The organism is bacterium (assembly GCA_030018315.1).
Lineage (GTDB): Bacteria > Hydrothermota > UBA3073 > JACQXS01 > JAGMCI01 > JASEGA01.
On sequence record JASEGA010000015.1, the window covers coordinates 1 to 50,781 of the forward strand.

Consider the following 50,781-nt stretch of genomic DNA (forward strand, 5'->3'; position numbering starts at 1 on the left):
TCAACTAACAGCTGGGCAACAAAAGCCAATATGACGACTGCACGTCTTTTCTTAGGGGTAGCAGAAGTGGGTTCCAAAATATACGCAATAGGAGGATGGGTGTACGGGGCACCTAATGTTCTTGCTACAAACGAGGAATACGACCCGTCAACTGATAGCTGGACGACAAAAGAGCCTCTACCAACTGCACGCCGTTCAATGGGAGTAGCAGCAGTGGGTGGCAAGATATATGTTATCGGAGGATGGGATGGTACTAACAGCTTTGCTACAAACGAGGAATACGACCCTGCAACTGATGGCTGGACAGTAAGGGAGCCTATGCTGGCTGCAAGGAGTGGGCATGTAGCAGTGGCAGTGAATGATATGATATATGCTATTGGAGGGGGAGTGGCAGGTCCGGGTACTGCTAATGAGGAATATGACCCTGCATCCGACCTTTGGACAGTGATGGCGCCTATGCCAACTGCACGACTCGCAATTGGGGGAGCCGAAGCAGGTGGTAAGGTATACATTATTGGGGGAACTGATGGTACTAATGCTCTTGCCATAAATGAAGAGTATGACCCAGTAGCTGATAGTTGGGCGACAAGAGCAGCTATGCCAACTGCAAGATACCAGCCAGCAGTTGCTGCAGTGACTACTGGTAAAACAGCAGCAATCGTGAAGATATATGTTATTGGAGGCTTTACTGGACAAGAATTTCTTAATACTAATGAGGAATATACTCCTGGTGTAGGGATTGAAGATATTGAGATTGATGTTCCAATATGCGAATTAAGTATAGCCCCTACTGTATCTTGTAGAGATTTTAATATAAGTTATAGTATCAAAGAGCCATCTTTCATCAGTGTTAAGATATACGATGCTTCTGGTAGGCTTGTATGTACCTTAGTTGACGGATTAGCAAATGCCGGTTCTTATAGAGGGCATTGGGATGCAAGAGGTGCGACCTCAAGTAGTGTTGAGTCAGGTGTATATTTTTGCCAGCTTACAGTAGATAACAATAGTGTGACTAAGAAAATGATTGTGATGAGGTGATACCTTAAGGTGTCATGCTGAACCCTTCGCTATTGCTCAGGACAGGCTCAGTGAAGCATCTTAATGTAGAGGAGTATACAGGATACAAGGATTAGTGAATAGAAAAGGTAAAATGCAAAATTGCGTATCCATGCGATAGGAAGATAGTTTTACCATTTTTAGAAATGAAAGGAACGCCCCAAAGTTTAGTAAAAAGGAGGTGAATAAAGACGAACAGGTATAAAAGAGTGAGTACCACGAGGATGAGAATACCACAGCTACTGGTTGGGACTGTGTTTTAGTATTACTGTGTGTGAAAATCTCTGCTGATTGCACAGCAATGTTCATTTCAAATGAGGGTGTGAGAATTACTTCAGGTGAAAAAGTGCTGTTCATAGATGCGTTTTTTCAGGGAGGGATGACCCCGGTGAAGCTACAGAAGCTGATATTATTTTTGTTACCCATTCCCATTTCGACCATTTTGATGCTAATAATGTTATACAAGTAGCTAACAATACAGGTGCTAAAGTGGTTGCTGGAAACGATGTGATGCAGCATCTTACCGGTCAGGTACCGCAAGAGCAGCTAATATTGGTTCAGCCATCGGAGAGTAATTATGTTAGTATAGATGTTGATGAAGTCCATGTAGAGAGTTACAGATACGACGCACATCCAAGTAACAATTATTTTATCACAGTGGGCGGATGCTGTATATATCATCCTGGTGATTATGGAGTTAGGTACGAATATCCTTATAACTTTGCACAGAACAACAAGGTTAATCTCGCCTTCTGTGCATGCAGGTGTAGTCCAATTGACCCCAATTCAATGCTATCAGAGGTACTCACTACTTATCCTAATGCTGAGTATTTAGTTGGCATACACTTTGGAGACGAGGCACGTTGTTATCATGTACCAACGAGTGAAAGTAGTATCATGCATCGTGGCGATACTATCGTCGTATCAAGCCAGGGGATTACAGATATCTCTCATACTCACAGCAGAACCATTCTATATGGAAACTTACCTAACCCATTCAACAGGTATACAACAATCAGTTACCAGCTACCTTGTGACCAAAATGTGACACTTGTGATTTATGATGTCACAGGAAAGCTGATAAGGATATTAAGCGATAATTTTGAAACTAATGGATTACATAACATTCGCTGGGATGGACAAAATTCTGATGGAATAGAGAGTCCACCAGGTATATATTTCTCTGTACTTAATGGTGGAAGTTCTTCTCAGACACATAAAATGTTGAAAATCAAGTAAAGGAGACTTTTTGGGCGTTTCTTTATAACTCTTCATTCACCATATTTGAAAATTTTGTAGTGGCGTATTGCTACTACATTCAATCTGTTCGACCATCTCCTATTCCTCAATCATCTCAATATTTGCACGTGGTAGAGTTATACGATTGCCATCGTCAAGTTCTACTTCAACGACCCTAACTTTAGCACCTGTCTCTATAAGCTGAAGTTCTGATGGTAAAGCAGTCACCTTACCAATTTGACCAAAGTTGGGCTCTCGAATAATTCTCACTTTTGAACCTACTTCAACTCCCTTTGAGTCCCGACTTTGTCGGGATTGAGTTACTGCTTCTTCTCTAATTTCGTGTACCTCTTCATCAAGCGGTATGATTACTTCCGGTCTCAACACACCCGCCCTTATCTGGGTAGCGCCATTTATTGAGACTTTCTTTCCTTCGTGTGCACACAAGAGGTCAAAAGTCCTCTGTGCCATATTCATTGGACCGAAGCCTTCAGTAACAATAACTGTTATCCCCTTTTGCTCTGTCCCGGTTATAGCAACTCCAATCTCGTAGCCTAAGAAGTCTTTTATATCTTTATCAGCTATACCACCAACTACAATCCCTTTACAGCCACATTCAACTGCCTTTTGTAATACTTCGTGTGTCACAAGTGAGCCCCCTATAATTACTTTACCTTTAAGGTCTTCAGATATATCATCTTTTGTCAAAACTGTTGTCGGCTTTTCTGCCACTTTTGCAAGTATTCCATGAGTCTCGCCTCCTATCCCAAATATACCCTGAACAAACGCTCCTGTGGTCTCAACTGCTACCCCTTCATTTGGAAAGACTTCTGTCACAATCCCATCTATATAGGCGTTTATTTCTACAAGAGTGGGTGGATGCCTTAATATTGCTTGACCTGTAATTTTGGATACACTTTCAAGAGTCCCATCTATAGGTGAAGTTACAGTAGTCTTCAGCAACCCAAATACTCCCTTTGTTTGTGCTATTATTTCACCCTTTTTTAATGTATCACCCGGATGTTTTATAAGGTAATGATCAACATCCTCAGGTAGTACTCCCAACAGGCCACCAACATTAAGTGGCTCAACATCTCCAGGTAGCTGTGTCCGTGCTACAATTGTGTCTGCACTCACTTTACCTGCTACCCATGCCACTACCTGCCCTTTTATTGGTAGCCTTCTTTCTTTACGAATACGAGCCCTCGGTGTAATCTTAAGACCCGGAGTGTATGCATGCGCCATGTTAAATTTTTAATTAGTTTTTATTTTTATATCCAAATTATTTTAAATATATTCGAATACAGGAACCTGAATATGAGTCTCTGCCTCTTTTCTATTGATAAGCTCGTAAACCCGTGAAGTAACTTCTTGGCTCATCACCTTCTCGCCGCATCTTTCACAGACATAAGCAGGTATACTCCTCACTACATATGTCTCACTATCCACACATATCTCAATACTTGCACTTTTAAACTCCATCTTACCCCTGCAATAAAGGCACTTCATAATATCTTTCTCTGCTTCGCAAAATCTCTTATTTGAGTCTCAATTTCTATGATTTTCACTATACAAAATTAATATACCTTAAGAGCTGTAAACCACTTATTGAGTTTATTAATCCGTTCCTTCTTATCCTCTGGCAGTTTAAATGGTCTACCTCTTGCATCTATAATAATCCCTACTTCACCGCCTTCAATTTCTCTATTCACTTTCTTGCCTTTACCTTCACCAATATCAAATTCTCTCTCAGGTGTAATCTCAGCCTCTTCTTTTCCTTTAAGTGGTATAATGGCGACATCGCCAAAATTTACCTTTATTTCTGCACCCTTTACCTTAATAGTCACACACAGCTTACCTTCTTTCCCTATTCCTACAGGTGCTATACAAGTTCCAAGTCTAACAAGGCAGTCCTTATCAAACACCTCCATCGCCGCTTTATTATGTACTGTCGCTAATACACCAAGATGAGGCATCATAAAGATAGAATCCACTGTTAGCATCGTTATTCCTTCTGGTAGGTATGAGTCTATAAGCATAAGTGCCGCCTGTACCCTTCTTGGTGCATGTGATAACACACCACCTGACCCAATTATTAAATTAAGGGCTTGCATATCAATAAGAGACTCGCCAGTTACCTTTTGTGCAAATGTGTCTGAAATAGTCCGTCTTTGCTGTACTCCTTTTAACCCTACAGCCATCGTTTTATGGTGCTCAAATGCCAATCTTATAGCTTCCCTTGCTATTGCTTGCTCTATCTTTAACTCATCAAGTGTCGAAGGTATAGTAGTAGGTCTTATCATTTTGTTACGAATACGATTCCTTAGGTCTTTTTCATCTATCTCAAATGGTATCCATCTAGCTATATTTTCTATACCAGTCTCAGCTAACACATTTGATATTGAATAACTCATACCGAGATTAGCTGATACTGTTCTGTTGAATACACCTGTAAACACAGAGAATACATCTGTCGTCGCTCCCCCTATATCTACACCTATAACATTTATACCCTGTGTCTTCCCAACCATCTCAACTAATGAACCAACAGCACCAGGAGTCGGCATTATAGGGGCATCAGTCCATTTCATTAATTTTGGATACCCAGGAGCGTGTGCCATTACATGTTCCATATAGAGTTCATGAATCTTATTCCTTGCAGGTATAAGATTTTCGACCTCAAGTACTGGTCTTATGTTATCAACTATAGAAAATGCAGTCTTATCTTTTAAAGTCTTATCTATTATCTCTCTTGCCTCTTTGTTTCCAGCATATACTACAGGTAGCGAATAATCTGTACCAAACCTTGGTTTCGGCTCCGCTGCCCTGATTAGTTCAGCAAGCTCTACTACATGAGATACTGTGCCGCCATCTACTCCACCTGAAAGTAGTATCATATCAGGTCTGAGCTGGCGTAATATTTCTATTCGCTGGTGTGGTAGTCTACCATCATTTGATGCTATTGTTTCCATCACAATAGCACCTGCCCCAAGAGCGGCACGGGCGGCTGACTCTGCAGTCATTGATTTAACAACACCCGCCACCGTCATCTGTAAGCCACCACCAGCTGATGAAGTAGAGACATATATGTCTACACCTTCATGTTCATTTTTTCTTGGTTTTATAATAGTTTCGCCATCAAGTATCTTCTTACCAGTAAGTTCCTCTACTTCTCTTATTGAGTTAAGGACACCACGAGTCACATCCTCAAATGGTGCCTCCACTGTTGTAGGAGCTTCACCTCTTACAACTAATCTATATTCTTCACCACGCTTTTCTATCAGTATTGCTTTTGTAGTTGTACTACCACAGTCAGTAGCTAATATAGTATTTATCTCCATAAGGTTACCTTATTTAAACAACTTTAGAGTGTTAAAATTTGATGAACACTCCTTAATCCGCCTTTCTGCTAACTTCACATATTCTTCATTGATTTCATATCCTATATAGTGGCGACTTGTTCTTATAGCCGCAATTGCAGTCTGTCCACTTCCTATAAACGGGTCCAAGACTATCTCTCCCTCAAAGGTATAAAGTTGAATCAATCTATACGGCAACTCCAATGGAAAAGGGGCAGGATGCCCAATTTTTGTTGCCGGCTCCGCAGCAAATGTCCAGACACTCTTGGTAAATTCAAGAAATTCAGCCTTAGAAATAGTGCTCTTTCTCCCCATGTTTTCTCTTGTAAACATACCCTTAGAGAAGACTAATATATATTCGTGAATATCCCTCAATGTCGGATTCTTAGCAGAAAGCCAGCTCCCCCAAGCAGTAGAAGGACTGCCACTTGAAGCTTTACTCCAGATGAGTTCGCTCCTCATCAAAAAACCTAAATCAAGCATATCCTCAACAAACTCTGGCGGAATGCAATTTTCTACATACTTGACTGCTTCCTCCTTAGGCAATCCTTCGTATAATCTACTTGTATAGAAAGGGGTGGAGTCATGGTTGACCCTCCCAGGAGAGCCAAAAGCACTCGTTTTTGTGCCCCTTTTTCTTTGATTAAGTCCCATTTTAGTCTTCTCTCCAGATGTCAACCCATCTTTTATAAGAATTAAATTCTATCTTTGCTCTTTGCCATTTTGGTGGCACAGGCATCTTACCTGTGTTCCATGCCATTTTATCACCATGCTCTTAGACAGTCCATATCAGTTTAACACCACCAAAACTTTTGCCTGTAATTGTCTTAATGGATACAGACTCCTCAAACAATTTTGTATCCACTGTAGACATTCTTTACTTCTCTAATTTCTCAATTGCCTGAATTAAGTACTCAACACTTTCCCTTTTTTCTAACACTTTTTGTATTCTGCCATAAACTTGGGTAGGCAATATACTCTGCACTATTGGTTCAAAGAATAGCAGTACTTGAGACCCAATAAAGTTTAAGTATTTAACGGATTCAAGAAATGTTATTGCCGGGACAGTAAGTCTCTTATCCACTATACCTTTAGCAATTTTTTTAAGTAATTCCGATTCGTCAGAAGTAAGTTTCGTATCTTCTTCCTTAATTGCAAACGCCCTCTTTAGACTATTAAGAATGCTCATTAGATTCTTCGCTTCGCTCAGAATGACAGGATGATAATCAACTGTAAAATTTTACATCTAACTCTCTTGCTGCTTTTACTTCATCCAGCCTGCGTACAGGAGTGTTATGAGGTGCACTCCTTAAAATATCAGGGTTTTCTCTTGCTTCTTTATCAATCTTTATCATTGCATCTATAAAGCTATCCAGTGTCTCAATACTTTCTGTCTCTGTTGGCTCAATCATCAATGCCTCATGCACTATCAGCGGAAAGTATATGGTTGGTGGATGAAATCCGTAGTCAAGCAGCCTTTTTGCAATATCAAGTGTCTTTATTCCAAGTGCTTTCTGTTTATCTCCTGATAACACAAATTCGTGCATACACGGTCCTGGATACGGTAGTTCATAGTACTCTTTTAACACTGTCATTAGATAATTTGCGTTTATTACAGCATTTTCGGCTACTCCCTTCAACCCATTTGCACCAAGCATCTTTATATAAGCGTAGGCTTTGACGCAGACACCAAAATTACCGTAAAAGCTGTGCACCCTACCAATTGAGTCAGGAAAGTCGTAAGATAACTTATATTCATTTTTGATTTTCTCGACTCTTGGCACAGGCAAAAATGGTTCAAGGAAGCCCTTCACTCCTATACCGCCACCTCCTGGACCTCCAGTGCCATGTGGTGTTCCAAATGTCTTATGTAGATTAAAGTGCATTATATCAAACCCCATATCAGATGGTTTTGTAATTCCTAAAAATGCGTTGAGATTGGCACCATCAAGATATAATAGACCACCATTTTCGTGCACAATTTTAGCAATCTCGTCTATTTGGGATTCGAAAAGACCGAGTGTATTTGGAATAGTAAGCATTAGACAGGCAACATCTGTTCCCATTGCTTTACATAGAGTGTTGAGGTCAACTAATCCATACTCATTTGACTTTATAGAAATAGGCTCAAATCCTGTAAGTACAGAGGATGCAGGATTTGTACCATGTGCTGAATCCGGTATAAGTATTTTGTTTCTATTTTCGCCCCTCTTATTAAAATATTTACGTACGATAAGTAAAGAAGCAAGCTCTGAGTGCGCGCCAGCTACAGGTTGTAGTGATACATTATCCATACCACTAATTTCGGTAAGTAATCTTTCAAGCTCGTAAATAAGTTCAAGGCTACCCTGGACAGTAGATTCAGGCTGTAAAGGGTGCAACTCTGTAAACCCAGGTAGTCTTGCAATATACTCATTTACTTTTGGGTTATATTTCATTGTACAGGAACCAAGTGGATAGAAGCCACGTTCTATATGGTAATTTAATGTAGATAAGTTAGTAAAATGACGCATAACTTCAGGCTCTGATAGTTCTGGCAGTCTCGGTATAGATTGACGTTGGTATTCTTTAGGAATATCTACCTGCGGTACATCTAAATCAGGTAATGTGTATGCTTTTCTTCCAGGTCTTGATAACTCAAAACTCAACTTGTCCACAGGATACTGCGTAAGGTCGTACCTCTCCATATTTTAATTGTATATACCATTTACTTTTTGTCAAGTCCAAATTGTGAGGATACTGAAAAAGAGATGCTTGGGTTCATTATATTTCTTTGCTATATTGCTTCTTTTATACCTATTATCAAGGTAGCTATACGGGCATCAAATCTACCATGGATAGAGGTTAACTGGAAGCGTCCAATTTTATACACTGTATTAGTGGCTGTTACTCTTACAATAATACTTGTGCTATTACGAGTATATACAGAAGTTTTATGGTTTAACAAATTTGGATTTACCCAAAGATACTGGAAAGTGATTTACACATCCTGGTGCCTATTTGGCTTATTTGGAATAGTTGCATTTGGATTCATGCGCTGGAATCTTAAACCTATTAGCTCAATTATAGCTGGAGGTAAACTCATCCATACCTGGCTACCCATTATTATTGGCATCGTTTTTGGCCTTATCGCAAGTACCAAATGGCATACAACCCTCCTCTATACTAATAAAATACTGTCCGGGGTTGTTGACCCAATATTTGGTAAGGATGTTAGCTTTTACTTATTTTCACTCCCATTCTGGGTATTCGTTAGCTCATGAGGGTTGGGATTATTCTTTCTCACTCTTATAATAATTGAAGCCTTCTACATTCCTAATAGATTAATAAATATAGGTGTCCGTCATGGTGCATTGATTGGGGTAGCCATCCTTGCTGTAATTATATGTAAAACTATATTAGCACAGTATAACTTACTTTACTCTACTCGTGGTGTAGTATTTGGTGCCTCCTATGCAGATGTGCATGCACAAATCTGGGCTTATAGGATATTTGCAATAATTACTTTTGTAGTCCTATTACTACTAATTTTAGGCAAAACACAAAAATTAGTATCAACTGCACTTGGTAGCTGGGCTGGTGCCTGGCTTATTGTCATAGTGATATACCCAAATTTTGTACAGTATTTTGGGGTGAAGCCAAACGAACTGGCACGTGAGTCCCTATATATTAAGAATAACATAGCATTCACTCGCTTAGGTTACAATATTGTAAGCGTAGAGGAGAAAGATTTTAAGCCTGAGCCTATCACACCTCTCACAATTAGGCGCAATTCTCCTACTTTTAATAATATTAGGCTATGGGACCCAAGGGCATTACTCAGCACTTATAACCAACTGCAAGAGATAAGGTTATACTACCAGTTTGAGAAAGTAGATATAGATAGATACTGGATTGGCGGGAAATATACACAGGTGATGCTTGCACCACGTGAGATAGACCAGTCCAAATTACCAAAACCATCAAAAACATGGATTAATGAGCGATTCAAATATACCCATGGATATGGGGTTTGCTTAAATCCAGTAAATGAATTTACAGAGGAAGGCTTCCCTAACCTATTGATAAAAGATATACCACCAAAAAGTGAAATACCAGAACTACAGGTGACCCAACCTGAGATATATTATGGGTGAACTCACTTATCCACCTGTATTTACAAATACACTTACTGAGGAATTTGATTACCCAAAGGGAGACAAAAATGTATACTGTACCTATGAAGGTGATGGTGGAATACCATTATTAAACTTTTTGCGTAAATTTGCTTTTGCACTTAGATTTGATGGGATAAAACTTTTATTAGCTAAATATCTAACACCTAAGTCAAGAATAATGTTCAGACGCCAAATTACTCATAGGGTGCTCCGTATAGCACCATTCTTACGATATGATGCTGACCCATACATTGTGATATCAAAAGAGGGTAAACTATTCTGGTTATGGGATGCATATACAATATCAAGTAGATTTCCTTATTCAGAAAGATTTGCCTTCCAAGGGGATACAATAAATTATATACGTAACTCAGTAAAAGTTTTAATTGACGCTTACAATGGAGGAGTTAAATTCTTTGTCTTTGATACAAAAGACCCAATCATACGCACCTGGTCAAATATATTCCCGTCACTTTTCTTTCCAAAGGCAGAATTTCCGACCGACTTATTACAGCATTTAAGGTATCCAGAAGATTTGCTATCCCTACAAGCAAGAGTTTATGCAACTTACCATATGACAGACCCAAATGTATTCTATAACAAAGAGGACTTATGGAGTATTGCACAGGAAGTATATATTGAACGGACACAACCAATGCTTCCTTATTATGTTATTGTAAAGCTGGATAAGGAGATTGAGTTTATACAAATGATACCATTTAATCCAGTGGGTAAAAACAACCTTATTGCTTGGCTTGCAGGTAGGTGTGATGGTGAATTCTATGGAACACTTCTGGCATACAAATTCCCTTATGTGGAGCCACTTTATTTGCAGGCTACTGAATCAAGGATGCCAGAGCTTAAGAAAGTAATTGTGGCATCAGGTGATAGATTAGTTTGGGCAGATAACTTTTCAGGTGCTATCCACAATTTGATAACTGAGTACAGGGCTCCTGTAACAAAGCGTGAAGAAGTGGGTATTGAGGAAGTAGGTATTCACGACTTAATTGGGGCTGCACTCATGCACTTCAATCGCTATAAAGAACTGGTTGGCGAAGGTAAGTTTAAAGAGGCAGGTGATGAGCTTTACAAATTGGAAGCTACCCTTAAAAGAGCTGCAAAGCAAAGAAAATGAAAAAGTGTAAAATAATCAGTAAGTGAAAATACAGACCCTCCATTTGAAGTAAGTAGGCATCCCTCAACCTGAAAACGAATTTAAAGCTTGACTTTCAAGTACGACTTTATATAATATTTACAAGGTTTGGGGGGTCGTCCAATTGGCAGGACACAGGACTCTGGATCCTGGTATTGGGGTTCGAATCCCTACCCCCCAGATAACAAAATTAAATATATTTTACTTATAATTTTTATTGCAATTTTTAAATTTTATATTAAAGTTTAATTACTATGCCGAAGTGGGTAACTGTGAATTTGGGAATAAAAATTCTATCATTTTTTATTGCCCTACTTATTTGGTTCTATGTTATAACTGAGAGGGTATATGAAGAAATACTTACAGTACCTGTAATTTGCACTCATTTAAGAGAAGGGCTAGTTTTTACTAAACCGTTACCAGCATCAGTCAAAGTAAAAATTAAAGGAAAAGGTAAAGAACTTATAAGATTGAGATTTGGAGAAAGTGTTAAGATATCTTTGGATTTCAGTGAGGCAAAGCTTGGCTGGAGTCGTATTGAGTTTAAAAAGGAAGATGTCAGCCTCCCTTACTGGTCTAAAATTGAAGTAATAGATGAGCCAACTCCAAATAGCTTTGTTGTCCGAATTGACAAAAAAGTTAGGAAGTGGGTTAAAATTGTCCCCCGCCTGCCAAAGAACTTGTTCGGCGAGCAGGCAAATTTGATTCCTATATATGAGGCTGAAATAGTTCCAAGAATGATAGAAATTTCAGGTGGAAGTGCAGACATTCATCCTATATCTATACTTCACACAGAGGAAATAGTTACACACCATGAGCCTCCAGAGACATTGAAAGTAAAGATTGAAGTCCCAGATGGCGCAAAAGCATCTGTTGATTCTGTTACTGTAATCCTAAAAAAGAAGGAATTATAACAGTTATTGGTATCGATACTTCTTGCGACGATACCTCTGCTGCTTGTATAAGAGGTAAGCAAATCCTATCAAATATTGTCTTTTCACAGCTATTTCATTCCAGATATGGAGGTGTGGTACCCGAACTTGCCTCAAGAGATCATATTAAAAATATCGTCCCTGTGGTAGAGGAGGCACTTAAACCTGTAAATCTATCGGAGCTAAATGGTATTGGAGTAACTTACGGACCCGGTCTCATCGGCTCCTTACTTATTGGGCTTTCGTTTGCAAAATCGATTAGTTATGTACTTAGGATTCCATTTTATGGGGTAAACCACATTGAAGGTCACATATTCTCTTTATTTATTGAGAGAGAGATTAAAACACCATTTGTTGCACTTATAGTATCAGGTGCACATACAGAACTTATACTTGTAAAAAGGAAAGGGAATTATAAACTTATAGGCACTACTTTAGATGATGCAGCTGGTGAGTCATTTGATAAGGTTGCAAGACTGCTCGGTTTCACCTATCCTGGTGGTCCGGTGATTGAAAAACTTGCTCTCAGTGGCAATCGTCAAGCAATAAGGTTTCCGAGAGCCGAAGTTGCTGGGTATGATTTTAGCTTTAGTGGACTTAAGACAGCTGTTCTTTATTACCTAAAGAAATGCAAAGCACAAAATATAAAATATAAAACTGCAGAGCTCTCAGATATAGCTGCTAGTTTTCAGGAGGCAGCTATTGATTCACTTGTAGATAAACTGATGGCTGCAGCAACCAGTTTTAAGATACCAAGAGTTGGAGTAGCTGGTGGTGTAGCAGCAAACTCAAGGCTTAGAGAGAAGTTAAAGGAGGTTGGAGAAGCTAAGGAAATAGAGGTATATTTTCCTAAAAGAGAATTTTGTACAGATAACGGAGTGATGATAGCTGTTTGTGCCCAATACTATCTCAGCAAAGGTAAGACGTCAGAGTTCTCACTTAAGGCAAATCCCGGTGCATCGCTTGTATGAAATATTATCTCATAAGAATTGGGATTATCCTAAAGAAAATACTACCTAATTTTTTAGCCTACTTAATTGCAATTACACTTGGCTATTTAGCTTATGTCATACTTGCACAAAGGAGAAAAATTCTTACACAAAATATTAAACATCTTGTAGGCTCAAATAAATTGATAGGGACACGCCATGGCGTGTCCCTACTTGTAAAAGAGACATTCGTAAATTTTGCACTCGATTATATGAACTTTCTTGCTATACCATCAATGTCAATTACTCAAATAAAAGGAATTGGTAAAGCCCAAGGGACTTCTAATCTTGACAAAGCTCTATCACTTAAAAGAGGAGTAATCCTTGTAAGCGCGCATATTGGAGCTTGGGACCTCGCAGGTTGTTTCCTTACAGCAGTCGGTTATCCAACAATTACTATTGCAGAATCAAAAGGACCGGGTGAAAAAATGTTCAAATTATATTCAAGACTGAGGGGAAAAACAGGTATGGAAGTTATCCGATTAGAAGATAGAGATGTTACAAATAGGGTGATAGAAAAATTGAAACAAAATAAAATACTCACTTTATTAGGAGATAGGGACTTAACAGGAAAAGGAGTAAAGGTAAAATTCTTGGGTAGCGAATATTTACTTCCAAAAGGACCTGCTTTATTATCTCTAAGATACGAAATTCCTATAGTTACAGGTTACTTTTTAAAAAAGAGGAAATGGTATACAGGAGTGATAGAACCTCAAATTGATTTTGTAAGAAGTGGTAATCTTAAAGAGGATATTAAGTGTTTAACTCAACTTATAGCAGAAAGATTAGAAATTGGAATAAAAACCTACCCAACTCAATGGTATGTATTTCAAATGAACTGGTAAACTATGTTACCAATCCTACTTTATCATGAGGTAACTGACTTCGACTTTAGTGGAACTTGGGTAACACCACACCAATTTGAGTCCCAAATGCGATACTTACACAAAAATGGATATACTACTATAACTCCATATGAAATTATCTCCACAGGATCCTTCGGAAATTCTAAATCTTCAATCCACAATTCCAACATATTAATCACCTTTGATGACGGCTATGAATCTTTTTATTACAAGGCGTTACCTATTCTACTAAGATACGGATTTAGGGCTACAATTTTTGTAGTCACTAATTACATTGGAAGGGAGAATCTATGGGATGTAAGTATAGGGAGGAGAAGACGTCACATTAGTTTGGCTCAGTTAGATGAACTTAAAAAATACGGCTTCATAATCGGGTCACATACAAGGATGCACCCGGACCTTACAAAAATCAGACTTAATCAAGCAAAAGATGAGATATTAAATTCAAAACTTGAACTTGAAGATAAATTAGGCAGTAAAGTAGATTTTATATCATATCCATTTGGTAGGTACAATGCCACAATTCTTGACCTTGTAAAGGAAGCCGGCTACAGGCTATCGTTTACATCAAATCCTTTTGTAAATTCAAAGTCGGTATTAGGAAGAATGGGTGTATATATAATTGACAGCTTAGCAAATTTCAAGTCAAAGCTATACAAAAAGGATAGTGTATATCGCACATTTGAGGCTACAAAATCAGTAGTTATAAATTCGCTATCACCCGGCACATGGATATGGAAAACATTGAATCCTTTTTCAAAAGGGTGCATCTAAACTTGCAGGAGGTGATAATATGGACAGGAAGTATCATCCATTGACAGAGTTTAGAGGAGTTGAAGATATAGTGGACAGGACACTTTGGCGCTTTTTCTCAGATTTCTTTCCTGGTAGGTGGAGGAGACCGTGGGCAGAGGAAATAGCACCTGCATGTGACCTCATTGATAGGGGAGACCACCTTCTACTACGAGCTGAAGTACCTGGACTTAAAAAAGAGGATTTAGAGATATCTGTGGATGAGAGTTCTATTAGTTTAAAAGGTGAGATAAAGAAAAGTACTGAGGAGAAAGGTGAAACCTATTATCGGAGCGAGCGAAGTTACGGCTCATTCTCAAGGAGTATCACTTTTCCTACCGAAATAGACTCAAGTAAGACAGATGCTACCCTAAAAGACGGTATTCTTGAAGTTAAACTACCAAAGAAGAAAGAGAAGATAGCAAAGAAGGTTGAGATTAAGATTAAGTAGGGGTTTGATTAATCAAACCCCTATAATTTGGGACTGGGCAATGAATTCCATTGCCCAGCTTTTATTTAATAATGCTTGACTAACTTGTATTGTTATAATACAATTGAATATGGTGTATGAATTATGAGAGGATTGGTGTTAAATCCAAATATATTTAGAGCATATGATATAAGGGGGGTTGCAGATGTAGACCTCACAGATGATGTTGTATATAGACTGGGTCAAGCTTACGGAACATATATAAACTCAAATCTCAAATCTCAAATCTCAAATCTCAAAGTGGGAGTTGGACAGGATGTAAGGATATCATCACCAAGAATAGCTAAATCACTTATTCGTGGAATACTGGATACAGGAGTAGATGTTGTTGACCTCGGTGTTATACCGACTCCTATTTTATACTTTTCTACCTTTTATTATAATTACGCTGGTGGCATAATGGTAACAGGGAGTCATAATCCTAAGGAATATAATGGATTCAAGATACTCAAAGGGAAAGAAACTATTTATGGAAATGAGATACAAAAACTCAAAACCGTAATGGAGGAAGGCAATTTTATAAAAGGCAAAGGTAAGTTAATTAAGCACAACCCTGTCTTAGATTATATAAATTTAGTCAAAAGTAAAGTAAAAATCAAACACACAAAGAAACTTGTAATTGACCCAGGTAATGGGACCTGTGGTCCGGTTGCATATCGCATTTTCCGTGAACTTGCCTGTGATATAGAATGTATTTATTGTGAGCCGGATGGTAATTTTCCTGCCCATTTACCTGACCCTACAATTCCTGAATATATGGAGGACTTAATAAAGAGAGTACGTACTACACAGTCAGATTTTGGCATAGGCTACGATGGTGATGGCGACCGTATAGGGGTTGTGGATGAGCTTGGTAACATAATATGGGGTGATAAATTACTCGCTCTATTTGCAAAAGATGTATTAAAGGAACACCACGGTGCCCCAATCATATTTGAAGTTAAGTGTTCTGATGGCCTTGTAGAATATATAAAATCTATGGGTGGCTTACCAATTATGTGGAAGACTGGGCACTCATTTATAAAAGCAAAAATGAAGGTAGAAAAATCACCACTCGCAGGTGAGATGTCAGGTCATATGTTTTTTGCTGACAACTACTACGGTTACGATGATGCAATATTTGCATCAATGAGACTGCTTGAAATACTGTCAAATGAAAAAAGAACTCTATCAGACCTTATAACTGAAATCCCATACTATTACTCAACACCGGAAATTCGTGTAGACTCCAAAGATGAATTAAAATTTAAACTCGTAAATTTGCTAAAGGATCATTTTAAATCCCATTACCCAGTTATAGATATAGATGGTGTAAGGATAAAGTTTACAGATGGCTGGGCTCTTGTACGTGCATCAAATACACAGCCCGTTCTTGTCATGAGGTTTGAGGCAAAAACTAAAGAAAGACTCGCACAAATAAAGAAAGAAGTAATTGACAAGTTATCTGAAATCCAACCCAATAGGTAATCTTCTATCACAAAATATCAACTAATATTTGTATCTATCCGTATTGTTGGTACATCCCCCCATATACGCTCAAGTCCATAGTAGTCACGTGCTTCTCTTAAGAAGATGTGGACTACTACATCTAAGTAATCTAATAAAATCCAATACCCGTGTGAATAACCTTCAAGATGCCACGGGGAGCCAATTTTTTCTTCAATACTCCTTGCAAGTGCTTTTGAGTGAATCTCTGAACTCGCTGTACACACAACAAAATAATTGGTTATGTCTGTTACTTTAGCAAGGTTCATAATTACAATATCTTCTGCTTTCTTAGCTTGTAAAGTGTTAGCTATAGATTGTGCTACCTTCTTTGGACTCACTTAGGATAGAGAAGACTTGAAGCCCTTTTTATTTCTTTAATTTCTTTAAAATCATTTCCAAGCACTACGGTTACTTCCAGCAGTTGTAGTGGATGCGGTTCAAAGCTAACTTTACCTTGCCGCAATGCCCTCCTTACAAAGCTTGCACTCTCAAGACTCGGATTTATTCTATCAAGTATTACTGTACTTTCTACTTCACGATTGGCATCCTCATACCCAATAATATCAAATCCTTTGGAACGTAAGAAATTGGCTGTCCGCTTTGCAAGCCCAGCCCTGTTGGTACCATTCAAAACCTCTACCCGTATTTTGCTTATCGTCTCTTTACTTGCTATGAGCCAACTTTTTACAAAACTTCTACCTGTTGAAATTAAGTAAACAATACAAAAAATGCCTATAAGTAGGAGAATTAAAGCCTGTAGTTTGTCTTTTAGTTTTGGAATATCACTAAGCTTAAGCGCATACTTACGCAGTTCTTTGATTTCTTTTTTAGAATGCTGCATTCTCTAATATGCATTAACCGCAGATAGACGCAGATTTGATTATCTGTATTCATCAGCGTTTATCAGCGGTTTCAAATAATGCCAACCTCTTGATTGAAGAATTGACTCTACCTCCGCAAGTGCCGCTTTTGTATTTATTCCGATAGTTTCATGGTAATCATCAACTTTAAATGCACAAATCTTTAATCCCATCTTACGCAATATCTCTATGGTATCAGTGAGATAGAACTCACGCTGAGCATTTGATGGTTTAACTTTATGGAGAGCATCAAACAGTGGAGCTTTCTCAAAAACATAAATACCTGTATTTACTTCACTGATTTCTTTTTCAACTTGAGAAGCATCTGCCTCTTCTACAATTCGCATAACTTCGTTTCCTTCTCTTACTATTCTTCCATATGAACTCGGGTCTGGAACTACTGCAGTAAGAATAGTAGCAACTGCTCCCTTCGCTTGATGTAACTTTATAAGCTTGTTTAATGTTAATGTAGTAAGTAGTGGGACATCGCCGCAAAGTACGAGGATTGAGCCATCAAATTCATTGAATACAGGCTGTGTACATAGGACTGCATCTCCCGTTCCTTTAGGTGGGTTCTGGACGACGAACTGAATTGGGGAGTCACACTGAGTAGGCGAAATATCGAGCAAATGTTTATTATCTATCCCTGGACTCACGACAACCACAATTTTAGACGGATTTAAACTTTTTGCAGTCTCTATCACATACGAAAGTATTGGCTTACCACAAAGGAGATGCATTACTTTTGGAATTTTTGTTTTCATCCTCTTACCTATCCCAGCAGCAAGGATGACAACTGAAAAAGGACTCATCTGTATCAATTATGGTAATGTAAGTTTTGGCTTTTTCCTGAAATCAGGTTTAAGGGGTGGATTTTTCTCTAATTCTCGTAAAACTTCCTTGATAGCTCTATCTAATTGTGTATCTACCCCTTTTACATAATCCTGCGGTTTTATGTCAACTTTAATATCTGGATCTGTACCATAATTCTCAACACCCCATCCTACATCTTTAAACCAAAAAGAGAACTCAGGCTGTGTAGTCAGTGTTCCATCTACTAACCAATTACGTGGCCAAATACCAATTACACCACCCCAAGTGCGACGACCAATCAATTTACCGAGTTTCATCAGTTTAAATGAATGGCTAAAAATATCGCCATCTGAGGCAGCATATTCATTTGTTAAGGCAACAACTGGACCACAAATAGACTCTTGCGGATAAGGTGCATAACCCATCCAGCGAGTCAAATCATATCCAAGTCTTTTACGGGCAAGTTTCTCCAACAAAAGTTGTGAAACATGGCCACCCCTAGTGAAGCGGACATCCACAATTAAACCTTCCCTATCAAGTTCTTGTAAAAAGTAGCGGTGAAATTCAGCATAGCCATCTCCCATCATATCAGGGATGTGGAGATAGCCGACCTTACCATTGCTCTTTTTATGTACATATTTCCTGTTCGATTCTACCCATTCCCGATAACGAAGTGGTGTCTCATCCTTCAATGTCTTAACACAAACAGTCCTCGGTGAACTGCCATCACTATTTGCCACAGTGAGTTGTAATTCTGTATCTACTTGATTTACTAATAATTTATTTGGTGGACAACCTCTTTCTACTTTTTGACCACCAATTGCCAAAAGCAAGTCTCCGTCTTTTACATTTACTCCAGGTCGCTTCAATGGAGGTGGATTATTTTCATCCCAAGGGTCGCCTCTTAGAATATGCTTGAACCTATAAGCATTATGTTTATTGTCATAAACCAAATCTGCACCTAAAAAGCCAAGTTTATATTGGGGTGATGGCCTATAATCACCACCAAGTTCGTAAGCATGTGATGTCCCCAATTCACCCTGCATTTCCCATATTAAATCTGAAAATTCGCTACGTGAAGCAACTCGACTTACTAAAGGACAATAACGATTAAAAACTTTCTTCCAATTTACACCTGACATGTCTTTTTGCCAGAAATATTCGCGCTGTAAGCGCCATGCTTCATGAAACATTTGTTGCCATTCAGATATTGGGTTAATTGAAACTTTTACACGTGCTAAATCAAGCCAACCACTCTCCCTGCTTGGTTTATCATCTTTTGGAAGCTCTTCTTTTGGGACTCTTTTTGTCTTTAGTACACGTAAGCGATTGCCAACACGACATATTAAGGCTGAGCCATCGCGAGAGAGTCTAAAACTTGTTACTTTATCAACAAATGTTGCTTCTTCTAATTTTTTCATATCGTATACCTTTATACAAACCTTGCTTGGCGGCTCTTTTTTGGACCATTCCATTCCACGAGTACCCTCAACTGGATATACTCCATAAAATACTTTATCTTTAGTTGCTACGATATCGGTATATATTCCTTCATCTACAGGAAATGGTACTATTCGGTCAGAAATACCTTCTATGTCAATTTTGACTTGCTTTGGCTCTGATTTTTTAGGTCCCTCTTTTTCAGCTTCTTCACCAAATCCTTTTGGCTGCGGCACAAATGGGGAGGGTAAATCTTTTTGTAAAGTAGCAAGATACGGACGCATACCTTTGGGAAAGTTTAAGTCGAAATGTATATTGTCGTAAACTGGATTAAACACACGGTTAGATAGGAAGTACAAGTATTTGCCATCCGGATCAAATACTGGTGCAATATCATACCGAACCGGCTCAGTTACCTCAAATATTTTGTAAGTTGATAACTTGCAAATTTTAATTATCTCTATCTGGCGATTTATTGCAAACGAATAAGCTACCCACCTACCATCGGGTGACCAATCAAACCCCCTGATTGGACCGTACTTGCTTTGCTCAATAACTTTTGACTTTCCAGTCAATATGTCTATCCAGATTAGTTCATGACGATGGTTTGCCAGAATTACTTCATCTTTCTTTGGGGATACGAGTAGCTCATATGGTATGCCAATATCTAAATCATTAAATGATTTTTTGGGCTTAATTCCATCAACCCAGTGTACCTCCAACTTCTGTTCACCACTCTCATCACTTACAAGTACTACACGCTTTTTGTCATTTAACCAACGAGTTAGCCGATATCGGACTCCATCAGGGACACCCTGCTGTAATACTGGGCCCTCCCAATTACCGAAGGTAAATGATTTGCCACGACTTACTAATGCTACTGAACTGCCATCACCTGATAAACTATAATCTTCAAGGTATTTATCTGCTTCCACAAATTTACGACTACGCTGTATATGTGGACTATGATATTTAATCTCAACACAGTTGGTTGATTCGTTAAGTGTGTCAAAAACATAAATATCGGCTCCCGCATGATACACAATACGCTTGTCATCAGTAGTAGCATTCCGTACATAGAACTCTTTATGGTTGGTATGCCTTCTTAAATCGGTACCAGAAGTCAGGCAAGAATAAATATTACCAATACCTTCATGGTCAGAAATAAAGTATATTCGCTTACCTATCCACATGGGATTAGCGAGGTTACCTTTTAGTTTGATAAGTGGATAAAAGTGTCCACTATTATTTTTATCTATCCAGATTTCACCAGCAGTACCGCCTCTATATCTTTTCCATCTTGCAAGGTCACCGGTATTTCTGCCAATTACTAAGCCAGTGGGTCCAAAGCTTATGGTGCGAGCAGGACCAACCTGAATCAGTTCGGGGTCACCACCTGCCCTATTAACTTTATATAAATAAAAAAGTTGTATAAATGGCTGACCAACATTGCTGGCAAACACAATGCTTTCACCACTCCAACCAACCACTAACGTTGAACTACCAAGCCAAGTCATCCTCTTTGCAAACCCACCATCGGCTGGCATCACATAAACCTCAGGATGACCCTCCTCCTGTCCTGTAAAGGCAAGCCAGTTGCCATCAGGTGAGAAAAATGGATACATAACTTCACCAAGATTTGAAGTTAGACGCCTGGCTATACCGCCTCCTAATGCAACCAACCATAAGTCATCTTCAGCCACAAATACTATTTTATCGTTATGGATAGTTGGGTACCTATAATAGCCTTTGATTTGCTGATTAGAGGATGTATCTACTCTCATTATTTTTTGATGCCATTTTTGTCATCCACTCTTACAACTTTTATATTATACAGCTTTGCACTTTCTGTATCCATAAACTCGTAGGATATGATGAGTAACTTATCTCCTATATCTCCAAGTCTTGCTGCTCCACCAAGTAAGCCACATTTACCGGGTTCACCTTTTATCACATAAGTGTCAAATCTTGCCCCATTATTTAAATTAACAACAAGAACAATCTCACCTGGTAAAATATCTGCCTCTTCAAGTACCTTAGGTGGTAATTCAATTGAGCCTTCATATTCTATAGACTTATGAGTCACTCTGAGGCCACATACTTTGGATTTACACATTACCCTTTGCATTATCTCCTCCAGTATCTTTTTTAGGTATTTAGGTATTCCTGCCTGCCGTCAGGCTGGTTTGACTTTTAGGCCTGTCTGCCGACAGGCAGACATTTTCTAATCTCATCCATTAATGTAGCTACTATTTTATCTTCAGCCACTTTTTTAATTATTTTACCTTTTTTGAATATAATTCCTATTCCATTACCACCAGTTACACCAAAATCTGCATCCATAGCTTCACCAGGTCCATTCACTATGCACCCCATAACCGCAATTTGTAAAGGTTTCTTTATACCATTAAGAAGCTCTCTTTTTACTTTATAAACAAGCTTCTCAACCGGAATCTCACATCTGCCACAAGTAGGGCATGATATGATTTGGGGCTCCTCATCCCTTAGGTGTAGTGAGTGCAATATCTCTTTCCCTAATTTTACTTCATCAATAGAAGAGCCAGTAACTGATACTCTAATCGTGTCTCCTATTCCTTCTGAAAGTAAAGTACCAATCCCAACTGCTGAGCGAACTATACCCGGTATCCCGGGAGATGTAGCTGTCACACCAATATGAAGAGGGTAGTTCAGTTCATTAGATATTTTACGATAAGCTTCTACAGTTGTGTAAGTATCTGATGATTTAAGTGATAGGACAAGCGAATCAAAGCCAAAGTCTTCTATAATCTGCACCCATTTTTTAACACTCTCAACAAGAGCACCTGCGGTCGGTCTGCTATATTTTTGGAGTATATCATGCTCCAAAGAGCCTGAATTTACGCCTACCCTTATTGGGACTCCGTAATCTTTGGCACAGCGAACTACTTCTTTTACTCGTTCTTTACCCCCTATATTACCAGGATTTATTCGTACTTTATCAGCACCCGCTTTTATTGACTCAATTGCAAGCCTATAGTTATAATGAATATCAGCTATAATTGGAATACGAGTTTCAGACTTAATCTCTTTAATCTTTCTCGCACTGTCAAAATCTGGAATGGCTATACGGACAAGGTCACATCCAATAGACTCGAGCCCTTTAATCTCTTTAATAATAGCTTTAATTGTCTTTGATTTAGTCATTGACTGAATTGAAATTGGGACACCACCACCAATTTTAACGCCTCCAACTTGCACCTGCTTTGTAAGTTTTCTACTAATCATAATAAAACTATTTTATCTACAGGTGTGCAAAGTTGACCCAAGCTTAAACTCACCTTACAGTAATAAACTCAACTAATTTCTTCACCCCATCAGCCTCAACCTCTATATCAATAGTTCCTTCCTTTAACCCGGTCACTGTCACTTTTGAACCAACTGGAGGAGTTATTTCAACAATACCGGGCTTAGTAGGTGTCCAGGTTGGATTAACTTCCATCGGATTAAAATTTGCATCTCTACCTTGTGCAGTAAATACGACACTACCACCAATCTCGAGTTCTGTCCCATCAGCACTCCTGCCTGACTCCCCAAGAGGAACTTCACCTACATAAACGAGAATCTGAGCCAGTGGCCCTACCTTCTTAGGTACTGGTATTTTAACTTTCTTAGCACATCCAAAAGCAAATACCAGTAAAGAGATACTCAACACCGTCAAGATGCCTATCCTTACTCGTCCCATTTTGCCTCCTATGTAGAGGAGTCAACTTTGCACAACTATACTCTTTTTATCTCTGCACCAATACTACTCAACTTAGTTTCTAACTTCTCATATCCTCTATCTATATGATAAACCCTTGACACTTCTGTAATTCCTTCACCAGCCAAGCCTGCAATTACAAGTGCAGCACCCGCCCTTATATCTGAAGCCATCACTTTTGCACCAAATAAATTAGATACCCCATTGATTATGGCACTCCTTTCATCGAGTTCTATTTTAGCTCCCATTCGCTTTAGCTCAGGGATATGATTAAATCTATTCTCATACATAGTTTCTGTTACTATTGAAATACCATCAGCAATAGTGAGAAGCGAAGTTATCTGTGGCTGTAAATCTGTTGGGAATCCGGGATAAGGGGCAGTTTTTATATCGCAAGGCTTAAGTGTATCTCTTCTTTTTACCCTTATACCGTTAGTTTCACTTTTGATTTCACACCCTATTTCTTGTAATTTTGATATCTCTGAGATTGAGTCCTCCCATCTTGCATCTTGCAAGAAGACATCACCACCAGTAATTGCAACTGCAATCATAAATGTGCCAGCCTCATTATAATCAGGAGATACACGATATTCTGTTGAATGTAGCTTACTCACTCCATCAACTGTAATAACATCGTCTTTATACCTAATCTTTGCACCCATTAAGTTTAAAAATTTTATTAGCTCCATAACATGTGGTTCCCTTGCCGCATTTATAATATAAGTTTCGCCCTCAGCCATTACTGAGGCAAGTAAAATGTTCTCAGTAGCAGTAACTGAGCGCTCATTGAGATAGATTTTTGCCCCTTTCAGCGATTCTACATTAGCGTTGATGTAGCCATGTTTCTCATCAATCTTCACCCCAAGTGCCCTAAAGCCACGCAAATGCTCATCAATTGGCCTCGGCCCTATTGCACAGCCACCAGGTCTTGCAACACGAGCTTTACCAAGCCTACTAATTAAAGCACCAGTCACAAGGAATGACGCTCTCATCGTTGAGACAAGTTCATAAGGAGCATCCGGATTAGTCACCACTTTAGTATCTACTATAAGTGTGTGGTCTTTAAGTTTTGTTTTTGCTCCTATAACCTCAAGTATTTTCATCATTGTTCTGATATCTCCAAGAATTGGTACATTATGAATAATATACTCACCAGGGGCAAGTAAAGTAGCAGCCATTATTGGGAGACAAGCATTTTTAGAGCCAGAGATAGCAACTTTGCCTTTAAGGGGACGCCCTCCCTCAATTACAAATTTCTTCATAGTTCAGCTCAGAAGTCAGATGTCATAGGTCAAGATGTTTCCTGTCCTCTGTTTTCTGTCTTCTGCAGTATCCTACATGCAAACAGGGCTGCATTCTTTGCACCGGATTTGCCTATGCCCATTGTAGCTACTGGGACTCCACTTGGAAGCTCAGCTATAGAAAGTAACGAATCTATACCTTTAAGAGGAGAAGTCGGAAGTGGCACTCCTATAACTGGCAAATCTGTATATGAGGCTATAAAGCCGGGGAGTGCACACGAATAGCCACACATTGCAATGACTACTTTTACACCCCTGTTTTTAAGCTCCTTTGCATATTTTCGTGTCTTCTCTGGCTCCCTGTGGCAAGATGTCACTACTACTTCGTATGAAATACGAGCAGACTCAAGTACATTTTTGCAATCTTCAAGCCATGGCTCATCTGACTTACTTCCTATAGCAATGCTTACTTGAGGTGATACCTCTTCTGGCATAAAAATATATACTATAAACAATTAAAAAAGTCAAGTTTTTACATTTTTTTTATTCTGTAAATATCAAATTGATTAATATAACTTGAGTGGTCTATATTCAAACCATGAAAAATTCCTGCTGCATTTATATTATGGCTACCAAAAAGTTTTTTACCTAACCATTCAAATACTTTAGGCAACGGCTTGAACTCAAGTACGATAGTCTCACTACCTACACGGAGAGCCTCATCTAATGCTAACCTCGGTTTTTCAATTGTGCGTAGTGTATAAATAAATAGAACAATGTCAAAAACATGGTTCTTAAATGGTAGTTTATACGCAGAAGCTACACAAAGCTTATTAGTCCCGTTTAGAGATTTATCTCTAACGGGATTAGTATACTTCTTTGCTAAAAGTAGCATAGATATTGAATTATCTACACCAAAAAATTCATCACCTTTAAATAATGGGATAGACTTGCCAGTTCCTATTCCTACTTCAAGAACCTTACCTTGAGGTAATACCTTTTTAAGGGAACGTACAAACTCTACCCTGGCTAAATCGGAGAGGCCAAAGTTAAGCACACTATCTAACAAATTATATAGCCGCGGATGCCTGTACAGCCATTTCATATCATTGATGCAAACAGAGATATCATTTTACACTTACTACAATTTTAGACCATACTTTTTTTGTCTCTTTACAAAGAGTTTCCAAACTACCATTGTTTTCAATTACAATTGGTAGGGACACGCCATGGCGTGTCCTCACATTATCAAGTAACTGGCTCTTTATTCTGATATCTGCTTCCTTTCGAGTATATCCCATTTTTAAAAGCCGAGCCAATTTTGTCTCATAATTGGCTTTAACGAGAATAACCTTATCAAACCAGCTCTCTATCTGCCACTCGTATACCAGTGCACAGTCTACAATCAGTACCTTTCTGTTTACCTCAATGATTGATGTTCTAAACGATTCTATTTGCTTTTTTAGCTCAAAAAGGAGCGGTGGATGGACAATAGACTCGAGGAGCCTCATTTTATTACGATTTCCAAATACAAGAGTGCTGAGCTTCTTCCTATCAACTTTGTCTCTGTCTACATCAATGATACTGCTGCCAAAAGCCTCAACTAACTCATCTTTTTTTTGTTCAAGTACATTCCAGCCCATTCTGTCTACATCAATGACAGCTACATCAATGATACCTCTATTTACCTCAATGATAAATGAAACTACTGTCGATTTACCAGCTCCAATGCCACCAGTTACACCTATTACCATACCTCTGTCTATATCAATGACACTCTGTTTACCTCAATTCATACCAGTTATCACCTACTCCTATCCTTACCACTACAGGGACTTCAAGTGGTAATGCATGCTTCATCTCATACTCTACAATAGATTTTACATCCTCTACCTCTTCCTCAGGAACTTCAAATACAAGCTCATCATGTACCTGCATTATTATACGGGACTTGAATTTATGTAGCTTGTCGTAAATTCTTATCATTGCTACCTTTATCATATCAGCTGCTGAGCCCTGAATAGGTGCATTGATAGCAGCACGCTCAGCAAATTCCCTTACACGAACATTATCTGAATTTATACCTTCTATCCAGCGCTTCCTACCAAGTAGTGTCTCAACATAACCAGTTTTACGTGCAAACTCTAAGTCTTTATCTATCCATTGTTTGACTCCCGGATATGTAAGAAAATAAGCAGCTATAAAAGTAGATGCCTCGTCTACATTTATACCAAGACGCTGTGATAACCCATAAGGACCCATCCCATAAATAATGCCAAAATTTACTACCTTTGCATTGTCACGCTCCAATGAACTTACACGAGACTCAGGTATATTAAAGATTAATGAAGCAGTCTTTGTATGGATATCAGCACCAGAATTAAAGGCTTCAATTAGAGTGGAGTCTTTTGAAACTGATGCAAGTATCCTGAGCTCTATTTGTGAATAATCAGCTGAAAGAATACGCCAGCCACGATGCGCAATAAAACCCATACGAATTTCACGCTTCGGAATATTTTGAAGGTTTGGATTAGATGAAGATAACCTACCAGTAGCAGTGCCAGTTTGCTGCCAATTAGTATGTACCCTGTCATACGAATCAGCAAGCAGTGGAATAGCATCAAGATAAGTAGACTTTAACTTGAACAGGTCGCGATACTCCAGAATCTTACGTGGTAGCTCATAATCTTTGGCTAATTCTGTAAGAACATCTTGGTCAGTTGAATACCCTGTCTTTTTACGCTTTGACTTGGGTAGATTGAGCTTGTCAAAAAGTATATTGCTTAATTGAATAGGTGACCTTAAATTAAAACGCTCTCCTGATAAAGAGTAAATTTCTGCCTCAATCTTATTTAATTTTAGCTCAACTTTACTGGATTCGGACAAAAAATAATTCTTGTCTATAAGGACACCTATGCGTTCCATATTTGAAAGAACACGAGCTAAAGGAATCTCTACATTAGTAAAAAGAGAGATTAGACCCTTACTTTCAAGCTCAGTTTTCAGAATATTATAAAGAGGATAACACACAAAAGCACTATCCATAAGCCAGCTTACTATTTTATCTTGCCTGTCGGCAGACAGGTGGTCAGGAATACCTGTAAAACCTGCCTGACGGCAAGGCAGGTTTGCATTTTTCTTGCCTTTACCAGTATCTAAACTAGAAAGTGGAAAGCCAAGCCAAGTGAGAGCAATGTTATCAATAGAGTGCTCCTTTAATTCAGGCTTTAATAAATAATCTGCTATACTTAGGTCAAAAACATTGCCTTTAATATCAAATTTTTTAAACAATGATTTAGAATCGGGTACAATTTTACAAATGGATGGATTTTCTACCAGTGATACAATTACATTTTCTACCCCCTTACCTACAAAAACTATGCCTTTTTCGTTAGCAAGAGAAAAATAATAGCCAAATGACACTATACTTACTTTGTCCTTTACTGATTTTAAAAACTTAGCCAAATCTGTTACAACTTTGTATTCTTCAGGCTTGTAATGTAGGGGCAACTCTTGTGGTTGCCCAGACGTCAGTTTCTTTATTATTGAGAAAAACTCAAGCTCAGTTAAAATTTTGAAAAGTGCTTTGTTATCAGGAACACCTATTTTCAAATCATTAGGCTCTATTTTAAGAGATGCTTCAGTTTGAATAGTTGCAAGCTCCTTTGAAAGTAAAGCTTGCTCCTTAAAATTATTAAGAGCTGACTTCACCTTTTCTGATTCAATTTTAGATATGTTTTCAAATATATCTTTTAGACTACCAAATTGTGAGATTAATTTAGTAGCTGTCTTATTACCTATTCCTGGGACACCTGGAATATTATCTATTGTATCACCTGTAAGACCAAGAAAATCAGTCACCCATTGTGAAGGTATACCTAATTTAGATTGAGCTGAAACAAATTCAAAACTGCGTGGACTGAGAATCTTTATACCGAGAAATTCAAGCTGTAGAAAATCTTTGTCATCAGAAAAAATTATCACATCAAATCCTTTAGAATGTGCCTTCTTTGCTATTGTCCCTATAACATCATCTGCTTCTATACCCTCCTCTTCAATCAGCTGTATACCTAAACACTTGACAATTTCTTTTATTACAGGAAGCTGTGAAACTAACTCTGGAGGTGCTTTTGGACGAGTAGCTTTGTATTCCTTAAATTGTTTATGCCTAAAACTAGGTGCACTGGAGTCAAAGCTAACAAGTAAATATTCTGGTTTCTTTTCGTTTAATAATTTAAGTAGAGAATTCACAAACCCAAATACAGCAGAGGTATTTTCACCTTTTGAATTACGGAGCGGGTTGCGAATGAATGCAAAGAATGAGCGATAGGCAAGCGAAGTGCCATCTACAAGCCATAAAGTCTTCACTGGTGTAATTTAGATATTGTCCTCCCTACCGATATACCTATTAGACTGCCAACAAAGATATCAGATGCCCAGTGCTTGTCATCATTTACACGCGAAAGTCCAACTACAGTAGCTACCCCATAAGCTAAACCACCAATTATTGGATTCTTATATTCATCAGTTATACAGGAGGCAATGGAGAATGCAGTACTCGTATGTCCTGATGGGAAAGAGTGGTTATCGGAGTAGATGCTAGGAGGAGAACAAGAAAATGCGCCTTTCTCCATATAGGGACGACTCCTACCAATCAAGCATTTAATAGCCCCTACAATAGCAGTCGAAATCAATGCACTCTCACCACTTAGAAGGGCTGCCTTTTTTAACTTTGTATTGCTTGTAATACAACCATAGAGGTAAACACTACCTAACATAAGCGCAGCGCCCTCAGCCCCCAAAGGCCTAAATATATCATCAATTTTATCAGTTGTAGAACTACGCCTACTTTGTGAGAAATTGCGTATCGTCTCATCATTAGATGCAAAACTACCAGTAGCTACTAAGACACAAGAGAACTTAGCCCAATCTCCCGTATCCCACCTCAAAGGCGAACTAATTATATGCCTAGCATCTGGATAAAAACTTCTCCACCAATCCATAGAATTAATGTCCCAAGAACAAACTATTAAAATTAAATAAAGCATTTCATATTTGAATTTTGGTTTGTCATTTTGCATTTTGATTTTTGATATTTAATATTACTATTGTATATCTTATTTAACCGTCTAAGGGCATCAAGTTTATCTCTATCACCAAGCTTGGCATGTGAAATTGCACGCTCCAAAGCTGATATGGTACGCTCGTAATTTTTTCTATCTACTGGATACGGATGACCATCTTTACCACCATGAGCATAGCTAAAGCGGGCAGGGTCAGTAAAACTTGGTGCCTCCCCATATATAATTTCACTTGCTAAAGAAAGTGCTCTTATAGTCTTGGGACCCACACCTGTAAGTCCTAATAAAGTCTCAAAATCAGCTGCCTGGCGCTCATAAGTTTTTTCAAAAATATGATAAAGCCTATCCGGATTTATATCACGAAGAAAAATTTCATGATGAGATGGGAGATGTAGAGACTGTAACTTCTTCAACTTATGCACTAATTTATCAGGCGGCGTCCTTGATAACTCAGTTGATACTATCCGATTACCTTCATGCCCTTTTGCTACTGTATTTAATACAAGCTTTTCAATATGAGTTGCCAAAATTGCATTGTGAGGGTCGTCTACAAACGAACAATGCGCAAGTGGATTAGTAGTTAACCAATGGTAGCGTCTTGCAAAACAGGATTCTAAATTCATACCCTGCTGCACTACTGCCCATGCACCATCTTTAGTAAAAAAGAAAGTATGATGATAAATCTGATACCCATCCTGTAAACCTGATGAGTCCACTTTGGCAGCCATCCTTGAAGCATATATAAGTGGCTCAGGTGTTATATTTATAAATTTACTCTTATTTTCTATTTCTTCAGCTGTCTTCCTTGATGCTCTACCTTTACCACCAGCAACAAATATTCCTAAGTCAGCCTCAATACCTTTCAACCCTTCCTTTAGTGCACCACATACAGTTGTCGTCAAACCTGATGAATGCCAGTCAAACCCAAGAAGTGCACCAAGAGACTGAAACCAGAAAGGTGAAGCTATCTTATCCAAAAAATCAACTGACCCAAACTCGTTTACAATTATAATTGCTATCTCACGAGCAAGCCGCCGCATACGCTCAAATAGCCAAGCAGGCGCCTTCCCGTAATGGAGAGGTAAATCAGCTACCCCAGTCCTCATATTTAAAAATAATAACTGTATTTAAACTGCTTGTCAAACTATTTTTATTGGTTTGTAAGGTGGTGATGTAGCACGGGAGTTTATCTCCCGCTTAAAAGAATCTACTCCAAGACCAAAAGAGGTAATTTTACTGTTGTCCCTAGTGTCTCTACTGTCATTGCGAGCGATAGCGAAGCAATCTATCCTCAAAGCTTCTTTCTTGGTTCCACTATTACTTCCTTTTTTGATAAATTATAGCCAATAAATGCACCTATAGGTAGAGAAAAGCCTATAAGTTTGTCAAATTCACTTGATTTTATTTTAAGCACTCTTTTTGCCCCAATCAACACTAATGGGAATGAAACTGCCCCAATAAGTGTAGTAAAATACCTACTTTCATCATACTGTTGCCCCACTTTCCATACCCCAAATGTAGCTCCAAGTGTATACAGCGAGAAGCCACCGATTAAGGCAGCATCTTCTGTCCCCCATATCGCATAGCCTAATATAGTGCCTATGCACCAGCCAATACCACCAAGGACATAGCCAGCAGCCAGTTCATTTAAGTACTTGGAGTAGGTTGGAAATTTAGCAGTTGTATCTACTGTCCAAACTGGTTGAGATGAAGCTAAAAATGTAGGGGTTTGATTTATCAAACCCGAATATTTATTGGACACAATAACTTGTGCCTCCTCATTATTAATACATAGCAAAAAGAGAATAGCACTCCAAGAAATCATAGGTAATACATATTACTTTGTTAAAACTTTGTCAAGTTTTTTGTATTTTTTTCAAAAAACAGCCTCTCTAATTCATATAAAGTTTTAACAAAATACTGTTACAGTTTTACTATGAGATTAAAAATAACTTTATTTCGCTCCGGATTTCGCTTAATACAAAATCCGTATTCAGCTATTTAATAAAGTGCAACGTCTCATGGCCACTGGTTACAGCATTAGCTTCTGAGCAGTTGTCCATAAGCTTTATTGTAAAAGAACAGTCTTTTAATGTATCAAACACAACATCATCTGTGTAAAATGTGTTGAATACCCTCCTTAACTCTACAACCCATACACCATCAGTCCAGGAAGCGGCTGCAACAATGTCTGCTTTACTTTGAGAAGGTGTGCGTAGAATATATACTGGAATAACCCTCGGACCAAGAGAATCTACTTTAGTCCAGACATGATTACTTATATTATACACTACTCCAAGTGAATCATAATTAGCTGCCCAAATAGAATCAACATTTAGACCTGTGACATTGGTACCTTCACCAGATTGCAGAATCATCAAATCTATGAACTCTTTGGGTGAAGGTTGCATCTCTCTTGGTGCAGTTGTGTCAGCATTTGCATTTAGGGAGTAGCAACTTGTGCCATTGTCATCCATAATAATTGCATTTTTAAGATACTTATCATCTGCATACCCAACAAATGTAAATTTACGTGATTTTATATGGCATACAAGGTTGATTGGGTCAAGTACCCATGTGGTCTCAGGTGGTGTAACTGTGGTATCTATATATGCTATCTCAGTATCTGCCTCAAATACTGTAGTATCTATCTGAATATCCTGTAATGCTCCTCCGGGTATATCAGTTGTGCTTCGTGAGCCCAAAGTTTTAGCTGCACCTATATACCAGATATCTTTATCAATCCCTGTATTTGGAGTATCCCATACGAGCTCAATCGCATCTTCGTACAATGCACTTTTTGACCATGCGGAATTAGAGTATAACCATGACCCATTAGCTACGATACCAAAACTTGCATCTTGCCATGTAGCAAGAAGCCATAAATAGCCAGCAGTGGAGTCAGGATATGGAGACCAAACTGCTTTCATGGTAACTATCTTAGTCCCAATAATTACCTCTCTTGCAGGCGCAAATGTCCAAGCCGGGTCAGAGGCATCACCATCTACTTTTGGAGGCGATGTCGGAAACCTGATAGCATTGAGTAAAGATGTATCATAGGTTGGCGGTTGGGTTGGCTTCTTCTCACACCCAATAAAAAGACACAGATAGCTACAGATAATAACACAAATAAATACACAGATTTTTCTGCTCTTCATCTAACACCTCCTTTAATCATTGGGATAGACTCAACCTCTGTCTACATCAATGATTTAAAATACAAACCCAAGTGACACACGATGCATCAAGCCAAGCCGACCAAGGTCTTGACCTGCATAGTCAACTTTAAGAAATTGACCCCCAAGCCCATAATTGATACCCATACCAAAAGTGAAAGCTTCACGACTATTTAACCTGTCCTTATACATACCGGGATTGTATTTATAGCCAGCTCTTAATGCTAAAATTTTATTCCATACATATTCAGCACCAAACATTAATAATTCTTTGCTATCGTTAGGATGAGAAAAGTCAAAAGAGGCAGTCAGAAGATTTTGCTCATCCTCTAATAGGTTATAAGCAAACCCCATTATGAAATTAAGAGGAAGAGGATAAGCGGAGGTCATTTTTTCTACATCCGTTGTTGCATAATTACTTGGCCATGATGTATCTGACCAAAGAACTTGTAGTTGCTTTCCATGAAATGCCATGTCTGGACCAAAGTTTGATATCATCAGTGCCCATCTGAGGCTACCGAAACCCGGTCGATACAGTGTACCAAAATCAAAACATAACCCATTTGAAGACATATCCCAAATCGCTTCTTGAATATATTTTGCATTCATACCAAATGAGAACCTATCTGTGAAGTTCCTGGCATAAGAGAGAGCAAAAGCAAGGTCACTTGCACCAAACTTGTTTCCTGTGCTATCCGGCTCGTATATTGTTGTTTCTTCCATCTCACCCATACTTAGAACTGTAACACCTACACCTACTGACCCAAATAATCCTAATGGAGCTACATAGCCAACAAAGTCGTTTCTAATGTCTGCAATCCAATCAACATCGCAAATAAGTAATTCAGGCCTTTCCATTAACGCTATACCTGCCGGATTCCAATATAAAGCAGAAGCATCATTTGCAAGTGCAGTGTAGGCACCACCCATCCCCATTGCACGACTTCCTATTCCTATTTTCAAAAACTGTGCACCTGACATGCCAACCTTTGAAAGCCCAAATGATAAACATGGATAGAGACAGAAAAAAAGCATAGATAAACACAGAGTTGTAAGGGTTTGATTAATCAAACCCCTACATAATTTTGAGCTTACTGACATTTTGCCTCCTTTTTAACTACTTAATTATAGCAAACTTACCAATCTTATTTCCTATCTTTGACTCAATATGATAAATATATATTCCACTCGCCGGTATACGACCTTCAGCAGTCAAGATATCCCACCATTCAGTACCACCTGCAGTGTTCACACCTTGTCCTGAAATCGTCGCCTTGTGTTCAATAGTCTTAATCAAGTCGCCAGCCAGTGTGTATATCCTAATTGTGCATTCATCAGGTAGGTGTGTAAACTGAAGTCTCGAGTAATCTTTGCTACACTCCCAGTCATTTCTGACTAAAAGTGGATTTGGAACTACCCTAATATTGTCAAGATTACCTTTGCCGGCAAACTTAAACGATTTGCTATTAATTCTGAACACATTGCCAGCACCAGGAGCTTTATCACCTGAGTTATACACAGTCCATATCTCACCATCTTCAGGATGTACACTCCAATTCATAGGAAGTGGGTTAGCAGCTGGCTTATTAAAATAATAAAGACAGCCACAAATGTACATTCCTTTCCTGTAGTTTCTTTCAATTAGGGCTGTATCACCTGTGATAAAATCTCTACCAGGCTTGATACTTGAATAATTAAATGACCAAGAGTTTACACGGGCAGTGTCAAAATTAACTTTAATATTATTTCCTATATCCCATACCTCACAAGTAAGAGTATCAGGGTTTCCATGATAATATTTCCACCTAATCTCAAAGTTTGTCCCCCTAAACGCCCATTTCTCAGTCCCACCGCCTGTAAAGCCACCTACTTTTAATGAATCGCCAGGATAAGCAGTCCCTATATCATTTGTCACCTTAATGCTATCGCAGCCAAATGTATTTGGGTCAACCTTAACATCCGCAGATACCTCTATTCCATCAAATATAGGAGAGACAACTTTACCCGTCCACATACCTTGTGCAGTATTTATAGGAATGGTCAAAACAGGAACTGGAGTGTCTCCATCAGTTACATCAAAAATATAAAAAGAATAAATAGGTAGTAAATTATTCTTATTTACTTGTGTCTCTTGGCACCTGATTTCATAAGCATGACCAGTAATGGCAGTCGGCACTTTTGCATCAGCTCTAACAGTGACAGCATTAGCCGCCCCTTGAGTGTGTTCAACAGGTGTCTCCGGTGGAATATAATTTGCTGCCTCTGACCTTGGGACTGCTGTCTTCATCCCCTTACCACCTTGACTGCACTCCTGAGCAGTATACTCAGCTACATTTGGGCTTGCAGTTGTATTATAATCAAATGATGTCACAGCATAATAGTATGTGAAACCGTTCACTACTGAGTTATCTACATAAGAGTATTTTAATCCTGTATTAGGAGACGCCCATGCAGTATCAATTGGGGTTAATTCATCAGGGAGCATTCTTATATCATCAGCTTTGTCACATTCACCTAAAAGGGTCCAGTCACCGGGAAAGCCAGTTTTACTTCTCCATACCCTATATCCTTGAAAATCATATTCAAGATATAGTGTATCACCTATTTCTTGCATTTTTGTGTAAAATGCATCCGGTGTATTCTCAGGTGAATTATCCCATGTGAGAGTTACCTTGTGGTCTCCAGGTGTTACAGTGAGTTCAGGTGGGGGTGGTGGTCCTGGAAATAACCAGCCAGCATCAAACATTGCCTTTGCAAGGTCACCCTCTGCTCTTAAATAATCTAACCCCCCTGTTGCTCCGTTAGAGAACATAACTGCGACAAGTAAAGTGTCTTCTTCACCCGGTGCTAATCTAAAAGGACCTGCTGCTTGAATCATACGCTTGTCACCAGGTACATTATCTACACTGTCACCAAATGGATTATAAGCACCAGTTGTATAGTCATAACCAGCAAGCATATCGTATCGCTGGTTATCATTTGATGGCTCAACAGCACGTGTACACTTCTTAAATGCTGTCATTGGTAGCCTTTCACCAGGAAACACTGTATCTATTGCACCAGTAGGGTCGTTCCAGCCGTTAAGGCTGCCTACATAAACAGTGTCACTCGCCTTAGGTCCTTGAAGGAACCTAAATGCCACATAATATGGAGGTGGATACTTCCAACCAGGTTCCTGTCCAACTGTATAAGTATAGCCAAGACTCCTACTTATATCAAGCCCGACAAGATCGTTATCTGCATTCCCAATATCCATATCAGCATCTGCACCCACATACATACCCCTTAAGGTACGTGAACTAACATTTTTAAAAGCGTATTGGATAAAGACAATGTTGTTGTTTACAGGTGCATTCCATGCAAATGCAAGCTGTTTAACTATAAGTCCGATAGGCTTTGTCTCCTCATGCTGAGCTTGCCACATATCATTATACAAACAGTAAACATCCTGGTCAGATAGTATAATATTTTGACCAAGCGAATCTTTCAGTGGCCACTCTGCTAAATCTGTAGAATTTGTGCTAAAATATAGCCTATCTTCAGGATGCGAAGATGCATTAGCTGCATGGTCAGCATTATGTTCCGGAGGACCCGGCATGAATTCAGACCTACCATTCATTGGATTGTAGCCTTGGGTTACTAATTTTTCTCCCCCCACAAGTGCACCTATCCACATACCAGCCCCAAATATATATGGACAGCCAGACCCTTTTGGCCATATTCCACCTGCGGTACCGGCTGCATTTTGACCAAATTTGCCATAGGTTGTTAGGGGTAGCTCAACATTGTTGATATCCATATTTTTTAACTCAAATAGTCTCGAGCCCTGTGTCCCACTTTGTGTTTTAGCAGTTGCTATTTTTGAGGAAAGTAAAAAGCAAAAGCTAAGTCCTAATATCAGCAGATTGCTTCGGCTGCGCCTCGCAATGACAACATTACACATTTTCACCTCCTAATCATTGTGGACGGGGTTATCCCGCCTCTACATCTCTGTTTACATCAATGATTTTAGAAATTGACACATACTCCAACCTGTATTCTTCTTGGGTTACCATAAATGTATGGGTCATTGGTGTAATCCTTGTAGCAACTCACATAAGAGTTGTACCACTCATCCTTTGTTATTTCACCATTCTTGTCAATGTCCCGTCTTGTATCGTATGAGCCAGAATAACATGGGATTGCATCTTGATACCCTGTTGGCCATGTCTCACTTATAAGCCTATCATAATCATACATCATGCCGCTATCATCAGGTTTACCAGTTACAGGGTATACATTTTGGATATTCTTCCGGTTAAACAGATTGGTTATCTCACAGAATAAAGAATAACTGAGCCCAAAGAACTTGACCTCTTTATTTAACCTAATGTCTGTAGTTATCGTCCAGGGCATCCTCTTAGAGTAAATGTCGCCTATAATACGCATGGAGGCATCTCTTACAGTATAAGGAAGACCACTACCTGCCTGTGTCAATATGTTCAAGTTAAGGTTTTGTAGTGGATAAATAGAGCCTACTCTTATTCCAGATTTATCCGGAATATTAAAATTAAGATTTGCTGATACTGTATGACGCTGGTCAAATTCCAAATAGTATTCTTTCTGTGGCAGCACTACAGGCTTACCAGTAACAGGGTCAGGTGGTATATTAGCAATGTAATCATAATATGCCTGTGTTGAATATGAACCAGTTCCTTTGGCTTCAGATAAGCTATAGGAGAGCTTACCAGAAACATAACCCATCAACCTTTGAGTAAGTACAATTTCAAATCCTTTTACATTACCGTAATCTACACCCTCATAAATAGTATACACTTTTGGCTGAGCCGGTATCAGACGAGCCGCAAGTATATCGTAAAGGTCTTTGTAATAGGCAGTTAGGTTTAATGCAGTTGTCAGTGATAGCTGATGAGCAATACCAATCTCGTATTGAGTTGTCTTTTGAGCTGCTAAATCAGGATTCCCTATACGAATCCAGCCACCCCTTAGCTCCATCAAATTCCTGCCTACATATTCATAGAGACGCTGAAGTTCAGGCACCTGAAAGAATTGACCATAAGATAGATGGAATACAGTACGCTCTGTGACAGGATATGAGATACCAAACCGTGGTGATAGCTTATATTTTGGCTTAGCCCACACCTTACCAAGTAGAGGCGCGTACGGGTCTATAAATTTTTCTGCTTTTGAGTCAAGATAATCAAACCTTAGACCTGCATTCACAATGAAACCAGGATACTCAATTTTGTCTTGAATATAGGCAGCACCTTGTATAGGATAGTATTCATACTGGTCAAAATAAAGGCAGTTTGATATAATTGTATCTGTAGTGTCGGGTCTGGTATAGATATATTGCCCTATTTCATACTTAACATCGTTCCGCTTGGCTTCAAGGCCAAACTTTACCTGATGATGTCTTGCAATCTGGCTTGTAATGTCAAACTTGCTATTTATGTAACTTGATTCCCTATCACGCCACAAGCCAGGACTCCCATGAACAAAACCCCATTGAGTGCCACCAGGAACACCCCATGGATAATCAGCATTGTATGGGGCAGTTGTTGCTCTTACAGCATGTTGATTGTATGTCCACCAGGGTCTAAACTTAACATCTTCCCACCATTGCCTATCTTTTTCATACTCCCAATCTCTATGTCCTTGTAAAAGATGAGTCTTAAAGTAAGCTAAACCAATTGTGTAAAATGTAGATTTCGTCCACATATGTGTTAAAGTAGCATTAACCTGACGCGCTTTCTCAAACCTTGTAAGTCTATTCTCCTTTGTTTGATACTTTTCTTGGTTTTCACTTTGCTGACCAGCATCAGGGAGACCACTAAAAACAGCATACTGACCTTCTTGGGTACGGGAGAGGAAGCCACCGAGTGATAGTTTTATAAGTGGAGTAAATTTGTATGTCATCTTACCCTGAAATGAGTAGAACTCGCGGTCTGTTAATGGTACCGGGAAAAAATACGACTGCCAGCGCTCCCTCGAATTTACCTCACCTGATAAGAAATAATTTGCATTCTTAATAAATGGACCGCCTATACTTGCTTCGTAACTATTTAAACCTTGGTCAAGATAGCCAGTAAATATTCTGTCTGTCCTGTATCTTGTCATACCCTCACTCTTAACTCCCTCTTTTGTGACTAAGTTGACTACACCTGACATAGCCTCACCATACTCTGCATTGAAGCCACCAGTTAATACCATAACCTCCTGTATTGCATTCATATTGATATTAGCACCAGCTCTGCCAAGAACAGGGTCCTGAATTGACATCCCATCTACCATATAAATAACCTCACCTGACCTACCGCCTCTGATATGAATACCACCAGTTGCACCAGATGCACCACCAGCCGAACTTAGGACACCAGCCTGCTGTGAAACTACTGCCTGATAGTCATGTACAGGTTGACGCTCTATTTCTTCTGTAGTTATCACATGGGTTGTAGCAGTCGCATCCTTGAGTACCATTGGACGCTTAGCTGTCACTGTTACACCTTCTACTTTGATTACTGTTGGCTTAAGCTCAAAGTCTAATGTAGTTGTGAGGTCCATAATAGACTTGACATCAGTCTTAGTTACAGGCTCATAACCAATCATTGTCGCCTTCACTGAATATGTGCCTACAGGGACATTTAATATATAGTAATAGCCATCAATATCAGTTGCCGCACCCATAGTTGTACCCTCAATCACCACATTTACGCCAGGAAGTGGGCTACCCATTGTAGCATCTGTAACCCTACCTGCAATCTTACCAGTTACCCCTGCAAAAGTAAGACTTGTGCAAAACAACAAGAGTATAACACCACTTAATCTCTTTATACACATGCTACCTCCTTTCTATATTTACGCTTGCCCTACTACACATTATTCCAGTAGGGCAAACCTTTGGGTTTGCTTTATTTACTTGCCCTACTAAATTACTGTGATTGCAACCAGTAGGGACGGGGTTACCCCGCTCCTATAATAGAAAATTTTACTTTAAAACTACTAGCTTCCTTATAGAACTGGTAGTTCCCGCCTGTAGCCTGCAAAAATATACACCATCTGCCACTACTGAGCCAGAATCATCTTCTCTATTCCACGACACAGTATGGACACCTGCGTTTACTTTGCCATTTACAAGTACTCTCACAAGCCTACCTGCAATATCATACACATTAAGAGAAACTGTTCCCGCCAATGGAAGTGCATAACTTATTGTAGTAACATTACTTACAGGATTTGGCTTGTTCTGGTTAAGGATAAACGTTGTCGGAACATTAGGACTACTTTCTTCAACTCCAATAACTTTCCAAAATCCATTAACCCACGCAGTATCAGATGAAACAGAGTAATGCCATAGGGGATCAGGTCCTGCATTTAATGCTGTATAATCAACATAAAGCATATGAACACGAGAGCCTACAGCTTCTGCAATTTCTACTCCCCACTCATCAACATCTGGAGTATTAGTTATCCTGACAGGATAGAATACACTGTCATTCCTGATACCTACAAGATAGATATCAGCAAAACCAGTTGCTGTGTCAGGGTAGTCAATGTAAGTTATATAAAAATAACCATTACCATCTACCCCAATTGATGGACAATCTGCATTCCCAAGAAATGTAGCACCTGTTGTATCCAAATCTGGAGTCACTTGTGTATGAACCCAGTTACCATTTTTCATACAGCTAAAAAATGTAGCACTCTGTGGAATTGTATCACCGGCACCAGTCACATATATGCCTGCTAGACAAACAACAGTGTAAGGTTTATTATTGTGCACAATGCAATCATACCTATACCACCAGCATCCTTGGTCATATCCGGATGGGTCAGTTGCCATAAGCCTTGCTGGAGTAGTCCAGGTAGCACCTCCATCAGTAGAACTTAGATAGTATGGAATTAAATATCCAGTTAATGTATCTTCAACTCCATTAATAAGTCCAAATAGGTAGCCACCCGATCCACATGCCACATCCATTGCATCAGTAGCATTATGGAAAAGTGCACCATCAACTACCCGAGCCGGTGGAGCAAAACTTACACCCCCATCAGTAGACTTAGAGAGCCAATCATGGCCAGTATTCAAATCCCAGCCAACAATATACAGATAACCATTCTCATCTATGTCTACACTATGAAAAAAGCAGTGAGTGGTTGTAGTATCATCTAATAAAAATGGAGCCCACCACGAACCTGCAGCATAATCATCGTCTCTTGTAAAGAAGCCGGCACCACCACCAAGATTTTGCTCATAATACCCTATATATGGAATAAACCCAGGGTCTACTGCTAATCCCGGATACCTTGCTCGATAGCCAAGTCCAAGTGGCCCCATTGAAGTCCAGCTTGTACCACCATTAGTAGAAGTAGCCCAATGAAGGGCATAGTTTGATGCCGGGGGTGCTAAATATACAACTTGAAGATAGTTAGTTGACGGGTCATATATAATACTCTTACAAGACATACCAGCTATAGTGCGAATGTTGTCTACAGTTGCTATTGAGTCACCTACTTGCCTAACTCCACTCCGTAGTGAACCACTGATTACAGCCTCTCTATTAGAAGTTGGCTCCACCTTAGGAATTAATGACTTATTAAACCCTGCAAATGCAAAAGAAGATAATAAAACAAAACCTATCATCCCTACTAATATCTTTTTTACCATTTTAACCTCCTATTCAAACTACTATTTCCTAATTTTTATTTCCTGTTTCCTAATCTTACTCCTCTTTTCTCTCACCTCCCTTCCAAGCTCTTTTTAATACCTTGCCTTTATCACCCCCTTTCATTCCACCTCAGGCGGATTATTTGTCTCCTTATCTGTATCTTTCTGTGATGTTAGGGTACTTCGTGAGCTAACCATTTTAGCTTTTCGATAGTCAAAGTAATAAGCTCCATCAGGATTACCGAATACTATGCTCTTGTGTAAATCTTTAGCTTTTATTCTTAGTGTGAAAGTATTAGCATTACCTGTGTAACTGAAAGAGGTAAAGTTTGATGTATCAGGCAGTGTCATATATGGTTTGCCACTGGGATCTACAACATTATCTACAAATACATTATAATCTGCTATAATACACCCGTCTCCATTAGGTGTCTTGTTAACAACATCATAAGTAGAATAATCTGCATCAAATAAACTTAGTGCTTTTCTCATACAGTTAACATCAGCTTCTGCTGCAGTTATCTTTGCACGATCCCTAATTCTTCTAACACTTGAGATTGCAATAGTATTGATAATACCAAGAAGCACAACTACTACTATCAGTTCAATTAATGTAAAACCGTGAGCACTTTTTTTAAACATAAATGTAACAGTTTAGTTTTTAAAAAACCACAGATACACGCAAATAATTAAAATTTCATTTAATCTGTGTCTATCAGCGTTCATCTGCGGTTACATTCATTTTCTAAAAAACTTACCTATTACACATAAATTTAGATACAAAAAATAACATAATTTTTTGACTTGTCAAACAAAAAAATATTTTTTTACTTTATTTATTATGTTTCCTATATTCATACCCTTTATTAAATGCATTAAGATTTAATTCTTCAGTTCCCTTTGGAACTGATGTCTTGATTGACTCACGCATACCGTCTACACTTACCGCATCACATTGGGAAGAAAAGAAACCTAACATTACCATGTTAGCTACAATTTTACGACCCAACTCCTCAGCAATACGGGTGGCAGGAATTTTCATAACTCTTTTATCTGTAGAAGATGGGAATACTAAGTCTTCATCTATTAGAATTACACCACCTTTTTTAACACTGGCAGAAAATTTGCTATAGCCCTCCTGTGACATAGCTATTAAAATATCGGGCGTATCTACTAACGGATAATTTATAGTTGTATCTGATATTATAACCTGAGCTGAACACGCTTCACCCCCTGCCTCAGGTCCATAAGATTGGACAAGTGTTGCCTCCTTTTTGTCATATATTGATGCCGCTTTCCCAATAACATAGCCGGATAAGATTACACCTTGACCACCAAAGCCTGCCACTCTAATTTTGAGAGAGGTCATTTTAAAGAAATGCTGACTACTGTCTTTAACTCCTCTAATTTATCCAAATAAGTTGGTCTCTCTATATCTACAAACTTGCCGCATACTATTTCACCATCGAGTTTAATATCTGTAAGTTTTCCGAAGGATCCCGTGGAAAGGTCAATATCACGTTTTATCACACTCTTTTCTTTAAAGTATTTCATTATATCAATACCTCTTGCTTTACGATTTTTTCGTCCATACTCAGTTGGACATGGAGAAATGACTTCAATAAAACTAAAGCCACGTTTATTAAATGCCTCACCTATGGCACGCTTAAGTTGATGCACATGTAGGGTAGTCCACCTTGCTACATACACTGCACCAGCAGCTGCTGTAAGGTAGACGAGATTAAATGGATGCTCAAAATTACCGTAAGGACTTGTAGATGTTATTCCTCCAACAGGGGTTGTAGGTGCTACTTGACCACCAGTCATCCCATAAATAAAGTTGTTTACACAAATAACAACTAACTCCACATTCCTGCGTGCCGCATGGATTATGTGATTACCACCTATTGCAAATAGGTCACCATCACCGGCAAGAATAAAGACTTTAAGTCTTGAATTTGCAAGCTTTAGTCCTGTAGCAAATGGGATTGCCCTACCATGGGTAGTGTGAAAGGAGTCCAGATTTATATAGCCCGGCGCCCTACTCGTGCACCCAATACCTGATACAGTTACAAACTGCTCCTCAGGAATACCAGATTCCTCTATTGCCCTTATACAACAAGAAACGATAGTCCCTATACCACAACCAGGGCACCAAATGTGAGGTAACCTATCTGTCCTAAGTAAATGGTCCATTGGATGATTCATTTTTCTATTTCCTAATTCCTACTACTTTTTACTGTCATTGCGACCACGAGCAAAGCGTGGTGGGAAGCAATCTCATTTTCGTTTCTTTGCTACCTCTTCTATTGCTTGACTTATTTCTTCTGGCTTATGAAAGCCACCACCTGCATGAGGTACAAGTAATGTCTTTACAGCTGAACATCTCTCTACTTCATAAAAAATTTGTCCTAAATTCATCTCTACCACAACGAAGCCAGTTATATGGTTTGATAATTCTCTAACCATAGCTTCAGGGAATGGCCATATAGTTATAAGCCTAAGGTAACCAACTTTTATCCCTTTACGCTTAGATAACTCAATACCTGACCATACAATCCTTGATGTTATGCCATAAGATATAACAACAACATCAGCATTATGAGTGTCTATTTCTTCAACTCTTATTATTTTATTTGCATTCTTTCTTATCTTATTAACAAGCCTCCTGACAAGCCTACCCTGCGCCTCCTCTTTCATCACTGGATAGCCACGTTCATCATGAGTTAGACCAGTTGTATGTATCCTATAGCCATCGCCTGCCTTTATAATTGGAGGAACAAGGTCTGAGTCTGGCTTATGAGGAAGGTAGTCACCGGGTTTTAGAGTTGTATATCTTCTTGGTGTTATTTTTACCTCTTCCGGTGTTCGAAACTTTACTTTTTCTGTCATATGACCAACAGCTGCATCTGAAAGCACAATTGTTGGTACTCTATACTGCTCTGATAAATTAAATGCTTCAATTGTTAAATCAAAAATTTCTTGTGGTGAATTAGGTGAAACAGCAATTATTTCATAGTCACCGTGCGACCCCCACCTTGCCTGCATCACATCTGCTTGTCCTTCCATTGTAGGTAAGCCAGTTGATGGACCACCACGCTGGATATTGACTACTACACAAGGAACCTCCATCATCGCACCAAGTCCGATATTTTCATTCATTAAAGAGAAGCCAGGTCCTGATGTTGCAGTCATAGACTTTACACCTGCCCAAGAAGCACCAAGTATAGCAGCTATTGAGGCTATCTCATCTTCAAACTGGACAAAAACACCACCTAATTTAGGTAACCTCTCAGCCATATGCTCGCCTATCTCAGTTGATGGTGTAATTGGGTAGCCAGCAAAAAATCTACAACCCGCCACTATTGCACCTTCAGCACATGCAATGTTGCCTTGAACGAAATGCTCACCCTTTAAAAACTCTGTGTTCATTATACCTGATTACACAGATTTATTTTACCTGCCTGCCGCAGGCAGGGATTACGCAGATTAAATAGGTAAGGCATCTTGCCTTACCTTGTGAAGCTGGAAGCCTCACCTATTTTCCATCTGTGTAATCTGGTTTTATGCACCCGTACGGGTGGACAATCTGTGTAATCATAATTCATAACTCATTTTTGCTTCTTTATAAACTGTAAATATAGCAAATTCAGGACAAATAAGCTCACAAGTCTTACAATTTGTGCAGGCAGCACCATCTTTAACAAAAGGAGGATGATACCCCTTTTTAGTGAACTTAGTTGATAGTTCTAATACAGCTTTTGGACAAAATTCAACACAATAGCCACAACCTTTACATCTTTCTTCAAGTATGTAAATATCAGCCTTCACCAATTTCATAACATAGTATCATAAAGTAATCTATCCGTCAAACAAAAAATTCAGACCCAATACCATTTTCTTTCCATTTTCTAAAGATTTTTAAGATTGATAAAGAGCTTATTTACATAAATTAAGGCACGGTCACGATTTTTTAGAAAATTGTGTAGTAGGAATTCGGGTGAAGCACTAATTTGACCATCAAAAATTTTTCTCCCATTCACTTCAAGCACAACATTTTGATCAAGTTGAACCATATCAGGGAGTATATAAATTGTGAAGGCACCAACTTGGGAAGCCTTAATAGAAAATTTATTGCCGCAAAAATAAGCCTCTAAGCGTGCCGATGGTTGTCCACGTCTAAACAGATTATATTTGGTAGGACCTGGAAATTGTCCCTTTAATTTAAGTTCTTGTCCTTGTCTAAGGATTGTCATTTCTGCCCAATCACCACATTTTTTATCTTCTTTATACTTATTTATATCGTCTAAATTATTAACAGGATTTTCTCCTAATTTAATAAGAACATCTCCTTCCTGGATACCCAATATTGCACAAAGTGTGCTGTCACCGACAACCTTGCCAATTCTCACCCCCGGTCCATTGTACTTGTCATCAGGCATAAATCCAAACATTACACGGTCATCTATCAACTCCATATTGTAGTCTTTATACCAGTCAGCATGGCCTTCAGCGATTATTGAATCGATGGAAAGCCACATACATCCCATCCCAGGATATGCACTCTCCCATTTGATTATAGAACTCAGACTACGAGGATGAGTTTCCATAAATTTTACCATAAGAGGCAATTCCTTATCAACGTAGTCAAAACTATGTCCAATATCTGCATAGATACGATAAAGAATATTAGCACCAGCACTTTGGGCAAGTTCAATTATAGGAGTAATTTTTTTAGCTGGATAGAGCTCATCTTTCTCAGTACTTATCACATATAGAGGACAATTAAAGAGATTAATAAAATATGTTTGTAGCCCACCCCATGAACCCACACCAGGATGCCCATTGAGTGGCAAAAAGGCTGCAAAATCTGTTGGATAACACATTGCAAATAAAAATGAGCCAGAGCCTCCATCAGAAAAGCCGGTTAGGAAAACACGGTTGTCATCAATATTAAAATTTTGCTTAGTAATACGAATCTGTTGTAATACATTTGATACACCAACTGAATCCCACCAAGTAGCCCCAAATTGACCAAGTGGAAAAAGAAGAATATAATTATACTTATCGGCTATTTTGATAAAAGGTGAATTTTGTACATACTCTTCTGGTTTTTCTATGATATCTGGTCGACTTATGCCTCCATGGAGGTAAATCAGAAGTGGAGTTTTTTTACTCGGGTCATAAGTCGATGGAACATACCAACAGAATGGGCGCTTAATCCCATCGATACAGAGGTTCTCATTAGTAATTATACCAATCTTATCCAATTTCTTAAACTTTATGTTCTGTAGCAATGCTATCAGACTATCAACGGAAGGTTTTTCTTTTAATATTTGGTTAATGATTTGTTCCTGTTCTTTTGTATTGGTTGTTCTTAGAAGTTTATCCAATGATTCGGAAAGATTAACAGCACCACTCTGAAAAGGAACGATAATCGTGAAAATGAATAAAAAGGAATTTATTATTTTATTATCCATTAACTTACAAATAACCAAAACTTTGAGATAAAAATACCTAATAGTAACGAGATAATTCCTAACCCAAGCACACAGCTAACCATTGTCTTACTTGTTTTTATCCTACCTTTAATTTGCGACTCGCCAAGAAATATTCCATTAAATAGCCTAAATGTATAGAATAAAGTTAGCATAGCCGAGAATATAACTAACCCTGCAACTAATAAATGACCAGTCTCCACAAGCCCAATAATAACACCAAGTTTAGCCCAAAAGCCACCAAATGGTGGTAACCCTGCTATAGAGGCAATACAAAACAGAAACCCAACCCCAGTTGCTGGGCTCAATTTCATAAAGCCACCAAGCTTACGGATGTCCATATCACGAGTCTCTTGTTCTAAAATTCCAGCACCAAAAAAAAGACCCGCCTTCCCAATACCATGGATAACAGAATATAACAACGCTGATTGGATACCAATCTCACTGAGTATTCCAAAACCCATTAGAATATATGCAATCTGTGAAATTGAAGAGTAAGCTATTATCTTCTTAATATCTGTAGAGACAAGTGCAGCACCACCAGCAATAATTGAGGAACCTACTGCAAGGAATAATATCCATGTCCAAGAGAGATAAAAAGTGCATACAAATATTTTAGCAAATGCAAGTAACCCAATTTTAGAGACTATGCCAGAGAGAAGAGCAGATGATGAAGATGGAGCTGCAGGATATGCAGCTGATGGCCAAGTATATATAGGCAAGAAAGCTGATTTAGCAATCAGACCTATGAAAATGAGGTTAAATATTTGAGATGAATGGTCAAGAGTCTCGCCTATTAATAGATTTAAGTCAAGTACTCCCTTTTGTAAATAAATGAAAATGAACCCAAAAAGCATAAGGGATGAGCCAAGATAAGTCATCAAAAATGTCTTATTCGCTATCTTAGTAAGTTCAGGCTTTCTTATGGAGCCAACAAGACGCCAAGTTGTGAATGCTGAAAGCTCCCAAAATATGTAAAGTAATATAAGATTGTTTGCATATGAGACTCCCATAAGTGAACCAATTAAGAGGGTAGTCACAAAATAGTATTCTGACTTCTCATTTTTTATATAATTTATTGAATAAATAAGTGAAATAAGTCCTATAAATGAGAATAGGAGTGCAAAAACAAGTGAGATACGGTCTAATTCAAAGCTAATGTTAAACAAAGGGGTGCCAAATCTAAATGGTTGTATTAAAATGCTTTGTCCCGTTTCCATATGGAACGGGATTTGACTACCAATCACAGCTGGAATTAACGCACAAGACAAAATTAAAGACCCAACTACAGTGATGATTGCCCATGTCTCCCTTGCTTTATCTCTGAGAACAAGACAAAAAAAAGAACCTATAAAAGGTAGCCAAATACTTGCAAGGAGTAAATTGTTAATCATTTATATTCTAAACAGTGCCAAAATGAACCCTATTATAGAGGCGACAAGAACTTTACCCCAAAAGAATTTAAGTGCCTGGTCAATTCGGACACGTGGATTTACATTCTTTATTACAATTATTACAAAAAGGATAAGCCCATACTTAATGAAGGTCCATAAAATATTTAATCCTTTAAAATTAATTCCACCAAGAAACATAGTAATTAAAAATATTGGAAGTACAAAAAGTAGTGTGTATTTCATTAGTTTAATAAAAGCAAGTGGCGGTCCCCCATATTCTATATATGCACCCTCAGCAATCTCTGTATCAGCTTCAGCTAAATCAAATGGGACATAGCCTAACTTTGCAATAACACAAATTAATGCAACAAAAAATGCAATAGCAGAAGATAATGAATTAGTAAACATCATACCATGTGTAGACTGATACCTAAGTATGGCTCCAATGTTTATCTCCTCTACCTTGCCTATGGGCGTAAATACTGCAAATATAAGCGGTAATTCATAAGCTATAAGTAGCTTTATCTCCCTTGATGTCCCAATAGCAGCAAGTGGGTTACCACTCGCTGACCCGCCAATAATAGTTGATATTGGCGGCAATATTAATAGATACAGGACTACAATTATATCACCAATAAATGCTTTGCTTGGATTTAAATTTATTTGCCAAAGGATTACACTTACTAATAGAACGCCGACAAACCCAATAATTGGAGCCATTAGGAAGGCAATACGATTACCTGCACTTGGGACTATTGTTTCTTTACCTAAGAGTTTAAAGAAATCGGCAAAATTTTGATACCAAGGTGGACCGACCCTATATTGTATCCTCGCCGTTAACTTGCGGTCTACCCAGCCTACAAGTAAAGAGAGGACAAATGTAAATAAAAAACCAGGAAATATAAGCCACGAGAAGATAAGGTTCACTGTAACTATTTCAAAAAAAACAAATTACAAAGCTCAAATGATTTTGACATAAAATATTGAGCAAAATTATGAATTTTAATGCTGAATGCTACCCCGCACCTATACATAGGGGGCGGGGCATAATTGAGCATTTAGAATTTAGCATTTCTAATGATTAATATGTTGTTACCATTTCAATAGGCTTACCAGGCTCAAACTTAATAATCATCAAACTCCTTCTTGGCTCCCTCCCTTTTGTAAAATCTATAGTCCCTGTTGCACCTAAGAAGCTGGTTGACTTGATGTTGTATTGGAAATTACTTCTTGTAACTCGTCTTGAGCGTTTAAAGATTTCTTGAATTAATCTTATAGCATCATAACCTAAGGCTGAGAATGTCTCAGGTTCTATACTGTATTCAAGCCTAAATTGATGCAAAAATTCCTGTACCTCCGGAGCACCATAGTTATAGAAAAAATGAGTTGAATAGTAATTTACACCAGGTCGGTTGCCAATAATTCTTGATAGCTCAGGTGAATCCCAGCCATCTCCCCCAATAAAGGGAACCTTAATTCCAATATCCCTTGCTTGACGAGTTATCAGGCTGGCTTCTGAATAAAATGCAGGTATAAATACACAAGCAGGATTGGCTGCCTTCACAGATTTGAGCTGTGTCTCAAATATTGTATCACTTGCCTCAAATGTGTGCTTAGAGAGAATTTTGCCACCTAACCTACTGAATTCAAGTTCAAAACTTTCACATAAGCCTGCAGAATATGGGTCACGAGGGTCTAAGAAAATGCAGGTAGATTTAGCTTTTAGATTTTCTATGGCAAACTTTGCAAGCATCACCCCCTGAAATGGGTCAGTAAATGATATTCGCCATACCCAGTCTCTACCTTCAGTAGCTTTAATTCCTGTAGCAGTTGGGGTGATAATTGGAATACGTGACTTATCTGCATATTCACCTATACGGATTACATTCTTTGTTGTGAGTGGCCCTATTATGCATAAAACTCCTTGTTTATGAAGCTTGTCTACAGCAAGGTAAGCAGCTTCATCTTCACCTTTATCATCCTCTACAATAAGCTCTACTTGCCTACCATTTATTCCACCATGAGTATTGATAATATTAGCACCAAGCTGTACACCTTTTAAGCACATATCACCATAAGAAGAAAGTGGACCCGAAATCGGTAATACTACTCCTATTTTTACAGGCTTCTTGGCACAACCAAAACCAAGTAGCCATAAAATTAAAAAATAATATTTTAACATTTTGCCTCCTAACCGCAGGACTTAAATTTTATGTAATAATTTCAGTTTGTCAAGCTTTTTTGTCCAATGTCCAATGTGTTACTTTTCAGCAAAAATGTCCTCTTTTATTTTTCAAGTAAAATGTCCTCTATCGCTGAAAATATGGTATATTCTTTGGCCGAAAGGAGG

The 50,781-nt window shown here is 38.6% G+C and carries 45 protein-coding genes, 1 tRNA gene and 2 pseudogenes; 12 read left to right on the plus strand and 36 right to left on the minus strand.

Annotation, left to right across the window (positions count from 1 at the left end):
• The 3 genes and pseudogenes from QMD71_05960 to QMD71_05970 form a co-directional block, all read left to right on the plus strand.
• Positions 1–1,038 (plus strand): T9SS type A sorting domain-containing protein (locus tag QMD71_05960; GenBank protein MDI6840373.1); only part of this gene is annotated, 1,038 nt, incomplete at its 5' end.
• A 420-nt stretch (positions 1,039–1,458) separates the two neighbouring features.
• Positions 1,459–1,743 (plus strand): annotated as a pseudogene (locus QMD71_05965) (MBL fold metallo-hydrolase).
• 210 nt (positions 1,744–1,953) lie between these two features.
• Positions 1,954–2,295: a T9SS type A sorting domain-containing protein gene (locus QMD71_05970; GenBank protein ID MDI6840374.1), complete on the plus strand. Its 342-nt coding sequence runs from the start codon at positions 1,954–1,956 to the stop codon at positions 2,293–2,295.
• A gap of 99 nt (positions 2,296–2,394) precedes the next feature.
• On the opposite strand, the gene QMD71_05975 is transcribed toward QMD71_05970, so the two are convergent.
• The 7 genes from QMD71_05975 to gcvPB form a co-directional block, all read right to left on the minus strand.
• On the minus strand, positions 2,395–3,540 hold the full coding sequence (locus QMD71_05975) for a hypothetical protein (GenBank protein ID MDI6840375.1): 1,146 nt from the start codon (positions 3,538–3,540) through the stop codon (positions 2,395–2,397).
• A 42-nt stretch (positions 3,541–3,582) separates the two neighbouring features.
• Positions 3,583–3,804, minus strand: a complete 222-nt coding sequence (locus tag QMD71_05980) for a YgiT-type zinc finger protein (protein MDI6840376.1) — start codon at positions 3,802–3,804, stop codon at positions 3,583–3,585.
• Between the two features lie 68 nt (positions 3,805–3,872).
• Positions 3,873–5,636, minus strand: a complete 1,764-nt coding sequence (locus tag QMD71_05985; GenBank protein ID MDI6840377.1) for a glutamate mutase L — start codon at positions 5,634–5,636, stop codon at positions 3,873–3,875.
• Between the two features lie 9 nt (positions 5,637–5,645).
• Positions 5,646–6,308: a site-specific DNA-methyltransferase gene (locus QMD71_05990; protein MDI6840378.1), complete on the minus strand. Its 663-nt coding sequence runs from the start codon at positions 6,306–6,308 to the stop codon at positions 5,646–5,648.
• A 121-nt stretch (positions 6,309–6,429) separates the two neighbouring features.
• The gene (locus QMD71_05995) at positions 6,430–6,528 is read right to left on the minus strand and encodes a ThaI family type II restriction endonuclease (GenBank protein MDI6840379.1); all 99 of its coding nucleotides are present in this window, start codon (positions 6,526–6,528) and stop codon (positions 6,430–6,432) included.
• A gap of 3 nt (positions 6,529–6,531) precedes the next feature.
• Positions 6,532–6,843, minus strand: a complete 312-nt coding sequence (locus tag QMD71_06000; GenBank protein ID MDI6840380.1) for a hypothetical protein — start codon at positions 6,841–6,843, stop codon at positions 6,532–6,534.
• Between the two features lie 37 nt (positions 6,844–6,880).
• Complete coding sequence (gcvPB, locus tag QMD71_06005) at positions 6,881–8,341, minus strand: aminomethyl-transferring glycine dehydrogenase subunit GcvPB (GenBank protein MDI6840381.1); 1,461 nt, start codon at positions 8,339–8,341, stop codon at positions 6,881–6,883.
• A gap of 63 nt (positions 8,342–8,404) precedes the next feature.
• On the opposite strand from gcvPB, the pseudogene QMD71_06010 reads away from it, so the two are divergent.
• The 9 genes and pseudogenes from QMD71_06010 (at position 8,405) to QMD71_06050 (ending at position 16,500) form a co-directional block, all read left to right on the plus strand.
• Positions 8,405–9,790: pseudogene (locus QMD71_06010) on the plus strand (UPF0182 family protein).
• The gene (locus tag QMD71_06015; protein MDI6840382.1) at positions 9,783–10,946 is read left to right on the plus strand and encodes a UPF0182 family protein; all 1,164 of its coding nucleotides are present in this window, start codon (positions 9,783–9,785) and stop codon (positions 10,944–10,946) included. Before QMD71_06010 ends, QMD71_06015 begins: the two are co-directional and overlap by 8 nt.
• 127 nt (positions 10,947–11,073) lie before the next feature.
• Positions 11,074–11,145 (plus strand) — tRNA-Gln (locus QMD71_06020).
• Between the two features lie 73 nt (positions 11,146–11,218).
• A complete protein-coding gene (locus tag QMD71_06025; protein MDI6840383.1) occupies positions 11,219–11,878 on the plus strand; it encodes a hypothetical protein in 660 nt (219 codons plus the stop codon).
• Positions 11,879–11,889: 11 nt separating this feature from the next.
• Positions 11,890–12,867 carry a tRNA (adenosine(37)-N6)-threonylcarbamoyltransferase complex transferase subunit TsaD gene (gene tsaD, locus QMD71_06030; protein MDI6840384.1) on the plus strand — a complete coding sequence of 326 codons (978 nt, stop codon included), beginning with the start codon at positions 11,890–11,892 and terminating at the stop codon, positions 12,865–12,867.
• On the plus strand, positions 12,864–13,730 hold the full coding sequence (locus tag QMD71_06035) for a hypothetical protein (GenBank protein ID MDI6840385.1): 867 nt from the start codon (positions 12,864–12,866) through the stop codon (positions 13,728–13,730). The genes tsaD and QMD71_06035 overlap by 4 nt, the downstream gene beginning before the upstream one ends.
• A gap of 3 nt (positions 13,731–13,733) precedes the next feature.
• Positions 13,734–14,525 carry a polysaccharide deacetylase family protein gene (locus QMD71_06040; protein MDI6840386.1) on the plus strand — a complete coding sequence of 264 codons (792 nt, stop codon included), beginning with the start codon at positions 13,734–13,736 and terminating at the stop codon, positions 14,523–14,525.
• A 19-nt stretch (positions 14,526–14,544) separates the two neighbouring features.
• The gene (locus tag QMD71_06045; GenBank protein MDI6840387.1) at positions 14,545–14,994 is read left to right on the plus strand and encodes an Hsp20/alpha crystallin family protein; all 450 of its coding nucleotides are present in this window, start codon (positions 14,545–14,547) and stop codon (positions 14,992–14,994) included.
• Positions 14,995–15,117: 123 nt separating this feature from the next.
• A complete protein-coding gene (locus QMD71_06050) occupies positions 15,118–16,500 on the plus strand; it encodes a phosphomannomutase/phosphoglucomutase (GenBank protein MDI6840388.1) in 1,383 nt (460 codons plus the stop codon).
• Positions 16,501–16,517: 17 nt separating this feature from the next.
• On the opposite strand, the gene rsfS is transcribed toward QMD71_06050, so the two are convergent.
• The 29 genes from rsfS to QMD71_06195 all read right to left on the minus strand — a co-directional run bounded on the left by rsfS (position 16,518) and on the right by QMD71_06195 (position 50,613).
• Positions 16,518–16,859, minus strand: coding sequence for a ribosome silencing factor (gene rsfS / locus QMD71_06055; protein ID MDI6840389.1), 342 nt, complete (start codon positions 16,857–16,859; stop codon positions 16,518–16,520).
• Positions 16,856–17,362: a LytR C-terminal domain-containing protein gene (locus QMD71_06060; protein MDI6840390.1), complete on the minus strand. Its 507-nt coding sequence runs from the start codon at positions 17,360–17,362 to the stop codon at positions 16,856–16,858. Before QMD71_06060 ends, rsfS begins: the two co-directional genes overlap by 4 nt.
• A 39-nt stretch (positions 17,363–17,401) precedes the next feature.
• Positions 17,402–18,193 carry a sugar phosphate nucleotidyltransferase gene (locus tag QMD71_06065; GenBank protein ID MDI6840391.1) on the minus strand — a complete coding sequence of 264 codons (792 nt, stop codon included), beginning with the start codon at positions 18,191–18,193 and terminating at the stop codon, positions 17,402–17,404.
• Between the two features lie 9 nt (positions 18,194–18,202).
• Positions 18,203–21,418: a PDZ domain-containing protein gene (locus tag QMD71_06070; GenBank protein MDI6840392.1), complete on the minus strand. Its 3,216-nt coding sequence runs from the start codon at positions 21,416–21,418 to the stop codon at positions 18,203–18,205.
• A complete protein-coding gene (locus QMD71_06075) occupies positions 21,418–21,762 on the minus strand; it encodes an aspartate 1-decarboxylase (GenBank protein MDI6840393.1) in 345 nt (114 codons plus the stop codon). The genes QMD71_06070 and QMD71_06075 overlap by 1 nt, the downstream gene beginning before the upstream one ends.
• Before the next feature lie 65 nt (positions 21,763–21,827).
• Complete coding sequence (gene ispG, locus QMD71_06080) at positions 21,828–22,898, minus strand: flavodoxin-dependent (E)-4-hydroxy-3-methylbut-2-enyl-diphosphate synthase (protein ID MDI6840394.1); 1,071 nt, start codon at positions 22,896–22,898, stop codon at positions 21,828–21,830.
• 49 nt (positions 22,899–22,947) lie between these two features.
• Complete coding sequence (locus QMD71_06085; protein MDI6840395.1) at positions 22,948–23,355, minus strand: hypothetical protein; 408 nt, start codon at positions 23,353–23,355, stop codon at positions 22,948–22,950.
• Between the two features lie 35 nt (positions 23,356–23,390).
• Entirely contained in the window at positions 23,391–24,635 is a 1,245-nt protein-coding gene (murA, locus tag QMD71_06090) for a UDP-N-acetylglucosamine 1-carboxyvinyltransferase (GenBank protein MDI6840396.1), read from the minus strand.
• Between the two features lie 29 nt (positions 24,636–24,664).
• Positions 24,665–25,108, minus strand: a complete 444-nt coding sequence (locus QMD71_06095; GenBank protein ID MDI6840397.1) for a 5-(carboxyamino)imidazole ribonucleotide mutase — start codon at positions 25,106–25,108, stop codon at positions 24,665–24,667.
• Between the two features lie 38 nt (positions 25,109–25,146).
• A complete protein-coding gene (locus tag QMD71_06100; GenBank protein ID MDI6840398.1) occupies positions 25,147–25,719 on the minus strand; it encodes a methyltransferase domain-containing protein in 573 nt (190 codons plus the stop codon).
• A gap of 22 nt (positions 25,720–25,741) precedes the next feature.
• Entirely contained in the window at positions 25,742–26,368 is a 627-nt protein-coding gene (coaE, locus tag QMD71_06105; protein ID MDI6840399.1) for a dephospho-CoA kinase, read from the minus strand.
• Between the two features lie 28 nt (positions 26,369–26,396).
• Complete coding sequence (gene polA, locus QMD71_06110) at positions 26,397–28,982, minus strand: DNA polymerase I (protein MDI6840400.1); 2,586 nt, start codon at positions 28,980–28,982, stop codon at positions 26,397–26,399.
• Positions 28,979–29,617, minus strand: a complete 639-nt coding sequence (locus tag QMD71_06115) for a phosphatase PAP2 family protein (protein ID MDI6840401.1) — start codon at positions 29,615–29,617, stop codon at positions 28,979–28,981. The genes polA and QMD71_06115 overlap by 4 nt, the downstream gene beginning before the upstream one ends.
• Before the next feature lie 32 nt (positions 29,618–29,649).
• The gene (locus tag QMD71_06120) at positions 29,650–30,801 is read right to left on the minus strand and encodes a DUF763 domain-containing protein (protein MDI6840402.1); all 1,152 of its coding nucleotides are present in this window, start codon (positions 30,799–30,801) and stop codon (positions 29,650–29,652) included.
• Positions 30,802–30,986: 185 nt separating this feature from the next.
• Positions 30,987–31,520 (minus strand): hypothetical protein, encoded by a 534-nt coding sequence (locus QMD71_06125; GenBank protein MDI6840403.1) that lies wholly within the window; start codon positions 31,518–31,520, stop codon positions 30,987–30,989.
• 172 nt (positions 31,521–31,692) lie between these two features.
• Positions 31,693–32,853, minus strand: coding sequence for a hypothetical protein (locus tag QMD71_06130; protein MDI6840404.1), 1,161 nt, complete (start codon positions 32,851–32,853; stop codon positions 31,693–31,695).
• Between the two features lie 54 nt (positions 32,854–32,907).
• Complete coding sequence (locus tag QMD71_06135; GenBank protein MDI6840405.1) at positions 32,908–33,972, minus strand: PorV/PorQ family protein; 1,065 nt, start codon at positions 33,970–33,972, stop codon at positions 32,908–32,910.
• Between the two features lie 16 nt (positions 33,973–33,988).
• Positions 33,989–36,814: a hypothetical protein gene (locus tag QMD71_06140; GenBank protein MDI6840406.1), complete on the minus strand. Its 2,826-nt coding sequence runs from the start codon at positions 36,812–36,814 to the stop codon at positions 33,989–33,991.
• Between the two features lie 65 nt (positions 36,815–36,879).
• Positions 36,880–39,711 (minus strand): TonB-dependent receptor, encoded by a 2,832-nt coding sequence (locus tag QMD71_06145; GenBank protein ID MDI6840407.1) that lies wholly within the window; start codon positions 39,709–39,711, stop codon positions 36,880–36,882.
• 148 nt (positions 39,712–39,859) lie between these two features.
• Positions 39,860–41,539: a T9SS type A sorting domain-containing protein gene (locus QMD71_06150; GenBank protein MDI6840408.1), complete on the minus strand. Its 1,680-nt coding sequence runs from the start codon at positions 41,537–41,539 to the stop codon at positions 39,860–39,862.
• 120 nt (positions 41,540–41,659) lie between these two features.
• Positions 41,660–42,181 carry a prepilin-type N-terminal cleavage/methylation domain-containing protein gene (locus tag QMD71_06155; protein MDI6840409.1) on the minus strand — a complete coding sequence of 174 codons (522 nt, stop codon included), beginning with the start codon at positions 42,179–42,181 and terminating at the stop codon, positions 41,660–41,662.
• A gap of 190 nt (positions 42,182–42,371) precedes the next feature.
• Positions 42,372–42,908, minus strand: a complete 537-nt coding sequence (locus QMD71_06160; GenBank protein MDI6840410.1) for a 2-oxoacid:acceptor oxidoreductase family protein — start codon at positions 42,906–42,908, stop codon at positions 42,372–42,374.
• Positions 42,905–43,747: a 2-oxoacid:ferredoxin oxidoreductase subunit beta gene (locus QMD71_06165; GenBank protein MDI6840411.1), complete on the minus strand. Its 843-nt coding sequence runs from the start codon at positions 43,745–43,747 to the stop codon at positions 42,905–42,907. Before QMD71_06165 ends, QMD71_06160 begins: the two co-directional genes overlap by 4 nt.
• Positions 43,748–43,819: 72 nt before the next feature.
• On the minus strand, positions 43,820–44,971 hold the full coding sequence (locus tag QMD71_06170; GenBank protein ID MDI6840412.1) for a 2-oxoacid:acceptor oxidoreductase subunit alpha: 1,152 nt from the start codon (positions 44,969–44,971) through the stop codon (positions 43,820–43,822).
• A 165-nt stretch (positions 44,972–45,136) separates the two neighbouring features.
• The gene (locus QMD71_06175; protein ID MDI6840413.1) at positions 45,137–45,379 is read right to left on the minus strand and encodes a ferredoxin family protein; all 243 of its coding nucleotides are present in this window, start codon (positions 45,377–45,379) and stop codon (positions 45,137–45,139) included.
• A gap of 71 nt (positions 45,380–45,450) precedes the next feature.
• A complete protein-coding gene (locus QMD71_06180) occupies positions 45,451–47,019 on the minus strand; it encodes a dienelactone hydrolase family protein (GenBank protein MDI6840414.1) in 1,569 nt (522 codons plus the stop codon).
• On the minus strand, positions 47,019–48,431 hold the full coding sequence (locus QMD71_06185; protein MDI6840415.1) for a proton-conducting transporter membrane subunit: 1,413 nt from the start codon (positions 48,429–48,431) through the stop codon (positions 47,019–47,021). Before QMD71_06185 ends, QMD71_06180 begins: the two co-directional genes overlap by 1 nt.
• Positions 48,432–49,358, minus strand: coding sequence for an NADH-quinone oxidoreductase subunit H (locus QMD71_06190; protein MDI6840416.1), 927 nt, complete (start codon positions 49,356–49,358; stop codon positions 48,432–48,434). It lies immediately after the preceding gene.
• A gap of 154 nt (positions 49,359–49,512) precedes the next feature.
• Positions 49,513–50,613, minus strand: coding sequence for an ABC transporter substrate-binding protein (locus QMD71_06195; GenBank protein MDI6840417.1), 1,101 nt, complete (start codon positions 50,611–50,613; stop codon positions 49,513–49,515).
• Positions 50,614–50,781: the final 168 nt, after the last annotated feature.

Coding starts and splice junctions, on each gene's coding strand:
- QMD71_05970 (MDI6840374.1), top strand. CDS start 1,954: ATGCATCGTGGCGATACTATCGTCGTATCAAGCCAGGGGATTACAGAT.
- QMD71_05975 (MDI6840375.1), bottom strand. CDS start 3,540: ATGGCGCATGCATACACTCCGGGTCTTAAGATTACACCGAGGGCTCGT.
- QMD71_05980 (MDI6840376.1), bottom strand. CDS start 3,804: ATGAAGTGCCTTTATTGCAGGGGTAAGATGGAGTTTAAAAGTGCAAGT.
- QMD71_05985 (MDI6840377.1), bottom strand. CDS start 5,636: ATGGAGATAAATACTATATTAGCTACTGACTGTGGTAGTACAACTACA.
- QMD71_05990 (MDI6840378.1), bottom strand. CDS start 6,308: ATGGGACTTAATCAAAGAAAAAGGGGCACAAAAACGAGTGCTTTTGGC.
- QMD71_05995 (MDI6840379.1), bottom strand. CDS start 6,528: ATGTCTACAGTGGATACAAAATTGTTTGAGGAGTCTGTATCCATTAAG.
- QMD71_06000 (MDI6840380.1), bottom strand. CDS start 6,843: ATGAGCATTCTTAATAGTCTAAAGAGGGCGTTTGCAATTAAGGAAGAA.
- gcvPB (MDI6840381.1), bottom strand. CDS start 8,341: ATGGAGAGGTACGACCTTACGCAGTATCCTGTGGACAAGTTGAGTTTT.
- QMD71_06015 (MDI6840382.1), top strand. CDS start 9,783: ATGGGTGAACTCACTTATCCACCTGTATTTACAAATACACTTACTGAG.
- QMD71_06025 (MDI6840383.1), top strand. CDS start 11,219: ATGCCGAAGTGGGTAACTGTGAATTTGGGAATAAAAATTCTATCATTT.
- QMD71_06035 (MDI6840385.1), top strand. CDS start 12,864: ATGAAATATTATCTCATAAGAATTGGGATTATCCTAAAGAAAATACTA.
- QMD71_06040 (MDI6840386.1), top strand. CDS start 13,734: ATGTTACCAATCCTACTTTATCATGAGGTAACTGACTTCGACTTTAGT.
- QMD71_06045 (MDI6840387.1), top strand. CDS start 14,545: ATGGACAGGAAGTATCATCCATTGACAGAGTTTAGAGGAGTTGAAGAT.
- QMD71_06050 (MDI6840388.1), top strand. CDS start 15,118: ATGAGAGGATTGGTGTTAAATCCAAATATATTTAGAGCATATGATATA.
- QMD71_06060 (MDI6840390.1), bottom strand. CDS start 17,362: ATGCAGCATTCTAAAAAAGAAATCAAAGAACTGCGTAAGTATGCGCTT.
- QMD71_06065 (MDI6840391.1), bottom strand. CDS start 18,193: ATGAGTCCTTTTTCAGTTGTCATCCTTGCTGCTGGGATAGGTAAGAGG.
- QMD71_06070 (MDI6840392.1), bottom strand. CDS start 21,418: ATGAGAGTAGATACATCCTCTAATCAGCAAATCAAAGGCTATTATAGG.
- QMD71_06075 (MDI6840393.1), bottom strand. CDS start 21,762: ATGCAAAGGGTAATGTGTAAATCCAAAGTATGTGGCCTCAGAGTGACT.
- ispG (MDI6840394.1), bottom strand. CDS start 22,898: ATGATTAGTAGAAAACTTACAAAGCAGGTGCAAGTTGGAGGCGTTAAA.
- QMD71_06085 (MDI6840395.1), bottom strand. CDS start 23,355: ATGGGACGAGTAAGGATAGGCATCTTGACGGTGTTGAGTATCTCTTTA.
- murA (MDI6840396.1), bottom strand. CDS start 24,635: ATGAAGAAATTTGTAATTGAGGGAGGGCGTCCCCTTAAAGGCAAAGTT.
- QMD71_06095 (MDI6840397.1), bottom strand. CDS start 25,108: ATGCCAGAAGAGGTATCACCTCAAGTAAGCATTGCTATAGGAAGTAAG.
- QMD71_06100 (MDI6840398.1), bottom strand. CDS start 25,719: ATGAAATGGCTGTACAGGCATCCGCGGCTATATAATTTGTTAGATAGT.
- coaE (MDI6840399.1), bottom strand. CDS start 26,368: ATGGTAATAGGTGTAACTGGTGGCATTGGAGCTGGTAAATCGACAGTA.
- QMD71_06115 (MDI6840401.1), bottom strand. CDS start 29,617: ATGGATTGGTGGAGAAGTTTTTATCCAGATGCTAGGCATATAATTAGT.
- QMD71_06120 (MDI6840402.1), bottom strand. CDS start 30,801: ATGAGGACTGGGGTAGCTGATTTACCTCTCCATTACGGGAAGGCGCCT.
- QMD71_06125 (MDI6840403.1), bottom strand. CDS start 31,520: ATGATTTCTTGGAGTGCTATTCTCTTTTTGCTATGTATTAATAATGAG.
- QMD71_06130 (MDI6840404.1), bottom strand. CDS start 32,853: ATGAAGAGCAGAAAAATCTGTGTATTTATTTGTGTTATTATCTGTAGC.
- QMD71_06135 (MDI6840405.1), bottom strand. CDS start 33,972: ATGTCAGTAAGCTCAAAATTATGTAGGGGTTTGATTAATCAAACCCTT.
- QMD71_06140 (MDI6840406.1), bottom strand. CDS start 36,814: ATGTGTAATGTTGTCATTGCGAGGCGCAGCCGAAGCAATCTGCTGATA.
- QMD71_06145 (MDI6840407.1), bottom strand. CDS start 39,711: ATGTGTATAAAGAGATTAAGTGGTGTTATACTCTTGTTGTTTTGCACA.
- QMD71_06150 (MDI6840408.1), bottom strand. CDS start 41,539: ATGGTAAAAAAGATATTAGTAGGGATGATAGGTTTTGTTTTATTATCT.
- QMD71_06155 (MDI6840409.1), bottom strand. CDS start 42,181: ATGTTTAAAAAAAGTGCTCACGGTTTTACATTAATTGAACTGATAGTA.
- QMD71_06160 (MDI6840410.1), bottom strand. CDS start 42,908: ATGACCTCTCTCAAAATTAGAGTGGCAGGCTTTGGTGGTCAAGGTGTA.
- QMD71_06165 (MDI6840411.1), bottom strand. CDS start 43,747: ATGAATCATCCAATGGACCATTTACTTAGGACAGATAGGTTACCTCAC.
- QMD71_06170 (MDI6840412.1), bottom strand. CDS start 44,971: ATGAACACAGAGTTTTTAAAGGGTGAGCATTTCGTTCAAGGCAACATT.
- QMD71_06175 (MDI6840413.1), bottom strand. CDS start 45,379: ATGAAATTGGTGAAGGCTGATATTTACATACTTGAAGAAAGATGTAAA.
- QMD71_06180 (MDI6840414.1), bottom strand. CDS start 47,019: ATGGATAATAAAATAATAAATTCCTTTTTATTCATTTTCACGATTATC.
- QMD71_06185 (MDI6840415.1), bottom strand. CDS start 48,431: ATGATTAACAATTTACTCCTTGCAAGTATTTGGCTACCTTTTATAGGT.
- QMD71_06195 (MDI6840417.1), bottom strand. CDS start 50,613: ATGTTAAAATATTATTTTTTAATTTTATGGCTACTTGGTTTTGGTTGT.